This window comes from Citrobacter sp. UYEF32, from assembly GCF_040546205.1.
Lineage (GTDB): Bacteria > Pseudomonadota > Gammaproteobacteria > Enterobacterales > Enterobacteriaceae > Phytobacter > Phytobacter diazotrophicus.
This window is the reverse complement of record NZ_JBEPNI010000003.1, coordinates 1-57,671: the sequence shown is the minus strand read 5'-3', so window position 1 is coordinate 57,671 and position 57,671 is coordinate 1. Positions and strand designations below refer to the sequence as shown.

Annotated in this window: 47 protein-coding genes, 2 tRNA genes, 1 rRNA gene and 2 pseudogenes (1 of these 52 running past the window's edge); 15 read left to right on the top strand and 37 right to left on the bottom strand. The window is 52.5% G+C overall.

Annotation, left to right across the window (positions count from 1 at the left end; translation table 11 throughout):
* Together fadE and ABIB59_RS08605 are read left to right on the top strand one after the other, a co-directional pair.
* Nucleotides 1-2,320: the 3' portion of an acyl-CoA dehydrogenase FadE gene (fadE, locus tag ABIB59_RS08610; protein ID WP_354035022.1), read on the top strand. The gene continues 125 nt to the left of window position 1, outside the view; 2,320 of the gene's 2,445 nt are visible here — the last part of the coding sequence; its start codon lies off the left edge, out of view; it ends in the stop codon at nt 2,318-2,320.
* A 110-nt stretch (nt 2,321-2,430) separates the two neighbouring features.
* Complete coding sequence (locus tag ABIB59_RS08605) at nt 2,431-3,201, top strand: amidohydrolase (protein ID WP_041852636.1); 771 nt, start codon at nt 2,431-2,433, stop codon at nt 3,199-3,201.
* 298 nt (nt 3,202-3,499) lie between these two features.
* Here the strand turns inward: ABIB59_RS08605 and hpxK are convergent, their stop codons facing one another.
* The 3 genes from hpxK to ABIB59_RS08590 form a co-directional block, all read right to left on the bottom strand.
* Nucleotides 3,500-4,744, bottom strand: coding sequence for an allantoate amidohydrolase (hpxK, locus tag ABIB59_RS08600; RefSeq protein ID WP_502910494.1), 1,245 nt, complete (start codon nt 4,742-4,744; stop codon nt 3,500-3,502).
* Nucleotides 4,741-5,979, bottom strand: coding sequence for a pyridoxal-phosphate-dependent aminotransferase family protein (locus tag ABIB59_RS08595; RefSeq protein WP_041852638.1), 1,239 nt, complete (start codon nt 5,977-5,979; stop codon nt 4,741-4,743). The genes hpxK and ABIB59_RS08595 overlap by 4 nt, the downstream gene beginning before the upstream one ends.
* Nucleotides 5,980-6,181: 202 nt before the next feature.
* A complete protein-coding gene (locus ABIB59_RS08590; protein ID WP_041852639.1) occupies nt 6,182-7,021 on the bottom strand; it encodes a MurR/RpiR family transcriptional regulator in 840 nt (279 codons plus the stop codon).
* A 114-nt stretch (nt 7,022-7,135) separates the two neighbouring features.
* On the opposite strand from ABIB59_RS08590, the gene ABIB59_RS08585 reads away from it, so the two are divergent.
* Genes ABIB59_RS08585 through hpxZ form a run of 4 tightly spaced genes read left to right on the top strand, consistent with a single transcriptional unit; the run spans nt 7,136 to nt 10,670 of the window.
* The gene (locus tag ABIB59_RS08585; RefSeq protein WP_108702371.1) at nt 7,136-8,719 is read left to right on the top strand and encodes a gamma-glutamyltransferase family protein; all 1,584 of its coding nucleotides are present in this window, start codon (nt 7,136-7,138) and stop codon (nt 8,717-8,719) included.
* A gap of 9 nt (nt 8,720-8,728) precedes the next feature.
* Nucleotides 8,729-8,917, top strand: coding sequence for an oxalurate catabolism protein HpxX (hpxX, locus tag ABIB59_RS08580; protein ID WP_354035019.1), 189 nt, complete (start codon nt 8,729-8,731; stop codon nt 8,915-8,917).
* Nucleotides 8,914-10,287 carry an AtzE family amidohydrolase gene (locus ABIB59_RS08575; protein WP_354035017.1) on the top strand — a complete coding sequence of 458 codons (1,374 nt, stop codon included), beginning with the start codon at nt 8,914-8,916 and terminating at the stop codon, nt 10,285-10,287. The genes hpxX and ABIB59_RS08575 overlap by 4 nt, the downstream gene beginning before the upstream one ends.
* Nucleotides 10,284-10,670 carry an oxalurate catabolism protein HpxZ gene (gene hpxZ, locus ABIB59_RS08570; RefSeq protein WP_223878735.1) on the top strand — a complete coding sequence of 129 codons (387 nt, stop codon included), beginning with the start codon at nt 10,284-10,286 and terminating at the stop codon, nt 10,668-10,670. Before ABIB59_RS08575 ends, hpxZ begins: the two co-directional genes overlap by 4 nt.
* Nucleotides 10,671-11,311: 641 nt before the next feature.
* On the opposite strand, the gene puuE is transcribed toward hpxZ, so the two are convergent.
* The 3 genes from puuE to ABIB59_RS08555 are packed head-to-tail and all read right to left on the bottom strand — an operon-like array spanning nt 11,312 to nt 13,739.
* Nucleotides 11,312-12,256: an allantoinase PuuE gene (puuE, locus tag ABIB59_RS08565; protein ID WP_041852643.1), complete on the bottom strand. Its 945-nt coding sequence runs from the start codon at nt 12,254-12,256 to the stop codon at nt 11,312-11,314.
* Between the two features lie 29 nt (nt 12,257-12,285).
* Nucleotides 12,286-13,023: an aspartate/glutamate racemase family protein gene (locus tag ABIB59_RS08560; RefSeq protein WP_125125265.1), complete on the bottom strand. Its 738-nt coding sequence runs from the start codon at nt 13,021-13,023 to the stop codon at nt 12,286-12,288.
* Nucleotides 13,020-13,739: a GntR family transcriptional regulator gene (locus tag ABIB59_RS08555; protein ID WP_125125266.1), complete on the bottom strand. Its 720-nt coding sequence runs from the start codon at nt 13,737-13,739 to the stop codon at nt 13,020-13,022. Before ABIB59_RS08555 ends, ABIB59_RS08560 begins: the two co-directional genes overlap by 4 nt.
* A 146-nt stretch (nt 13,740-13,885) precedes the next feature.
* On the opposite strand from ABIB59_RS08555, the gene ABIB59_RS08550 reads away from it, so the two are divergent.
* A complete protein-coding gene (locus ABIB59_RS08550; RefSeq protein ID WP_041852646.1) occupies nt 13,886-15,358 on the top strand; it encodes an NCS1 family nucleobase:cation symporter-1 in 1,473 nt (490 codons plus the stop codon).
* A gap of 71 nt (nt 15,359-15,429) precedes the next feature.
* On the opposite strand, the gene ABIB59_RS08545 is transcribed toward ABIB59_RS08550, so the two are convergent.
* The 26 genes and pseudogenes from ABIB59_RS08545 to dnaQ form a co-directional block, all read right to left on the bottom strand.
* Nucleotides 15,430-16,524 carry a VasL domain-containing protein gene (locus ABIB59_RS08545; RefSeq protein WP_354035014.1) on the bottom strand — a complete coding sequence of 365 codons (1,095 nt, stop codon included), beginning with the start codon at nt 16,522-16,524 and terminating at the stop codon, nt 15,430-15,432.
* Nucleotides 16,525-16,527: 3 nt separating this feature from the next.
* Nucleotides 16,528-16,953: a type VI secretion system baseplate subunit TssE gene (gene tssE / locus ABIB59_RS08540; RefSeq protein ID WP_354035012.1), complete on the bottom strand. Its 426-nt coding sequence runs from the start codon at nt 16,951-16,953 to the stop codon at nt 16,528-16,530.
* A gap of 3 nt (nt 16,954-16,956) precedes the next feature.
* Nucleotides 16,957-17,493, bottom strand: coding sequence for a type VI secretion system lipoprotein TssJ (tssJ, locus tag ABIB59_RS08535; protein WP_354035010.1), 537 nt, complete (start codon nt 17,491-17,493; stop codon nt 16,957-16,959).
* Nucleotides 17,474-18,556: a type VI secretion system baseplate subunit TssG gene (gene tssG / locus ABIB59_RS08530; RefSeq protein WP_354035005.1), complete on the bottom strand. Its 1,083-nt coding sequence runs from the start codon at nt 18,554-18,556 to the stop codon at nt 17,474-17,476. The genes tssJ and tssG overlap by 20 nt, the downstream gene beginning before the upstream one ends.
* Complete coding sequence (gene tssF / locus ABIB59_RS08525) at nt 18,520-20,280, bottom strand: type VI secretion system baseplate subunit TssF (RefSeq protein ID WP_354035003.1); 1,761 nt, start codon at nt 20,278-20,280, stop codon at nt 18,520-18,522. The genes tssG and tssF overlap by 37 nt, the downstream gene beginning before the upstream one ends.
* A gap of 209 nt (nt 20,281-20,489) precedes the next feature.
* Nucleotides 20,490-20,993 (bottom strand): hypothetical protein, encoded by a 504-nt coding sequence (locus ABIB59_RS08520; protein ID WP_354035001.1) that lies wholly within the window; start codon nt 20,991-20,993, stop codon nt 20,490-20,492.
* A 185-nt stretch (nt 20,994-21,178) separates the two neighbouring features.
* Nucleotides 21,179-22,129, bottom strand: coding sequence for a hypothetical protein (locus ABIB59_RS08515; RefSeq protein WP_041852652.1), 951 nt, complete (start codon nt 22,127-22,129; stop codon nt 21,179-21,181).
* Between the two features lie 169 nt (nt 22,130-22,298).
* Nucleotides 22,299-22,628: pseudogene (locus ABIB59_RS08510) on the bottom strand (PAAR domain-containing protein); the annotation flags it as partial.
* Between the two features lie 5 nt (nt 22,629-22,633).
* A complete protein-coding gene (tssA, locus tag ABIB59_RS08505; protein WP_354034999.1) occupies nt 22,634-24,250 on the bottom strand; it encodes a type VI secretion system protein TssA in 1,617 nt (538 codons plus the stop codon).
* Nucleotides 24,243-27,614: an ImcF-related family protein gene (locus tag ABIB59_RS08500; RefSeq protein WP_354034997.1), complete on the bottom strand. Its 3,372-nt coding sequence runs from the start codon at nt 27,612-27,614 to the stop codon at nt 24,243-24,245. The genes tssA and ABIB59_RS08500 overlap by 8 nt, the downstream gene beginning before the upstream one ends.
* The gene (locus ABIB59_RS08495) at nt 27,614-28,828 is read right to left on the bottom strand and encodes a KPHS_23130 family T6SS system protein (RefSeq protein ID WP_107224459.1); all 1,215 of its coding nucleotides are present in this window, start codon (nt 28,826-28,828) and stop codon (nt 27,614-27,616) included. The genes ABIB59_RS08500 and ABIB59_RS08495 overlap by 1 nt, the downstream gene beginning before the upstream one ends.
* Before the next feature lie 343 nt (nt 28,829-29,171).
* Complete coding sequence (locus ABIB59_RS08490) at nt 29,172-29,765, bottom strand: hypothetical protein (RefSeq protein ID WP_354034995.1); 594 nt, start codon at nt 29,763-29,765, stop codon at nt 29,172-29,174.
* Entirely contained in the window at nt 29,707-30,693 is a 987-nt protein-coding gene (locus tag ABIB59_RS08485; RefSeq protein WP_354034993.1) for a hypothetical protein, read from the bottom strand. The genes ABIB59_RS08490 and ABIB59_RS08485 overlap by 59 nt, the downstream gene beginning before the upstream one ends.
* Nucleotides 30,694-30,702: 9 nt before the next feature.
* On the bottom strand, nt 30,703-33,192 hold the full coding sequence (locus tag ABIB59_RS08480) for a DUF2345 domain-containing protein (RefSeq protein WP_354034991.1): 2,490 nt from the start codon (nt 33,190-33,192) through the stop codon (nt 30,703-30,705).
* 108 nt (nt 33,193-33,300) lie between these two features.
* Complete coding sequence (locus ABIB59_RS08475) at nt 33,301-33,798, bottom strand: hypothetical protein (protein WP_316104027.1); 498 nt, start codon at nt 33,796-33,798, stop codon at nt 33,301-33,303.
* 747 nt (nt 33,799-34,545) lie between these two features.
* Complete coding sequence (locus tag ABIB59_RS08470; protein WP_354034989.1) at nt 34,546-35,187, bottom strand: hypothetical protein; 642 nt, start codon at nt 35,185-35,187, stop codon at nt 34,546-34,548.
* A gap of 160 nt (nt 35,188-35,347) precedes the next feature.
* Nucleotides 35,348-35,632: pseudogene (locus ABIB59_RS08465) on the bottom strand (hypothetical protein); the annotation flags it as partial.
* Nucleotides 35,629-38,295, bottom strand: coding sequence for a type VI secretion system ATPase TssH (gene tssH / locus ABIB59_RS08460; protein WP_354034987.1), 2,667 nt, complete (start codon nt 38,293-38,295; stop codon nt 35,629-35,631). The gene tssH and the pseudogene ABIB59_RS08465, both read right to left, overlap by 4 nt.
* A gap of 189 nt (nt 38,296-38,484) precedes the next feature.
* Nucleotides 38,485-38,976: an Hcp family type VI secretion system effector gene (locus tag ABIB59_RS08455; RefSeq protein WP_039076799.1), complete on the bottom strand. Its 492-nt coding sequence runs from the start codon at nt 38,974-38,976 to the stop codon at nt 38,485-38,487.
* A gap of 5 nt (nt 38,977-38,981) precedes the next feature.
* Nucleotides 38,982-40,682, bottom strand: coding sequence for an OmpA family protein (locus ABIB59_RS08450; RefSeq protein WP_354034985.1), 1,701 nt, complete (start codon nt 40,680-40,682; stop codon nt 38,982-38,984).
* A gap of 11 nt (nt 40,683-40,693) precedes the next feature.
* Nucleotides 40,694-41,359 (bottom strand): type VI secretion system protein TssL, short form, encoded by a 666-nt coding sequence (tssL, locus tag ABIB59_RS08445; protein ID WP_110295548.1) that lies wholly within the window; start codon nt 41,357-41,359, stop codon nt 40,694-40,696.
* Nucleotides 41,356-42,696 carry a type VI secretion system baseplate subunit TssK gene (gene tssK / locus ABIB59_RS08440; RefSeq protein ID WP_165159206.1) on the bottom strand — a complete coding sequence of 447 codons (1,341 nt, stop codon included), beginning with the start codon at nt 42,694-42,696 and terminating at the stop codon, nt 41,356-41,358. The genes tssL and tssK overlap by 4 nt, the downstream gene beginning before the upstream one ends.
* A 19-nt stretch (nt 42,697-42,715) precedes the next feature.
* Nucleotides 42,716-44,248: a type VI secretion system contractile sheath large subunit gene (gene tssC, locus ABIB59_RS08435; protein ID WP_172600681.1), complete on the bottom strand. Its 1,533-nt coding sequence runs from the start codon at nt 44,246-44,248 to the stop codon at nt 42,716-42,718.
* Between the two features lie 61 nt (nt 44,249-44,309).
* On the bottom strand, nt 44,310-44,801 hold the full coding sequence (gene tssB, locus ABIB59_RS08430; protein ID WP_039076794.1) for a type VI secretion system contractile sheath small subunit: 492 nt from the start codon (nt 44,799-44,801) through the stop codon (nt 44,310-44,312).
* A gap of 603 nt (nt 44,802-45,404) precedes the next feature.
* Nucleotides 45,405-45,481, bottom strand: a tRNA-Asp gene (locus ABIB59_RS08425).
* Between the two features lie 132 nt (nt 45,482-45,613).
* On the bottom strand, nt 45,614-46,345 hold the full coding sequence (gene dnaQ / locus ABIB59_RS08420; protein WP_039076793.1) for a DNA polymerase III subunit epsilon: 732 nt from the start codon (nt 46,343-46,345) through the stop codon (nt 45,614-45,616).
* Nucleotides 46,346-46,410: 65 nt separating this feature from the next.
* On the opposite strand from dnaQ, the gene rnhA reads away from it, so the two are divergent.
* Entirely contained in the window at nt 46,411-46,881 is a 471-nt protein-coding gene (gene rnhA, locus ABIB59_RS08415) for a ribonuclease HI (RefSeq protein ID WP_039076792.1), read from the top strand.
* Here the strand turns inward: rnhA and ABIB59_RS08410 are convergent.
* Nucleotides 46,872-47,588: a class I SAM-dependent methyltransferase gene (locus ABIB59_RS08410; protein WP_039076791.1), complete on the bottom strand. Its 717-nt coding sequence runs from the start codon at nt 47,586-47,588 to the stop codon at nt 46,872-46,874. The two genes, rnhA and ABIB59_RS08410, sit on opposite strands and share 10 nt — an antisense overlap.
* A 32-nt stretch (nt 47,589-47,620) precedes the next feature.
* Between ABIB59_RS08410 and gloB the strand changes: the two genes are divergently transcribed.
* The gene (gene gloB, locus ABIB59_RS08405) at nt 47,621-48,376 is read left to right on the top strand and encodes a hydroxyacylglutathione hydrolase (RefSeq protein ID WP_354034981.1); all 756 of its coding nucleotides are present in this window, start codon (nt 47,621-47,623) and stop codon (nt 48,374-48,376) included.
* Nucleotides 48,377-48,447: 71 nt separating this feature from the next.
* Entirely contained in the window at nt 48,448-49,815 is a 1,368-nt protein-coding gene (gene mltD, locus ABIB59_RS08400) for a murein transglycosylase D (RefSeq protein WP_071195939.1), read from the top strand.
* A gap of 46 nt (nt 49,816-49,861) precedes the next feature.
* Here the strand turns inward: mltD and ABIB59_RS08395 are convergent, their stop codons facing one another.
* Both ABIB59_RS08395 and ABIB59_RS08390 read right to left on the bottom strand, forming a co-directional pair.
* Complete coding sequence (locus ABIB59_RS08395; protein WP_039076788.1) at nt 49,862-50,632, bottom strand: class I SAM-dependent methyltransferase; 771 nt, start codon at nt 50,630-50,632, stop codon at nt 49,862-49,864.
* A 78-nt stretch (nt 50,633-50,710) separates the two neighbouring features.
* A complete protein-coding gene (locus ABIB59_RS08390) occupies nt 50,711-51,511 on the bottom strand; it encodes an endonuclease/exonuclease/phosphatase family protein (RefSeq protein ID WP_107224682.1) in 801 nt (266 codons plus the stop codon).
* Between the two features lie 229 nt (nt 51,512-51,740).
* On the opposite strand from ABIB59_RS08390, the gene yafC reads away from it, so the two are divergent.
* The 5 genes from yafC to fabF all read left to right on the top strand — a co-directional run bounded on the left by yafC (nt 51,741) and on the right by fabF (nt 57,216).
* The gene (gene yafC, locus ABIB59_RS08385) at nt 51,741-52,625 is read left to right on the top strand and encodes a DNA-binding transcriptional regulator YafC (RefSeq protein WP_079498871.1); all 885 of its coding nucleotides are present in this window, start codon (nt 51,741-51,743) and stop codon (nt 52,623-52,625) included.
* 143 nt (nt 52,626-52,768) lie between these two features.
* Nucleotides 52,769-53,326 carry a winged helix-turn-helix transcriptional regulator gene (locus tag ABIB59_RS08380; RefSeq protein ID WP_354034978.1) on the top strand — a complete coding sequence of 186 codons (558 nt, stop codon included), beginning with the start codon at nt 52,769-52,771 and terminating at the stop codon, nt 53,324-53,326.
* Nucleotides 53,310-54,353, top strand: a complete 1,044-nt coding sequence (locus ABIB59_RS08375; protein ID WP_354034976.1) for an HlyD family secretion protein — start codon at nt 53,310-53,312, stop codon at nt 54,351-54,353. Before ABIB59_RS08380 ends, ABIB59_RS08375 begins: the two co-directional genes overlap by 17 nt.
* The gene (locus tag ABIB59_RS08370; RefSeq protein WP_354034974.1) at nt 54,350-55,909 is read left to right on the top strand and encodes a DHA2 family efflux MFS transporter permease subunit; all 1,560 of its coding nucleotides are present in this window, start codon (nt 54,350-54,352) and stop codon (nt 55,907-55,909) included. Before ABIB59_RS08375 ends, ABIB59_RS08370 begins: the two co-directional genes overlap by 4 nt.
* Nucleotides 55,910-55,932: 23 nt before the next feature.
* On the top strand, nt 55,933-57,216 hold the full coding sequence (fabF, locus tag ABIB59_RS08365; protein WP_354034972.1) for a beta-ketoacyl-ACP synthase II: 1,284 nt from the start codon (nt 55,933-55,935) through the stop codon (nt 57,214-57,216).
* Between the two features lie 101 nt (nt 57,217-57,317).
* On the opposite strand, the gene ABIB59_RS08360 is transcribed toward fabF, so the two are convergent.
* Together ABIB59_RS08360 and rrf are read right to left on the bottom strand one after the other, a co-directional pair.
* Nucleotides 57,318-57,394, bottom strand: a tRNA-Asp gene (locus ABIB59_RS08360).
* 192 nt (nt 57,395-57,586) lie between these two features.
* Nucleotides 57,587-57,671, bottom strand: a 5S ribosomal RNA gene (rrf, locus tag ABIB59_RS26380); the annotation flags it as partial.

The window sequence follows — 57,671 nt, the reverse complement described above, 5'->3', positions numbered from 1 at the left end:
GTGGTCCATCTGGGTATTGGTGCCGTTGGCCATTATCCTTGTGCCCTTCAACTTTGCGCCGATGCGTAAATCGCTGATCTCTGCGCCAGTCTTCCGCGGCTTTCGTAAAGTGATGCCGCCGATGTCCCGTACGGAAAAAGAAGCTATCGATGCCGGTACAACCTGGTGGGAAGGCGATCTGTTCCGCGGTAATCCTGACTGGAAAAAACTGCACAATTACCCGCAGCCGCGCCTGACCGCCGAAGAACAGGCCTTTATTGATGGCCCGGTGGAAGAAGCCTGCCGTATGGCTAACGACTTTCAGATTACCCATGAAATGGCCGATTTACCGCCAGAACTGTGGGCGTATCTGAAAGAACATCGCTTCTTCGCGATGATCATTAAAAAAGAGTACGGCGGCCTGGAATTCTCTGCTTACGCCCAGTCCCGCGTATTGCAAAAACTCTCCGGGGTTTCCGGTATCCTGGCGATCACCGTCGGCGTACCTAACTCTTTAGGGCCGGGCGAACTGCTGCAACATTACGGCACCGAAGAGCAGAAAAATCATTACTTACCCCGTCTGGCGCGTGGACAGGAAATTCCGTGCTTCGCACTGACCAGCCCGGAAGCCGGTTCTGATGCGGGCGCCATCCCGGACACAGGCGTCGTCTGCATGGGCGACTGGCAGGGTGAACAGGTGCTCGGTATGCGCCTGACCTGGAACAAACGCTATATCACGCTGGCGCCTATCGCGACCGTACTGGGCCTGGCGTTTAAACTCTCTGACCCGGAAAAACTGCTGGGTGGCGAAGAAGATCTCGGTATTACCTGTGCGCTGATCCCCACCAACACCCCGGGCGTTGAAATTGGTCGTCGTCACTTCCCGCTGAACGTCCCGTTCCAGAACGGTCCGACGCGTGGTCAGGATATCTTCGTACCGATTGATTACATCATCGGCGGTCCGAAAATGGCCGGACAGGGCTGGCGTATGCTGGTGGAATGTCTGTCCGTGGGCCGTGGTATCACCCTGCCATCCAACTCCACGGGCGGCCTGAAATCGGTGGCGCTGGGTATTGGCGCCTATGCTCATATCCGTCGTCAGTTCAAAGTCGCTATCGGTAAGATGGAAGGGATCGAAGAACCACTGGCACGTATCGCGGGTAACGCCTATGTGATGGATGCCGCTGCCGCGTTGATTACGTATGGCATTATGCTCGGTGAGAAACCGGCGGTGCTCTCCGCCATTGTGAAGTATCACTGTACTCACCGTGGCCAGCAGTCAATCATTGACGCAATGGATATCGCTGGCGGTAAAGGCATTATGCTCGGCGAAGGCAACTTCCTGGCTCGCGCCTATCAGGGCGCACCGATTGCCATCACCGTTGAGGGGGCCAATATTCTGACCCGCAGCATGATGATCTTCGGTCAGGGCGCGATTCGCTGCCATCCGTACGTGCTGGATGAAATGGCCGCCGCGCAAAACAATGACGTGGATGCGTTCGACAAATTGCTGTTTAAACATATCGGGCATGTGGGTAGCAATAAGATGCGTAGCTTCTGGCTGGGGCTGACGCGCGGGCTGACCAGTTCGGCCCCGACCAGCGATTCAACCAAACGCTACTATCAGCATATCAACCGCTTAAGTGCCAACCTCGCGCTGCTGTCGGATGTGTCGATGGCGGTACTGGGCGGTAGCCTGAAACGTCGTGAACGTATCTCGGCACGTCTCGGGGATATCTTAAGTCAGGTGTTCCTCGCCTCTGCGGTGCTGAAACGCTATGACGATGAAGGCCGCCATGAGATGGATCTGCCGCTGGTGCACTGGGGCGTACAGGACGCGCTGTATCAGGCTGAACAGGCGATGGACGATCTGCTGGCCAACTTCCCGAACCGTGTGGTTGCGGGTCTGCTGCGGGTGGTGATTTTCCCGACCGGTCGTCACTACCTGGCACCGTCCGATAAGCTGGATCATCAGGTCGCTAAGATTCTGCAAACGCCGTGCGCCACCCGTTCGCGTATTGGTCGTGGTCAGTACCTGACGCCGAGCGAACATAACCCGGTCGGTCTGCTGGAAGAGGCGCTGCTTGACGTGATCGCCGCCGACCCGATTCATCAGCGCATTTGTAAAGAGCTCGGTAAAAACCTGCCGTTCACACGTCTGGACGTGCTGGCAAGAGAGGCGCTGGCCGGCGGGCTTATCAATCAGGACGAAGCTGAGATCCTGACAAAAGCCGAAACCAGCCGTCTGCGCAGTATCAATGTCGACGATTTCGAACCGGAAGAGCTGGCAACGCAGCCGGTAAAAACGCCGGAAAAGGTGCGTAAACCTCAGGCTGCATAACGCCCTCCTCGAGAGACCCTGACCCCGCTTCGTGCGGGGTTTTTTATTACCACAAATTCCCTTTTTCTCGTGCTAAAGTGTAAAAATGCTGTTTAAGGGGAGCTTAAATCGTGCCTGGTTTAAAAATTACGCTGTTGCAACAACCTTTAGTCTGGATGGACGGTCCGGCCAATTTGCGCCATTTCGACCGCCAGCTTGAAGATATCACCGGGCGTGATGTGATAGTCCTGCCGGAAATGTTCACCACCGGTTTTGCGATGGAAGCGGCGAAGCAGTCGATGCCGCAAGAAGACGTTGTGGCGTGGATGCAGGCCAAAGCGCTCCAGACGAACGCGCTGGTCGCGGGCAGTGCCGCGCTGCAAACAGAGCGCGGCCCGGTTAACCGTTTCCTGCTGGTCGAGCCGGAAGGGGCTGTTCATTTCTATGATAAGCGCCATCTGTTCCGTATGGCCGATGAACATCACCATTACGAAGCCGGTAACGAGCGCGTGGTGTTTGAGTGGCGCGGCTGGCGTATTTTACCGCTGGTCTGTTACGACCTGCGCTTCCCGGTCTGGTCGCGCAATCGCGATGATTACGATCTGGCGCTGTATGTCGCCAACTGGCCTGCGCCGCGTTCGCTGCACTGGCAATCGCTATTGGTGGCTCGCGCTATTGAAAACCTGGCGTATGTCGCGGGCTGCAACCGTGTGGGTACCGATGGCAACGGGCATCATTATCGTGGCGACAGCCGGGTCATTAACCCGCAGGGCGAGGTTATTGCCACCGCCGAGCCCCACCAGGCTATCCGCATTGATGCCGAGTTGTCGATGGCCGCATTAAAAGAGTACCGCGAGAAGTTTCCCGCCTGGCAGGACGCCGATCCGTTTACGCTTGGGTGATATGACGTTCCCCTTTACCCGTTCACGTGTCCGAAGTTGACATGTCGCCATGAACATAAGGTGAACGGAATGACCATCAGAGCCGCATTTTCCCCCTCATCCTGGCCCTCTCCCCAAAGAGGAGAGGGGACCGTTCGTGCTCGCATTTATGTGGGGATTCCTCTGCCCCAGGGGAGAGGGAGAAAACCGGTCGTAGCCCGGATCAGGCGCCTGCGCCGCCATCCGGGAATTGTCCCCGGCGGCGCTGGCGCTTACCGGGGCTACACGATAATTTCCCCTCTTTCAGGGAAACACTGAATTACATTAACGCTCTCACCGCTTCACTGTATGCCCGCAACGCGTGCGCCACATCCTGCTGCTGCACGCTCTCGGCCGGATGATGGCTGATCCCTCTGTCACAACGCACAAATAACATGGCCGATGGCCAGCGTTCCGCAATCGCGATGGCATCATGCCCGGCACCACTTGGCAGCAACAGCACGCGCCCCTGCACCGCCTCAACGGCACCAGCCAGCACATTACGCAGATGCGTATCACAAGGTGTTGCCGCAATGGAGTAAAAAATATCGTAGCTAAAACCAACGCCACGTGCCTGCCCAATGCGCACGGCCTCATCCAGCAGGGCGTTTAACAGCGTCTCCCGCAGATCATCGTTCGGGCTGCGGATATCCAGCGTCAACGTCACCGCTCCCGGGATCACGTTCACCGCACCGGGCTCACACTGCAGCGTACCGACCGTTGCCACCAGCTCCGGGCCAGACTCCCGCGTTTTTTGTTCAACAAACCCGATCCACTGGGCGGCGGCGGTCAATGCATCGTGACGATGGCTCATCGGCACGGTGCCCGCATGCCCCGCTTCCCCGCTAAACCGACAGGTCAACCTGCGCGCACCGTTGATCGCGGTGACCACGCCGAGCGGCAGATCTTCTTGCTCAAGTACCGGCCCCTGCTCGATGTGCAGCTCCAGATACGCGGAAAAATCCTCACGGGCACGTTCCGCCGTGGCGATACGTGTAGGCTCCAGACCGGCATTGACCATCGCCTGCGCCACGCTTATCCCCTGCGCATCTTCGCAATCCAGCCAGCCCGGCGGCCAGGTGCCGGTCAGCCCCCGGCTTCCTAACAGCGTGATGTTAAAGCGCGTGCCCTCTTCATCAGCAAACCCGACGATCTCAATGGCCTGTGAACCACGCAAACCCTGACGGTGCAGCCAGTCCACCACTTCGATGGCAGTCAGCACGCCGAGCATGCCGTCGTAGCGTCCGGCGTCACGAACGGTGTCCAGGTGCGATCCGAGCAACACCGCCTGTGCACCGTCGCTTGCCGCTTCGTAGCGTCCGCAAATATTGCCTACCGCATCTTGCCAGGTGAGCATTCCCGCATCCTGCATCCACTGCGCCACCTGCGCGTTTGCCCGCAGATGTTCGCAAGAGAGGTAAACCCGGGTGAGTTGACCCGGCGTTTCACTGATCTCTGCCAGCGCATCGCAACGCGTCATTACCCGGTGCGCAGCGCGGTCAGCCTCATCGGCAGTCATCATCATGCCACCCCTTCGTAGACATCCCAGGCGGCCTGCATTCCCGCTCCCTGTACAGTGCGCAGGCCCAGACGGTTAAGCACCGCTTCCAGAGCTGTGAGGGTTTGCAGCACACAATCTTTGCGCGCGTTATACCCCATAGTGCCAATACGCCAGATTTTGCCCTGTAGCGGGCCAAACGAGGTGCCGATTTCAATGTGAAAATCATCCAGCAGGCGCTTACGCACCTCTTCACCATGCACAACCGACGGGATCATCACCCCGAGTACGTTATTCATCTTGTGATGAATATCGCCAAACACCTCCAGCCCCATTCCCTGGATCCCCGCCAGCATGGCGCGGCCATGTAATTCGTGGCGGGCAATCAGCGCGTCCATCCCCTCTTCCAGCATGATGCGTGCGCACTCACGGGCGGCAAACAGCATGCTGGTGGCTTCGGTATGGTGGTTCAGGCGTTCCGGCCCCCAGTAGTCCATCACCATGCCGAGATCGAAATAGTTGGAGTAGATCATCTCGTCATCGCCGTCCTGATGCGTATCGGTACGGATCCCCTGCTCCACGCATTTGCGTGCGCGAATGGCCTCTTCCATTTGTGGGCTCAGGGTGATGGGCGAACTGCCCGACGGACCGCCCAGGCATTTCTGCAAACCCGCGGAGACCGCATCCAGCCCCCAGGCATCGGTCTCCAGCGCGTTACCGCCGAGCGATGCGGTGGCATCGGTATAAAACAACACGCCATGACGGCGGCAAATCTCACCCAGATTTTCCAGCGGCTGCAGCATTGTGGTAGAGGTATCACCCTGCACCGTCAGTAACAGGCGAGGCTTAACACGCTTGATGGCGTCTTCAATCTGATCGGGCGTAAAAACGTCCCCCCAGGGCACCTCGATGGTGTGTACTTCCGCACGGCAGCGACGGGCGATTTCACATAACAGATGCCCGAAACGGCCAAAGACCGGTACCAGCACCTTGTCGCCAGGGCGGATCGCAGAGACGAGGATCGCTTCGATCCCGGCGCGCGAGGTGCCATCTACCAGCATGGTCCAGCGGTTTTGCGTGCGGAATACCTCGCGGTAGAGGGCCATTACCTCATTCATATAGCCGGTCATAACCGGGTCATACTGCCCCACCAGTTGGCTCGCCATGGCACGTAAAACGCGCGGGTCGGCGTTGATAGGTCCCGGCCCCATCAGTAAACGGTGGGGCGGGTTAATTTGCGCAGAGTGCTGAGAGTCGAACATGGACACATCCTTTGGTATACAAAAGTGATCGTCATGAAACAAAAGATTCTTAGTGCTACTTTCTGCAACTAATGTGCCACAGAGGAAATGAAGACACCAGCCTGCTATTGCGCTGATTTCGTCCTTTTTCAGCGCGGATTAACGTTATCTGCCCGCACCATAACGATCCCCTGAACGGGTGCAAAAGCACCAATGCAGTGCATCATCGTTGCTCCAGTTCGTCGAGTTCTGTATACAGCGATGCGATGTTATGGATACGTTGACGTCCCTCCGTCAGGGCGCTGTGCAGTAACGCATTCGCCAGTAAATTCACCAGACTCATGGCACTGCTGTAGCTATCGAACGCCGATACGCTGTCGAGCGGCAGGCCGAAGTGCCAGCGGGCAAGCGTGGTAATGCCCGCCGCCTGCGGTTCGCTGATGGCAACAGTCGGCACGCCCTGTTTGTGCAGCGCTTCCAGTACCGGGCGGATAACCCGTGGACGACGGCGAAAAGCGACCACCACCACCACATCCTGCGGGGTGATATCCACTAACTCTTCTGCCAGTGTCTGCCCCGGCTGAGGCATCAGACTGACCTGACCACGGATTTGCATCAGTTGCTGGCGCAGATGCAAGGCCACCGGCGCGCTGTTGCGCAGGCCAAGAATAAAGACGCGCTGCGCTGCGCCCAACGCCTGTACCACATCGGCAAACTGTACGGCATCTAACGCATTCACCCACTGGGTCAGGTTCGCCATCTCCTGCTTGTAGTGTCGCGCCAGCAAGGTGTTGCCCTGTACGGCATCGCGGTTTTCCGTCAGCGGCATGCCGCTTTGGCGCAGTGTACGCACCTCGTCGCGCATCTCTTTGAAACGATCATAGCCAAGCCGTTTAAACAGGCGGCTGACAGTGGCTTTTGACACGCCGCTCAGACGGGCCAGTTCGGCGCTGTTGTAGCTCATCAGGTCATCAAAATGATCCATGATAAATGAGGCAACTCGCTGTTCTTGCGGGGATAATTCGTTATAGCACTCACGTAAGCGCGTATCTAACTGCTGCATAGACCCTCCTGCAACTTTCGTTTCACATTAAGCTGACACAGTGAAACGCTTGCCGTCAATCTGGAACAGCTCTTGCTTAGCTCTCTGACTTACCCGAACAAAGAGAGCATGACGATGCAAAGTAATGTTGCCCCTTCCGGTATGGCGGTAACGCCCCACCACCTTGCCAGCGAATCGGCATTATCGGTGTTGCGCCACGGCGGTGATGCGATTGAGGCGATGATCGCCGCAGCCGCTACCATTGCGGTGGTCTATCCCCATATGAATGGCATCGGCGGCGATGGTTTCTGGCTGATAGTGCCACCCGAAGGCGCGCCCCTCGCCATTGACGCCAGCGGCGCCGCCGGGCAACTGGCGACACGTGATTTCTATCGCGGGCATAGCCATATTCCCCATCGTGGCCCGCTGGCGGCGCTCACGGTTCCCGGCACGCTGAGCGGCTGGGACGAGGCGCTGAACGTATCAGCGTCACTGGGCGGCGGGCAATTGCCGCTCTCCCGTCTGCTGGCCGACGCCATCCGTTACGCCAGCGAAGGGATCCCGGTAACACAGTCGCAGGCCAGCGCCACGCAAAGTAAATACCCGGAACTGGTGGATGTGCCGGGCTTTAGCGAGACTTTTCTAATTCAGGGCGAAGTCCCACAGGCGGGCAGCCGTTTCTGCCAGCCGCGCCTCGCCCGCACATTAACCCGCCTCGCCACCGACGGACTGGACAGTTTTTATCGCGGAGCGCTCGCCGATCAGATGGCGGCGGAAATGAGCGCGCTCGGCCTGCCACTGACCGCTCAGGATCTGGCGGCTCACCGTGCCCACCGCCGGGTACCGCTTCGCCTGAGCCACAGCAAGGGCGACATCTTCAATATGACGCCGCCAACGCAAGGGCTGGTGTCGCTGGCCATCCTCGGCATTACCGACCATCTGGATATGGCGCAGGCCAGCGAAGTACAGACCATTCACCGCATCGTCGAAGCAACCAAACAGGCCTTTGGCCTGCGTGACCGCTACATCACCGATCCACGCCACGTCACGCTGCCGGTCCAAAGTCTGCTGGAGCAGGCACCACTGCAACGGCTGGCCGCCAGCATCGATGACAAGCGGGCCGCCCCCTGGGGCAAAGGCAAAGGACCGGGGGATACCGTCTGGATGGGTGTGATGGATAAAAACGGGCTGGCGGTGTCGTTTATTCAGAGCATTTATCACGAGTTCGGTAGCGGCGTGGTGCTGCCAGAGAGCGGCGTGCTGTTACAAAACCGGGGCGCGGCATTCAGTCTCGACCCGGATCATTTGCTGGCGCTGGTACCCGGTAAACAACCTTTCCACACCCTCAACCCGGCGGCGGCACGGCTGAAAGATGGCCGCACCATGGTCTACGGCACGATGGGGGGCGACGGGCAACCGCAAACGCAGGCCGCCATATTTACCCGCCACGTGATGCAAAACATGCCTTTGCAGGAAGCAGTATGCGCCCCCCGCTGGTTGCTGGGCCGCACCTGGGGGCAAACGTCCGATAGCCTGAAGCTGGAGGGGCGATTCAGCGAGGCCACGTATCAAGCGTTGCGTGACCTGGGCCATGACGTTGAATGGTTGCCGGGGCTGAGCGAAGCCACCGGGCACGCCGGGGCGATTGTGCGTCATCCCAACGGGATGCTCGAAGGGGCATTTGATCCACGCAGTAACGGCAGCGCGGCCGGTTTTTAAGGAGTCATTATGAGCGATAACAAATTCGACTGGCCGACATACATCCGGTTGATGGAACAACTCCTGGCGGTACCGCTGGACGATGAACGCCGGGCCGAACTCGAAGTTCAGCTCACCCGCATCGCGACCATGGCGCAGCCGCTGATGGCTTTCCCACTGCCGCACCGTCAGGAAGGCGCAGGAGAATATCGGCTATGAGCTTATCCATTCGGGACATTCAGCAGGGACTACGTAGCAAAACCTTTAGCGCGCGCGAACTGGCACAGCAATCACTGGCACTGATTGAACAGGCTAACCCCGGCATCAACGCCTTCACCGGCGTAACGGCGACGCGCATGCTCACCGAAGCCGCGCACATCGACGCCCGGCGTGCTGCGGGCGAAACCTTGCCTGCGCTGGCAGGCGTACCCTATGCGGTGAAAAACCTGTTCGATGTGGAGGGGGTTACCACGCTGGCGGGGGCAAAGCTGTTCAGCACTCAGCCCCCCGCAACAAAAGATGCATTCGCCATTCGCCAGCTTACGAATGCGGGTGCAACGCTGGCCGGCACGCTCAACATGGATGCCTATGCCTATGGCTTCACTACCGAAAACAGCCACTATGGTGCGACGCGTAACCCGCGAGACCTCACCCGGGTGGCGGGTGGTTCATCGGGCGGCTCAGCGGCGGCCGTTGCTGGCGGGATGGTCAATTTTGCGCTGGGCACCGACACCAACGGTTCAATTCGCGTTCCCGCCTCGCTGTGCGGCGTGCCGGGGCTAAAGCCCACCTTTGGACGCTTATCACGCAGCGGTAGCCATCCGTTTGTCGCCAGTCTGGATCACATCGGCCCGCTGGCACGTAACGTGGAGGATTTGGCCTGTGTCTATGACGCGCTCCAGGGACATGACGTGGAAGACAACTGGCAATCACCACACGAACCTGCCGCCACGCTGCCCACGTTATCCAGTACGGGGGCGCTACGCTGTGCCGTGCTGGAGGGCTATTTCACCACCTGGTGTAATGCTGATGCCCGCGCCGCCGTCAACGCGGTGGCACAAGCTCTGGGCGCTAACCAGACGCGGGTATTGCCGGAAGCGGAGCTGGCGCGTTCAGCCGCGTTTTTGCTTTCTGCGGCAGAGGGGGGTAACCATTATCTTCCTGCGCTACGAACGGATGCCGATACGTTTGAGCTTAACTCCCGCGAGCGCTTGCTGGCAGGCGCAATGACCCCCTCGGCCTGGTATACCCAGGCACAGCGTTTTCGCGCCTGGTTTCGCGATAAAACGCTACCGCTGTTTAACGATGTCGATCTGCTTCTGGCCCCGGCGACGCCGTGCAGCGCAACGCCAATTGGCGAGAACACCATGCGCATTAACCATACCGATTTACCGATCAAAGCCAGTATGGGGATGCTGACGCAGCCCATCTCGTTTTTAGGCCTGCCGGTGGTAACCGTGCCCGTAAAAACCGCCTCGGGATTACCGATTGGCGTACAGATTATTGCCGCCCCCTGGCAGGAGTCACGCTGTCTGCAGGCGGCGTGGAGACTGGAGCAGGCGGGCGTTCTTTACCCACAGGAAGCATGATGAACAGAGACAATATCGACCGTCCGACAGTATTAAATGAGGTCACCGCTGCGTTTTATCGTTATGAGCAGGCGCTTATCAGTAATGATGTGGCAGTGCTGGATGAGCTTTTCTGGGCGGACCCGCGCACGGTGCGCTACGGCGCAACAGAGAATTTGTACGGCATTGAGGCGATCCGCGAGTTTCGTAATGCACGCCCCTCAGCGGGGCTGGACAGACTGCTGCGTAATACCACGATCACCACCTACGGTGAGGATATGGCAGTCGCGAGCACGGAGTTTACGCGCGAGAACAGTGAACGGGTGGGCCGCCAGATGCAGACCTGGGTGAAGTTCCCCTATGGCTGGCGGATTGTGGCGGCGCATGTCAGTTTGATGGGGTAAAAAGGAAAGATGGGTGCGGCTGGATGCCCTCCCCCCTGTCCCCTTCCACAGGGAGAGGGAGAAAACCCCTCTCTGCTCGCATGGAAAACATTGCCCGGATAAGGTGCCAGCGCCGTCATACGGGAATTGTCCCCGGTGGCGCTGCGCTTGCCGGGGCTACAGGGTGCCCCCTCTCCCCGGGGGCTGAGGAATCCCCAGTAATCTTACGTCTTACAGCGATAACGCCGCTTAATAAGAATAAAACAATGACAGCGATGACAGGGTCCGGCTGAAAATCGATGAGGCGTTGCGGCTGACCGGGGCCGCCCGCAGGGAAGCGGGCGGAGGGGATAGCCTGCAAGGACGCAGGCTGGTCCACGACCCGAAAGTCAGACGACATAAGCATCATGGACCGCGCCAGCGGCGATTTTCCTGGCCGGGAACCCGGGTCGCCAGGGTGGTGGCGGTGAGCCACCCTGGCACGTTCACGGGTTCTGTCGCGACAGAAAAGCAAGGAACATAAGGTGAACGAGATGACCATCAGAGCCGCATTTTCCCCCTCACCCTAACCCTCTCCCCAAAGAGGAGAGGGGACCGTTCGTGCTCGCATTTTGTGGGGATTCCTCACCTTTGAGGGAGAGGGCCGGAGTGAGGGGATGAACTCACGCCGGAGTATACGGATGCGTCTTCACCCAGTGCTCGGCAATATCCTGACGGCGGCAAATCCACACACCTTCGTGACTCTGCACATAATCCAGGAAACGCTGCAATGCGCGGAAACGGCCGGGGCGACCCAATAGCCGACAGTGCATGCCAATCGACATCATCTTCGGTGCCGTTTCCCCCTCTTCATACAGCACATCAAAACTGTCTTTCAGGTAGGTATAGAACTGCTCGGCGGTATTAAAACCCTGCGCGGTGGCAAAGCGCATATCGTTCGCATCCAGCGTATAAGGCACAATCAGATGAGGCTTCTCGTCAACCGTTGTCCAGAACGGCAGGTCGTCGCCGTAGTAATCGCTGTCATACAGCAGACCGCCCTGCTCCACCACCAGCTTGCGGGTGTTCGGGCTATCGCGCCCGGTATACCAGCCGAGCGGCGCTTTGCCAAACAGCGTCGTGAGGATCTCCAGCGCCTGCTGCATATGCTGACGCTCGGTCTGGATATCCATATTTTGATAGTGGATCCAACGCCAGCCGTGGCTCACCACGTCATACTCCGCGGCGTTGATCGCAGCGACGATCTCCGGGTTGCGCGCCAGCGCCATTGCGATACCAAACACCGTTAAAGGCAGGCCGCGCTTCTGGAATTCATTGTGGATGCGCCAGAAACCTGCGCGGGAACCGTATTCATACAGTGAGTCCATCGACATATGTATTGCCGGGTAACTCGCCGCACCAATAATGTCTGACAAAAATTGTTCAGAACCGGCGTCGCCATGCAGGACGTGGTTCTCGCCGCCTTCTTCGAAATTAAGGACAAACTGCACGGCAATGCGCGCCCCCCCGGGCCATTGCGCATGAGGGGGTTTTCCGGCATACCCTGCCATATCGCGCGGGTAGTTATCGGTAAAGTGCCAGACAGGCTTGTCCGTATCTGAATGCATGCTGATTCGACCTCATTTTGGGGCCGCTTTCAGCTCAGCATTTCAAAGCATCCTGAAAGCGGCTTTTTATTGGGATACGCCAGATCGCCGTACTTGCTGGTACCAAGCCCCAGAGCCAGGAGGGATTCCACCATTTTCACCGCTGCCGTGACGCCATCGATCACCGGAATACCCAGCTCCTGCGTCAGCTCACTGGCAAGGTTCGCCATCCCGCCACAGCCGAGAACAATAGCGCCGCTATTATCTTCCCGTTTGGCTTGTATACAACGCTCGCGTACTTTCTGCTGAGCAAGACCCGTGCCATCTTCTAACGCCAGTACCGGTAAATCGATCGCATGCAGTGCGGCGCAGTGATGCCCAAAGCCATATTGCTGCAGTAAATGACGGGCGATGATCAGCGTGCGCGGCAAGGTGGTGACGATGGAAAAACGCGTCGCGACCAGCGTGGCGACATGCATCGCCGCTTCGGCAATTCCCACGACCGGCCCGCTTGCCAGCTCGCGGGCGGCCAGCAGCCCCGGATCGCCAAAACAGGCAATGACATGGCCTTGCGCCCCCTGTGCCATGCCTTTTTTTATCTGTTCCAGCACGCCAATGGCGGCAATCGCCTCATCAAAATGCCCTTCAATTGATGCCACGCCCTGGCTCGGACAACTGGCGAGGATCGTCGTACCTGGTGCGGCGACACTGCGGGCAGCGCTGGCAATGGTATGCGTCATTTCCGGGCTGGTATTGGGGTTGATCACCTGTATACAGAATTGTGTCATGCCTGTTCTCCTGGCGCGCCAAACAGGCGGGCAAAATCGGGGAGGATGTCGCCGCCGCGCTCAAAGCTGAGGCTTGAGACAATATGATCGAAGTGGTGGGCCATAGCATGGCTCAGCGCCGCGCCATCTTTCTTACGCAGCAGTTCGATGAGCCTGTCGTGGTCGTCGCAGCGGCACCCGCGCTGCCAGGGGGCGCCCCAGGCGGCAATCACCAGCGACGAACGTTGCGCCAGCGTGGTTACAATATCGGTCACTACGGCATTGCCAGAGATAGCCTGCAACTGGATATGAAATGCCGCGGAATAACGAATCGCCGCCGCGCCATCGTGGTTCTGATGCGCCTCTTCTTCCTGCGCGATGATTTTCTCGAGCCCAACAATATGTGGCGGCTGTAGATGCTCAAGTACCTGCGGCAGGTTGGCACACTCGATCATTTTGCGGGTAGAGAAGATCGCTTTCGATTCATCGATATCCGGTTTGGCAACAAATGCACCACGTCTGGGCGTCATCGTGACCATTTGCACCGTCGCAAGGCGCGTCAGGACCTTGCGGATCCCCGTGCGGCTAACGCCAAACACTTCGGCCAGGGCTTCTTCGGGTAATTTGCTGCCGGGCGGTAATTGATGTTCGACAATGGCGGTCATCAGCGACTGCCAGATGAAATTTTCTTTATCTTCCAGATCTGCTGGGGTCTGTAGCCCCGTTGGCTGCTTCATTGGGAAATTCCTTTGTTACCTGGTTCTTATCTTTTTGTATACATCATTAAAATATTTTGTATACATAAAATTAAAACCTGGCCTGGTTCATGCAATACAGGATGGCAGACATAACGTCACAATCTGTATTCAGAGGAGCAGATTCCATGCCAAACCTTGAACCAAATTACAAAGACAGTTACAGCCCACGACTCACTAACAACGATTTGGCCCCGACGCGCGACCAGAACTGGACGTGGTACAACATCTTCTCTTTCTGGATGTCCGACGTTCATAGCATGGGCGGATACGTGGTCGCGGCCAGCTTCTTTGCGCTCGGCCTTGCCAGTTGGCAGGTATTACTGTGCCTGTTGCTGGGAATTTGTATTGTGCAGTTGTGCGCAAACCTTGTTGCCAAACCAAGCCAAATGGCTGGCGTGCCCTATGCGGTTATCTGTCGCCAGGCATTTGGCGTGTTCGGTGCCAATATTCCGGCCGTCATCCGTGGTCTTATCGCCTTTGCCTGGTACGGTATACAAACCTATCTGGCCGCTAACGCGTTAATGCTGGTGATGCTGAAATTCTGGCCATCTCTGGCCCCGATGACCGAAGGGCATTTCCTTGGTCTGTCGCATTTGGGCTGGGTCTGCTTCGGCATTATGTGGGTATTGCAGGCACTGGTGTTCTGGCACGGGATGAGCGCGATTAAACGCTTTATCGATATCGCAGGCCCGGCTGTCTACGTGGTGATGCTGGCGCTGGCGGTGTGGATCCTGTCGCAAACCGGCTTTAGCGGTATCTCGTTTACCCTTGCCAGCAAAGAGCTGACCGCGGGCGAGCAAACCTGGCAGATGATTACCGCAACGGCGCTGGTGGTTTCTTACTTCTCCGGCCCGCTGCTGAACTTTGGCGACTTCTCTCGCTACGGCAAAAGCATGCAGGAAATTCGTCGCGGCAACCGCTGGGGTCTGCCGTTTAACTTCCTGCTGTTCTCCATCGTGACCGTGGTGATCGTGTCAGGTACACAGTCGCTGTTCGGCAAAATGATCACTGATCCTATCGAAACCGTCAGCCACGTGGGCAACAGCCTGGCCATGGCAATTGGTTTGCTGACCATGATTATCGCCACCATTGGGATCAACATTGTGGCTAACTTCGTCTCCCCGGCGTTCGATTTCTCAAACTGCTCGCCGCAGAAGATCAGCTTCCGCACCGGCGGGATGATCGCCGCCGTTGGTTCCGTGCTGCTGACGCCGTGGAACCTGTTCCAGTCACCGGAACTGATCCACTACACGCTGGATGTGCTGGGCTCCTTTATCGGGCCACTGTTCGGTATTCTCCTGGCGGACTTCTACCTGATTAAACGCGGGAAAGTATTTGTCGATGATCTGTTTACCGTCTCCCCGAATGGGCGCTACTGGTACAAAAACGGCATCAACCCGAAAGCGGTTGCCGCACTGGTGCCGTCGGTCGCCGTGTGCCTGGTAATCAGCTTTATTCCGTCACTGCACGAAGTGGCGAACTTTAGCTGGTTTATCGGTGTGTTCCTGGGCGCAGGCAGCTACCGCTGGATTGCACGCCACGATCGTGAAGGGGTTAGCGAAGGGTTTGCTCCGCGTCGCGCAACGGCGAAAGAGTAAACGCAACAGGCCCGGCCTGGGGTGGTCCGGGCCTGTTGCTGACAGAAGATTAAGAAGAAAACAGGCAACGTCTACGGCGTCTTATCCTCCCCTGAGTTGTTCGCACGAGGGTTGCTTAACAGGGCATAGCGGTTGAGCAACTGTTGAAATCGGGTCTCGATTTGTACGATCAGCGCAGGCGCCACCTCCCCCGATCGCGTCTGTTCATCCAGTTGCCGAAGCAGTTCTTCCAGCGGTGGCGTTTGCAGGGATTGGCGAATCGCGAAAACGGCTGATTTCAGTTCCGATGCGGTTAAATATTTCCCTTTACGTTCATCAAGGGTATCCAGTTGCTGAGAAAGACGCTGCAACTGCTTCTGTGCCTGCATGTAATGAGACAGCTCAGAAACCGGCAGCGCATTGCGCTCTCGTTCCCGTAAATCAGGTTGATTCAGAAATGTCCATACCCCAACCCCGACACCGCTCAAACACACTGCGGTCATCATTCCGGCAAAAAACATCGGCCATGAACGTCGGGATGGTGTGACCGTTGTCTGCCGCGCTGGCGGTGCGACACGTGGCGCAATCTCTTCAGGTTCGGAGGGCGCTATGGCGCTTGCGGTTATCGGCGTTACGCCTGCTTCTGTCTCCTGCGGCGTGAGCCGCTCCAGTCGCAGCGCGACATTACGCAACTGACCGGCAACGATATCCATTCGGGTCAGATGCCAGAATTCGCACTGACGCAGTACTTTTTCAAGTTCAGCCAGGTATTGCTCACAGCGATAGATCCGCGCCAACGCTTGATACTGAACCTCCATTGTCCGTAGCGACTGCTGTATCTTTTCCGCCAGCCAACTGAGCAGAGTGACTCTTGAATGCACCTGCACGGGCCAGAAATCGCCCCAGTGGCGCGTCATCAGTGTCTGTAACGCCTCCAGCCCTTCGGTCATACCCACCAGCCCCTGCTGCTTTGTTCTGGCCAGGATGTAACAGACCAGTGTTTGCAGCTCCACGCCATTTTGTCTGAACAACGCCAGACACAACGATTCGACCCGACGCCAGTCCACGTCCGGGCGCGCCGGATGGGTGAGTTTACCCATTTCGGCCTGTAATTCGCCCGCTTCGCGAAAGGTACAGGGATCGCCACCCACACGAAACTGGCTGATAAATAACGAATGGTCCGTCATAGGTTATGCACGCTCCTGTTGCTTAAGATGACGCAGGACTATCCGCCCTTCCGGCGAGAAGACCCCGTCAAAACGGATCCATCCCCTGGCGGGAAGTTCGGCATGAATCAGGTAATTCAGATGTCCGGGACGCGGTTGCGGCAGTAGCTCCACGCGGAGCTGACTCAGGCGAGGTTCATAACGGCGCAGCGTCTCCTCAATCTGGTGTATTAACCCGTGAATACCCGCCGTCATTCCCTGATGTATCACGCTAAGATCCGGTAACCCGTAATCCGGCAGGTGCGCCAGCGTACCCGCCCGGCAATTGATAATGCGCTGCATGTTGTCCATCACGGAAAGGATAAGTTGGTCCCGCTCGCCGACCTGTTCCAGCGGTAATTCGCCACTGAAGCCAGACATCAACGTTTCGTATAAAGAAGGCGTCGGCATGGATTAATTGTCCTGCACAGGAAGCAGCGTTAACTGGCTGCGCAAAAGCTCGATAGTGCGGGGTTTATCCGCATCCAACTCGTCCCGTTTCAGGATCAAACGCCAGCTATTACGCGTTTCATCCGGCTGATAAAACTGCCCGGCAATGGCAATAAACTGCGTCTCTTTATCGAGCGGCACATCCAGCGAAACCGCACCCTCGGGTTTAATCCAGACTGAATGTTCCGCCAGAACATCGCCGTTGAGTGCCGACTCTTCCTGCATGAGCAAGGTGTCGTAATCTGCTTTATCAAAGCGGGTGCGCGATTTGAGTTGCCAGACATGCACCATGGTGGAAAGCGGCGTGTCTTGCGCGTCCGTGTTGAGCGCGCCACGCGAGATGAAATCCAGATGCAAGGTATGGATCTGTTTATAGAAGATAGCTCTCGCCATACTTTTCGAGCCCTCAATCACCTTTTGCCCCAGCCCGCAGCCTGTCAGGAAAACTGACAACGCCATCGCGCAGGCCAACGCCCGGCGCTTACAGTGGATAATGAACATGCGTGATTCTCTCCCTGTCCCATCGTGTTGAACCTGGCATGAGTCCCTGATAGCGGCCAAGTTTCACCGTTACAGTCCCGGTGTCTGGCGCGGAACCTGAGGCTCGTAAAATGCCGGTTAGGCCAATCTGAACGCGCTGTTTCCCTAGCTGTGCCGCCGGCAGTAGGCTGACCGGAAGCGTGAGCTGTAGCCGCGCCTGGCAACGCCAGCCAAGATATACACGCAGCAGCACCAGAAGATCGGTATGCAACTGCCCTCCCGGCAGCCATCCGCGCACTTCGTCAGCCTCTTCGGTATAGAGTTGCAGTAACAGTTGACTGTTAACGTCCGTGCCGGTTCGCCCCAACAGAGCGCGCGTTGTCAGGTCAATGCGGGACGTTCGGGACAGGCAGGCCCGCGTTTGCAGTACAACAGACTGCGGATCGTGTGGTGTCACCGTTGCCTGGGTCTTTGGCGCAAGCAGTGCCACTAACGCTGTCACGCCTTCCGCTGTACGCGTTGGCAGGCGCATCACGCTCAACAGTGCCAGAAAACGCGAAACGGGCGTGGCGATATGGTTTTCGCTACCGGGAATGCCCAAACCAATGAGCCCCAGCAGGCAATGTGAAATCGCATCCCTTGCCCCCGGTTCAAACGACGCCGGGTAGTTGTATTTGCGCCAGATGCGGTAGTACTGCGTGGTAAAACGGTGGTTGAAGATATCCAGAAACGCCATTACCGCTTCATGCCCGTCCTTTCCCTGTGCGATGTCGTCCAGGTAAGCCGTCGGCAGAGGGGAATCGACGCCGTAAAGCCCCAGAAAAGTGGTGCGTACTGTCACTGGCGCGTCAGGCTGCTGCGAATGGTGCTCGACCGCTTTAAGTTCGCTTGCAGGGAATCCCATCCCCGGATGAGGGCGAAAGCGCACGGGATCATCAGCAGGGTTCGCGCTACTACCTAACGGCGGGGCGTGTGGCGCAGCTTGTTCCAGATACTGGCAAAAACGGTAAAAATTAATCCGCGAAATGTGCGGCTTCAGTCGATGTATCAGCCCGGTACGCGCTGGCTGTGGTGTTCGGTCCATTGCAGGCACTTCCCTGTGGGTTGCAATATTACGGTGAGTTGTGTGAAAAGATGGATATCGGCATAGAGCGCGAAGAAGCGATGAAGGAGTTCACCAAACAGGGTGATATCCCCCTCCCCGGCGAAACCTTTGCTGTCGAGGGTGACCTGAATGTCCACTCCGCGCAGCAGAAAGCCTTTTTCGAAACGCTGAATGAGATGGTGCTGAACATCAACAATCGCCTCAAGACGACGGCGATTCATCTCGCTCTCCGTCCAGTCATAGAGCGCCAGCGTGCCGCGCAGGATCTCCGCGTTATCCATCATCGACAGAAAGTTTGAGCCAAGATGACTGAGTACCCGCCAGTGGAAACGGTCACGCGAAGGGGGATAACAAGGCTGCGTCGGCGCGCAGAGATTACGGACCCGCAGATTGTTTTGCGCCGCATGGAGCGGGGTGTCCAGAAGCGTGCTTTGCAACGCCTTGCGCGGAAGCTGGCCGTTGGTGCCCGTCAGGCTCAGTGACAAGGTTTCATCTTCCAGAAGCCTGTCCGCGTCAAACGCATCGCCCCCCAAAATCAACCAGCTATCATGCAGCCCCGAGGGGCTACGCTTCACCCGCGTGTGGTAATAGCGTTCGGGGGCATCGTGACGCAACATGCCGCCCCGATGGCGAAAACTGGAAAACGGGACATACGCCTGATTGCCGGTGTGGCGTGAGGAGACGATTCGATCAACAGAATAGATTTCAGTATGCCCATCCTGGATACGCATGGGGCGCAGGAGATATTCGTTTTCCAGCGGAGAGAGATGCAGCGGGTCAGCCTCTAGTGGGAACAGGTTGATAACCGGAACACAATGCAGGCGGATAGTGTCGGCATTGAACGGCAAATCGTGGGACCAACTTTCCACCAGCACAACATCCAGCTCAAAACCCTTTATTCCTTCCGGCCAGGCGATGTTTTCCAGTCCATGAAGCGCTACAAACATAAATTTTTCACGGAAAGTGAAATATTCAAGTAAGAGCTGATAGCCGCTAAATGCGGATTCTCCTTTAGGCCACAGTCTGTCATCATCGCCCAATCCCTGCGCAGAAAAATGGCCCTCCAGCACACGCCGCTCATGCCCCGGCAAACGCAGCCAGATCTGTTGCGTTCCCAGCGTTAGCGCCCGGTGTAAGGCACAGGCTATCGGGCTGTCGGCATTCAGATACAACGGTAGTCGTGATAAATCAATTTGCGACCAGTCGCCGACCAGCGGGCTGCATTCGAAACGCAGGCGAATGACAGAACGTCCGTCCGGCTCGTACTGCAGTGACACGTCAGGCAAAGCCAGCGGATAGAGCGTGACATCGCGCGTGGCGGTGTAGCGACAGCGGGTTTTTCGCTCACCAATCGGGCGTGACAACACCTGAAACTGGCTGAGCGTTTCGCTCTGCTTCATCAGCCGAAAATCGGTTGCCAGCTCAATAATAGACAGTGAGGGAATGGTGCGCAGATAGTGCGGCCAGAGCAGACTGACCAGCCCTTCGGTGAGCTCCGGCAAATCGTCATCCAGTTTTTCACGCAGCCGCCCCATTAAGAATGCGAAACCCTCAAACAGGCGCTCCACATACGGATCGCGAGCACCAGGTTTGTCGAGGTTCAGCATTGCCGCGCGGTCGGGATATGCCTGCGCGAATTCTTTACCGGCTTCGCGCAGGTAGCGCATTTCGGCTTCGTAGTAGCGTTGGGTTAAATCGTCCATGAAAATCCTTTGACGAAGGAGCTGTCAGATAGAATAAATAAAATTTATAAATCCCTTATTACTTTCAGTTAATACGACATATATAACAAATTCCGTTATTTCCTTCGTTAACTCACTATTATTTTTTGACTATTGTCAAAATTGAATAATTTCCATTGTCATTGCCCTACTACCAATGATGAACATAATATCCATACGAATGTTGATTTTTATTCACAAGAAATATTTTCATTTTCAAAAACTCGTTCAAGCCTATCTTTGCACAAGGCATATGTCACCATTCTTTTCCCTCCACCATTCAGATAGAGTAAAGGCATCCCACGTTCATAACCATATTTTATAAAAGCATAACCTTCACCATGATATAAATCGTATATTACAGGCTGGTTACTGCCACACTCTTTTATATCGATATAAACGCTACAGACTGATGACATACCACAACCACTACGTTTATTATCGATACAATAGTTGTGTTGTTGAAATTGTCTCTCCAGATATAACTGCCTAAAAATACCAAAAAAAGCTCCCCCACAGACTATACAAGCGAATAACAAGGAAATGCGTTTGATTGCTATGTTATTGTTATAACCCCATAAGAAAAATAAAAACAAACTCAGCTGTACACCTAAAATCAGTTCTTTATTGCCCAAAGATAAAGGCCATAACCCCAATAGCACTGTAACAATAATTGACAAAACAAATACGTACAATCTTGTTTTCAGAGAATTATAAGAAAAAAAAGTGGCAATAAAGAAATCAAGCCGGGATTTATTAATAAAACTCTTAGTCTGGCTTCTCTGATAGATACATGAAGAGAATAAACCTGCGAACTTAACTCACATACAAAAAGGAATAGAATTATGGGAAAAAAAATCCTGTATAATGCAGGCATAACCTACCCCTGTAGTATAAGTTTTTTTATCTGAACGCCTAAAATTTCGGCAAAACGTTCCCTTTGTTTACATATCCCACATCCCTCCCCCGGCCCGATAGGACGATTTTCACCACTTTTTCTTATGTTTTCTAAGTAACTATTAATATATGAATGACCTTGTTTAAAATATGTTACAAGAACAGCCTCATACCGTCTTGGAGGATGCCCATGCACATATTGAGCAAGTTTCATTTTTGCATCATAAAGATAAATTGTAGTAAATTTTACAGCACCTTCATCCGTAACAATATATCTAAGAATATCAAGTCTTGACATTTTTTTATCGAATTCACCATTATATTTATCATACATGTCATATGCTGTTCGCAAAGAAATATTCCCCTTACCATAATCACCTGCAACAGCATAAAAAAGTCGTTGTTTGTTAGATCTTCTGAGTTCATTATTAGGATCTGTTTTTTTTAGCACTTGATATTCTTCCTCAAGCTTTCTGTTTACAGTATTTTCTTTCTTTTCTATTTTTCTACCTGATAACAATTCAAAAACTGCTATATTTTGCTCCGTATTAGGGTCTTTCGGTAATAAGCACTCAACAGGATCACATCCATCGATAGGAATAATAGAATCCTGCATGCCATCAAAAAGAGATTTTAATAACGTATATTCTTTACTAAATCTGGTATTGTACTCATTTGCCAAACAGCCTGCTATAGCAATTGGCGGGACATCATATTTACTGGCGTACTTATTTATTAAATTTTTAATAGATGTTATCCAGTCAAAAACCTCGTTAGAAAACGGGTAGTTTTTTTCATCAACAAAATCACAAAAACATCCAGCAGAAAGAATTACAACCTGTTCATTTTTTACATTATCCAATTCAATTGTATAAGAATGACAATTATTACCACCAAGAGTTAGATCAACTTCATTTGGATTTTTTGATTTCATATTTTTATCCTTTTGCCGAAATTTTTAAATCACGGGAGTTAACAGGGTCAAATAAAGAAGTAAATCCATTTATATCCGTCTGACTGGTGCCATATCCATTTACTTCAATATCAATACCAGATATAGGATATTCATTTTCGTAATCGATCAATAAAACTTTAAATTTATATTTATTTTCACTTTCATTTTCTTGTTCGTTTCCAGCATCAGTATTACCTCCGTCTACCTCATAAACATCATTCATCATCGACGCGATAAATCGCGACTGACATGGGCAGGAGCTTTTACTGTCCAGAGTTCCTGCCATCAGCCGGCCGTGAATATCTGTCTGCGGAACACCTCCTACAATAATAAACATTCCTGGATATCTGCCACAGGTCACTCTATCCATATCGCGTGCCTGAGGTATACCCATAATGGTATGGTCATCCGCGCCTTCAATGATCCTGCCGCCACAGGTGGTTATATCACCTCTGACCAGAAAATAGCCTCGTCCCATCGTCTTCAATCCTTATGTTGCGAATCGCACAATACGGCAGCACGTGCGGGATCTATCGCCACCAGCGTGCCGAGCAGGGTTTCCATTTTTCGCGCCAGCAGCGCTTTATCCGCATAGCGATGAGCCCTTAAACGCAGCAGCTTCAACTGCCGGGCTTTGATCTCGAAGATCAGCTCGGGTTCCCATTGGGCCAGCGTCAGCCCCTGCGAACTCCCGTCCAGTTCATCTAACAGCAACAGCGCCATCTCTGTTTTGCCGTATTGCTCCGCGATCCGGGCCATGAGTAAACGCAATTGCAGATGCTGTCGCGCGGTAACAATCCCCGGACGTGACTGGAGCCAGCCCATCGCGGCGTCGACCCCTTCACTGTCGGCACGCTCCTGCGCTTCGGGTTCCAGCGCCAAAAGATCATCGAGGGAGGATTCGCCAGAGAGAGCCGCCCCGCCTGCCAGCCATGCCCCTTCATCCCGCGGTATAACCTGCTGTGCAATCCAGTTTCGCGTTACGTCATCCGCAAACGGGCTACCGTCACTCCATGCAAGCTGCTCCAGCCCAGCCAACCGTTCCAGCAACAACGCCAGATCCTGACGGACAACAGATGTCCACCTGTCCCACGGCGGCCCTGCCTTGCCTAGCGCCTGGTGCAGATACCACTGAATATCCAGCCAGAAGTGACATACACCTTCGCCGAACATCCGGTCGGCTTGTTCCAGGAGTTCTGTCCAGTTCTGCTGTGTATACAATCGCTTAAGTTGATTACGCGATTCCGTGCGCGGTGGAGACAGCCGCGTTTTGCCGTCGACATCGGGCGGAAGCTCATGAACGGTGTCCCAACGCAGGGTTTTCATCAGGCGATGTGCCGCCAGCCAGCCGCGGGGCTGTTCATTGAGGTAACGTGACAGCGTTTTGGCCTGATCCAGCAAATCGCGTCCGGAATGAATAACCTGCAACGACGGCGAGTCAATAAGGGAAGAAGCGACAGGCGGCGAGAGGGCCGCGCTATTTTGAGGTACAACGGCATTCATCCCGCCCGATTGCGCCAGACGTGACTCCAACGCGTGAATAAGCGGCATCAGCGAAGGCGGCTGTTTGTCTTCTGTCCATGCTGCAAATGATACTGATAGCAAATTCAGCGCGGCGACGATCCTGGAAAAATCCGCCTTTGCCACTTCCGGAAATCGCGCCAGGCTATCAAGAATTTTGTCTCCGGCCAGCCACTCAAGCACCAGTTTTCGGCTCGACGGGCGGGAGGGTAGTAGCGCGGTACCAAAGCGTTCAACCAGCCCGGCCAGCAACGCCAGCCCCTCAGCTAAGCCACGCTCGCCGTCGCGATGTAGCCGTGCCCAGATGTAATAGGTCACGATACGCAGATCTTTTGCCTGAGTCAGAATGAGGGATTCCGCCAGCGTACAAATCAATGCGGTGTCTGCGCCCGACAGCTTGTTCATCTCATCGCGCATAAGCAGAAAATCGTCGTGATAGCCCGGGTCTTCGCCAACGGGTGCGTCTTCTTTTACTGGCAATAACCATTTCTGCCATAACGCGGTCTGCTCGCGCGCAGCCTGCAGGACATCGCCATCGCTAAAACAGCTACGGGTTAACTGCTGTAGCAACTCACTCATCCTCGTGCTCTCCCTGTTCTTGCGACTCTGCCATGACGTTCCCGGTCAGGAAGATCTGCTGTGGCAGGCGAAAATTTCTCAGTGCCAGCAGTGCCATCGGCCCTTTTCCCTGCTCAACGCGCATCAGGTAATGCAACGGGAGGCCGTCCGGGGCGCGCCACAGCACTTTGTAGCTGCTGCTGTCCAGTTGTGTAACTTCCGCTTGTTCCAGTAAGCGGATGAGGCTCCAGCTTCCCCGGTAATCTGCCAAAATACGCTCGCTGTTCTGCGTGCTGGTCCAACTCAGCGACGTACCGGGGTGCCACTGCTCACCAGGCCAGGTAAAGCGCTGCCAGCGCTCCTTCTGGTTGAAATATTCCAGTATTTGCCCGTCAACCGTCAGTTGCGTTTTCATCACATCGCGCGCGGGTTTGGCTCGCAGATCAAAATGTATTCCGGCATCTCCGCTGGCAAAGGCGGCATCCGTGATATCGCCAAGCTGATTCAGGGAACGCAAAAACGCCGGATTTACTACCAAACCCTGTGTGTTCGTGGCATCGGTCACCCAGTCTCGTCCTTCGCGTCTCAGCACGCCACCAAGGTGCATGGCGAGATATTGATGGATGCGGCCACCGTCGCGCAGGTACTGCGCCAGCAAAGGCAACGAGGCATCATTCTGCGTGGCACTAAAGGGGTAGCGCCCCGCGAAATCCTGTTCCCACTGGCTGACAATGGCACGCTGCCACTGCCGATTGAGACTCTCCGCCGCGGGTGTCAGCACCTGTCGCCATGCCTGCTCAACCGGGCGAACAAACAGCGCCTGACCAAAGCCGCTCCATGCCTCTCCGAGGCTGGCGGCAACCAGACGACCATAGTCGCGGGTATCAGTAAGATCGACGGTTTTACCCTGAAACACCGTCTGCGCCAGTTGTTGCGTCATTTCCTGCGGATCCGGGGCGTTGATGACTTGTTGCAGCTTGAGCCGCACACGGCTAACGCGCGTCAGATAAGTCTGCAGATTGAGCGTCGCGTCTCCGCTACCGGCAGCGCGTTCCCCCGTCAGCCGCAGCAGCGGGGCAAAGGTTTTATCCAGCGGGCCGGGAGGCGTTTCGTCCTGACGGCCTTGTTCTTCGCCGTTAAAGAGTGCCTTTGCCGATGTCGTCAATGAATCCGACAATCCACGGTTCGGTCGCCCCGTTGCCGCCTGCCACGCCAGCGTATCCATCAGGGCAATGAGCGGCGACTGGTGAGCATCAGCCATGAGTGTCAGTTGATCGAGTACACCGGACAGCGTGCCTTCCTTTTTCCAGCGAAGGCTGTTAAGAAAAGAGAGCCAGCTTCCGGCAAAGTCGGTGAAGTAACGCTCTGTGAGTCGGGCGCGTAGCGTCTCCGGCGATACATCGGATGACGCGCCCTTATCGCGATCACTGAGCACCCAGTCAATTTCTTCGCGTCGGGCCGCCACAACTTGCTCTATCGCCTCTTTTACCTGCCCTTCCCACGCCTGGCGGGTGAACATCCCCGGTACGATCTGCTCAGTACTAAAAAGCGCATCGGCCTGGGTGTCGCTGGTCATATCCGTCAGAGTCATATCTGCATAGTTTCGGGAAACCTGTTTCAGCACATTCTGGTAGAGCGTGTTTTCCGCATTGCGTACGCCAATCTGGCGCAGCAGGATTTTTCGCACGGTGGCGGTCAGTTCAGGTTGCAACGCCACCTTCCATTGCGGATGTTCAGCCAGATTCGTGCCCCAGAAGGCAAGTAGCGAAGGGACGATACTCTGCGAGAGACCTTCCGCCACCCCTGGATAGCGCAGACCATCGGCCATCAGCGTGGCGCTGAAAAAGGCCGCATCCGCTTTTTCCGGACGGGACATCATCAGCAGCGCTTTAAGCTGTTTATATCGCTGCTCACTTGTTGCCGTCCGCTGAGGGCTGTCAGGAGGCAGGGCGACAAAGGTGTTTAGCTGCTGTTGCAGATGTGAGAGCGCCACATCGCGCACCAGACGGCTGGCAGCCTGCGCATAACCGGGAAATGCCGCATCAAGCAATTGCGTGTTACGCTCCAGTCCGAAACGCTGATACCACGGCGCACCGTGACGAACGCGGTATTGCAGGCGCTCCAGTTCGCTCTGTAATGTATGCAGTGCTATCAGTTGTTCTGAAAGCGGCAGGCGAGTGTTCAGTGCGTGCGCTGTCTGCGCGGCGGTATCCTGAATCAGCATGCGGTTGGTCAGAAAAGACGTCAGAAGCCCGGTTCCCCACACCATCACCATTATGCCCAGCATTGCCATCATTGCATGTGCCCACGGGAATCCCACCTTACGCCCCCGGACCTTATCATCCGTAATACCCACCCATACCGGAGAGGGAAGCCAGGCGTGAGGCGCGGTATCTGCTCCGGCCACATGCTTCGGACTGAACATCAGGCCACGTAATGAGAGGGAATATGCTCCGCCCGACAACAGAGGTTTCAATGTGTTTTGCCAGTGAGCAACGCCCTCTTTTTGCAGGGAATGTGCCAGGCGCAACAGGAAATCGTGGCGATTATCGCGCAGTAACTGCTGCATCCCCTGCTCTGTTAGTTGTGGGGTTTGCGCTTCCAGCATGGAAGCCAGATGTTCTGCCGTGCAATGTTCAGGCAGCAGGCATCCCACCGCCTGTGTGGTGCGTTCGGTCTGATAACCGCCATCGTCGCAGATCTGCCATAAATAGAGCGGGGCCTGAAACCCGAGTCGTTTTCCGCTGTCGGTCAGCCCGCGCCAGGCCTTATCCATTTGCGCACTCTGCTGGCTCTGTTTCGCCGTCAGCGGCCAGACAACCCCATCCAGTGGGCGGTGGCGGCGCAGTTTTCGCAATGACGCCAACAGTTCAGCATCCGGTTCGGCTAACGCTCTGCCGCCATGGATCAGTACGATACCGTCGCCTTCAAGCCAGTGCTGTTCTGTTAAACCCGGTGCGATGGATTCCACTTCGGCGGGCTCACCGATAATCAGGAGCAGACGGATTTTATAGCGCCAGAAGAAGCCGTAGCGGGTGCGTACGAAAGAAGCCATTTCCCCCCATACCGGATTACAATTATCTACTTTTTTCTCCGTCACAGGCCGATAGTCATCCCCGGCAGCAAGCTGTCTGCGAATTTCAAAATCTTGTATAGCCGAGTGGCGGTTTAACAAATTGTAAGCGCCCATAATGATGAGAAAAATCAGGCCGCCCGCAATCACACCCGCCATCCAGTATGTCTGCTGTAGGCTGCCCGACTCGACTCCCACGAGCATAGGTTTACGGTAAATTAACGTACATAACGCAATGACTACCGTAACGGTGAAAAACATTATCGGCCGAGAGAACGAACGAGGCCGAAGACGGTTTAATTCCGTAACCACTATGATGCCTCCTGAGCTAAAGCATGCGGTGATACCACCGCCGCCCACAAAGAATCCCCGCCCTGTTCGCCACTAAGCGCCAACTGGGGTTGGTGTAAATGCATGGCTGCCAGTGAGGCAGCTGCAATTGATAACCACGGTGCAGCCATGTCTGAACGCCCCAGAAAAGCGTCAAGTTCATAGAGCGAAGCTTCCTGAATAAATGGCTCGTTAAGTGACAGCAAGGCAACCCGCTGTTCCGCATTCAACGTCGCAGTCCACGTACCCGACAGGGCATCAGGTTTTACAGGCATCCAGTCAAGCGCCTGTTTAATCCCTTCGACCATGGCGGTTGTGTCAATAAGTCGCTCAGGGCGATGCAACAGTGCCAGTGGTGTAATTGCCTGTTGAGTTAACCTGTTAGCCATCAACAAAGCGCAGGCAGACTCAGCAGTGAGTTCTGGTTGCTCTGGTTCCAAATGTAAGGAAATGACCAGCAAAACAGCTTTTTTGTGAATGTCGTTATCAAGCCAGTCGTCTATGACAGCTAATCCCCTCGCGGAATTTGAAAATAAACATGTTCTGGAAAATCCGGCTTTTTGCCACTCGTCCTTGCAGATATCTATAACAATTGGCACGGATAGTGATGTATTAATCTCAAAAAACACGTTGATGTGAAAATCATCGGGTAATCGACATAGTTGGGGTTTGATGTCACTGAAAAGACGGGAAATAATTTCCGGTAAACGACTGGTTATGGGTTGATCCGTTAACACTGGAATTACACTACGGCGAACCATATTTTCACCACGCAGTACAGAATAAGTACTTAACCGCGACTGGCGGGTCAAAAAGTTCATCGTGGTTTCAACTAAAGAATCACCGTTCATTGCCGTGTGCAAAGAAAGGTTTAATATTTGCAACGCACGTCGCCCCCGTTGAGTTTCCCGTAAAATCACTTCTTCACGACGCTTATTCCACGCCTCCACTCGGATACATTGTGTTATAAAAACCAACCAATAGACTGATACGGCGAGTGACCATATAAAAATGAAAATACCGGAAACCGCCCCCCAAAAGTACCAACCACTTATTGCAAATTCATTTCTAAATGGAAGAAACACTGACACTAAAACTGTAGGTGGCAGCAACAGAGAAACCATTATCCATTTAACACAACCAGTTTTTTTGGGGTAATCCTTTGCATCAGGAATAGTATTAAGACGAACCGACATAATAATATCCATTTTTATTTCAAATAATCATTAAAAAAACAAAAAGAACATATCAACCACATACAGTATCCATTAAAATAAAAATCACACCTACTTATTACTATGTAAATTTCACCTACTTCTTATATAAAAACCACTATGATTATCTTCAATCAAAAAAATCTGATAAACATACTCTCCCACCAAACCTCCTTGCATCATCATAAATAATACCCTTTCCTTTTCATGACCCTGAGCTATATAATTTCGTCATTAGAAAAAAAACAATAAGAAAAAAGACAATGAAAACTATAAAAAATTACCCTTGCCAAATACAGCCCTATAATAATTAAAACAGTCATAATTATCTTTCATAAATCATAGGACTAAGAATATCTTTTTTAGACAGACCTTCACTCTCTATTATATAATTTGTACTATCAACAACCATCCCTTTCTGGTCATATTTAGAAAACCATTTAATATTGAACCCCAATGAATTCCATGAAAAAGAGCTATAATCACTTTCACTATTTCCCGCTCCAGATTCCAAACTATCCATTGAAAAGCTTTCCTTACAACTGCTGATCAAAACCTGGTCAATAAAAGTACTAGCTTTTTCACCTACTTTATAAAGATTCAGCCAAATTTCATTACCAGATCCACAGAACCCCTCAGGTGTGTCAACGTTACTCGGTTTTTTTTCAAAAAAGACAAAATATTGTATTCCATTCACAGTGCCGATCTTTTTATAGAAAAAAATATCTCTTGCATTAACCAAAAATAAATTATTTTCTAATGAAAAAAAATTCAGTACAGGATCAACATCAGATAATACCTGCAGAGAATTGGCATTTCTTGAATATGCCATTTGAGTATTTAGTAAAAAAAACACAATGTTAATCAATGACATGATCCGCATAGCAAACCCCAGAATATCGCCACGGATGCTCATCATCCTGTCCCGCACCTCCCATACTGTACTGCTCATGATCCCGATCATGTAATTCTTCTTCTGTTCTATCTTGATTTGATGGATTTGTAGTATCCCATCCTATATTTCCTGTTTGAGAATCACACAAAATGTTACTCTTCCTTTGCCATTGTTGCTCACTTTCATTCCATTCATGGTAGGCGCCACCATTCCAACGGCTAATTGTTTCATGTTGCAATTGCTCTTCTGTATAAGTTCTTCCATCCTTACCGAGATAATTTTGAGCATTTTTCCTTTTTTGTATATATAGGTCAGAGCCTCCATCTATGTTTTTCTTCCAATTCCACACCTGCTCATATGTAGGGATAGGATTAGTCATCTGAGTTATCCCATACCCACCATCAAATGCAACTACAGGTTCATTATCAAAATTGATAAAATGCTTATTCCTTGTTTCCTGCTCAAGCAATTTATCAAATCCTTCAAGGTTTTCAATGCTATTAATATAAGATGAGACATCTTCCGCTGATGGATTTTCCTCTCTAATTTTAACAGTTCTACGAATTACCTCCCCGCCAACATTTACACTAACAGTTAAATCCCCTCCTATAATTTCCTCTCCAACATTCAGTTGCCACCTTTTCTCTGTTGAAGAAAAATCCCCAGCCTTAGAAAAAGTCCTAATAACTCTTCCACGTCTAGCCCTCTCTCGTAGGCCACTACTTTTAGCTTCCCACTTAATTTCCCAGTTCCACAAGTATGGTGGTGGCATATCAGAATAGAATTCAAAAATTATTTCAGGAAAAGTTGCATCACATCCAATATTGAAAGTAGAATTATCCTCCGGACTTATCCAACTGATTGAGGATGGTGCTGAAATTACCCGAACAATAGTCCCTTGAATATCATTAGTCCGTCCAGCATTAACAGCTCGTTGCGTTCTTGAAGTCATAAATCAATCTCATTTTGAATTATACGTAATTGACAAACCTGACTCATTCTCGGTAAACACCCTCTCAGTAAATCCATGCTCATCTGTGATCCCCTCCCATATCTCACCCGATGAACTAACTATTTTATAATTAACATTTCCAAGCACTCGCTCTCCAGTACTATCAAACAACTGGAATTGCTCATCAAAATCTAATGCCCTGTCCACGATTTTAGGCATAATCTTAATATCGGGCGTCTTAACTTCCCCTGGCTTACGCCCGTAATATCCTGCCTTGACGTTATATTCACCTTGCGTACCGGCTTCTATTCCGCAGGGATCCAGACGGATATAACTTCCGCCACCGTTGATCGTGATTTTCTTCTTCGCGGTAATAATGATCTCATCTTCCGTACTGGTGATCTCTATCGATTTTTTCGCCAGTAATTCCATCAGGTCGTTCTGCGCCTGTAGTGAGATCGCACCTTTATTGGCAAACAGCTTAATCCCCGCTTTGCGTACAAATACACTCAGGGCCTGCCCCACACCGATAAACAGGTTTTTCATCACCCCAATATCGGCATTATTGCCAGCGTTCATTTCGAGACTTCTGGCCGCCGCCAGTTGCATATGTTCACCGCTGGCCAGGGTCACGCCTTTCGGACCGCTTAACAGCACCACCGCCTGCGTCAGTTCTTTTACACGCTCCTCCAGCAACGTCACCTGCGACGCAAGGTCTGCCGGGTCAGCATTCGCCGTTTCCGCATCCGCCGACAGAGACGCCATTTGCGACTGTGCACCGCTCAGTATCCCCAGCGCCGCCGCCATCTCCCGCACCTGCCCCTGCGCCCGCTCCTGACCGTCGGCGCTGATGAATATCCCCTTTTTCGCCCGGATGGCACCCCACATGTCCGTGCGCAGCTCAAAACCTTCCCCGCGCTGCTGTTTTCCCGCATCCACCAGATGGCCGAGATTGAGCTGGCTCTTGCCGCCGTACTCCGTACTGATTTTGATATGCTCTTTGCCGCGCTCGTCATCGAGGCGCAGCTTGTTGTTTGCCGGGGTACGCAGCACGTTGCGTCTGTAGTTCTGAATCGTCACGTGGTCGGGGTGGGCGGAATCATGCTTCACCCCGGCGATATAGGGCCGGTCCGGGTTGCCTCCCTCAAACGCAATGCTGACCTCCGTGCCCGCCAGCAGCGGCAGGTGCAGTCCGTACGTATCACCTGCATAAGGGCGGGACTGCCGCACCCACAGGCTCTCGTAACCCGGCTTCCAGGCCTCGCGGTCAAAATCGAGGTTCACCCGGTAGCGCCCGTCTTTATCGATATGGGCGTAGATGTCGTTTGCCGTTGTGCTGGTCACCCGCGCGGGCAGCGTTCCGGCCATCACCGGCTTCGCGATGCGCGCCGGGCGAAAGCTGTAGCGTTCCGAATACGGGATGGCGGTAAACGTCAGTTCATAACTGCGGTCTCGCGCCGCGCTGGCGGTCAGCCCGGTTATCAATGCGCCCCTGCGGAACACCGCCGGGGCGTCTTCATCCGGTACCTTTATCTCCAGCCCCGGCATCAGCAGGGCGCTGGTGCTCAGCCCCTGCAGAATGGCCCGGCCATTAAGGTAACGTTCGTGGCGGATACGCGCGTAAAACGACCCGCTTTCCGGTGTGTCCGGGTCGCCTGCCGTCAGGAAGTTGTCCGCGTAATGACAGGCTTCGCCACAGGTGGTGCTGTCCCCGCCCGTCGCATCAAACGCCGACGTCATATCGGCGGTCGCGTCACGGTAGTTGTAGTCCCGCGTGGTGACGCTTTTTTCCACCACATGATATGCCGTGTTCAGCCCCCAGACAGATTCCGTGCCGCTGTCGCTCAGCCCTGAAGGGTGACGCAGTGGCAGCATCAGGCCACGTTCATAGCCGCTCTGGTCGTCATAAAACTCAATGACTTCGATTTTCAGCCGCACGTCGGTACTGAACCGGAACCAGATCCCCACCTCCGACAGCAGCCGGGAGATAAACGTCAGGTCGTCCTCGCCGAACTGCATCACCTGTTCGCGCGACGGATATTCCCCCGTCAGGGTGAAAACGAAGTCCTGGCCGAGCATCCCGTGGCGCTCACGCAGGATTTTCTCGACAATCTGCGGCACGCTCTGGTTCTGGTAGATGGCGTTCTGATGGCTGCGGGCGAGCAGCGCCAGCCGGGGCTCAAGGCGCACTTCATAGCGTGTTTCATCGCGCGAGGTGGAAAGCTGTTTAAAGCCAGTGATGACGCCATACAGGGTGCGCAGCAGCACCTGTACCGGCATCCCCTGAACCGGCGGGGCGCAGAGGCTGAGCGCGCCGTCCTGCATCAGCACCGCTTCCGGCTCCAGGGTTTTATCACGGCTGGTGAACTGAATGTCGTAACAGAACGGCTGGCTCAGATGCTCGCGGCCTTCAAAGGAGAGCACATCAGGCGGGCTGCTCAGGCCTCGAATTTTTAATTTGTGGTGGGAGTGGTCAAAATTAAGAGTCGGGATGTCCATTTCATTCCTCCAGTCCGTGAGAAAGATCGTCGTTCTGTATACAGCGAAATAATTTCATGAGTGGCTTATAAAATATAAGGAAAGATAACAACTTCATTTATATAAATATTAAAACCCACGCATCCCGTCATATGGCAAAAGGAAAAATGATTCACATTCTACATTGCTGCACCCCCAATATATTACATCATTATCATTTTCCCAAACTGCCGTGGCAGCCGAATTGATAATAAAGGACCACTCAATACCATTAGCAATAAGTACCCCACTAATCTCACAAGGCAACCAATAAAAATCTCTGACAATACGTTGATGACTGGAAAACCTCTCACTAATATTGAATATCTTGTTTATATCATCAGTACTAAGTTGCCATTTTAGACATGCTGATCTTAGTAATTTATCGTCTGCCCCATCGTCTAGATACCGGGATGATTCAAGCATCAATATTTTAATCTCTTTACTATGTGTAAAGCCACTAGACGCAATCAAGGACAGTATATACACAATAATTCTCATAAATATCCTTAGTTTTTTTCGCAATACACTACCAACCAGGATTTCTCCATATAATTTGTTGCCACGGATCATATATTTCAACGACAAACTGCCCCCTCCCTCAAGCCTACTTTAGTAAAAGGCACGACTGTTTCTTTGTAAAGTAAATTAATATAATAAAAGCCGCCATAGACATTACTAAAGGGAAGATATAAATAAGATTAACAACTACACCATATTTCATGATCAAGAACGGGAACACATTTAATTCAAAAACTTCAATATATTTTCTTATGTAATTTTTAATAGAAAACAATAAGCCATTTACAATATTGAATAAATAAATCACATACAAAAGATAAAACTTAATTTTACCACCCGGATAACCACCATTCATTAAGAGCCGAGAACTTGAAAACAGCAGTACTGCATTAAAAATAACAATCAAAAATCGAACTACAACAGTGAGCGAGAGTAATATGTAACATTTCCATTACTAACAGCATCATATCATAATAGTCCAGCTCCCCACGATAATACCCGCAATCCAACAAATAAATTAAAACAAAATCAATGAGAATAATCATTACTGCAAAAAAATGTGTTCAAAAGCCTCCCAAGTGAATTTATGACACAAACTTAAATTGCATAGACTTAAAAATATTTTACAAGAGTTATTTCTCAGTAACTATTTTTTCTCTTATATTAAAACACACCCGTCCATCCTTTCATTTAAATTATATTGCCTCATAAAACATTCGATATCGGCTAAACTATCTAATTCAGAATAACAATAATTATCGCTTTCCTACAAACTTATTAAATACATATGACATTAATCAAAGATATATAGCACTACTCCATCTTTCTTTTCATTCTACTTATTAATTCAAACCGACCATTTTTTATTATATACTTTTCTTTTAGATAAACTTGGCTAACTGGTTTTTTGTTTTTCACCACCATATCATCTTCATACTTATAAAGGACGTTGCCATCAATATTTACCGTATAATCAGCATTAATAACAAAATCAGAAAATCGAACGATATCTTCATAGCAAAAAACACTATCCAACAATAAAGCATCGACTAAATTACCATCCTGAGCATAACTATTGAGTTGCACATTAAGCAAGGGAGTATCTGCTTCCCCTGGTTTGTTATAAATGATCAATTTAAAAGTATTATGATCATAACCAAAACTACCAATCGCATAATAATGCACACCTACTTCCATATTTGGCGAACCAAAATTATCGCCTTTAACTGGAATACTGACTTCTTGTTGATTAAAATTATTAGGTCTTCTCTTGTATTTTGGGGGAATTTCGACAACAAAGGAACAATTATCAAACAATGTTTTCATATCTAATGCCTGCCTGTATCTCAATTGAGTAACATCCAAAGGAAATACCAGAACTTTACTTTCTGCTGCATTTATAACGCAACAAAAAATGCATGACAAAAGATAAGGGAGAAAAATATATTTTTTCATTTCAATATCCGGAGCGAACTTCAGTACCTTATTTAAAATATTATATTAACGTTATCATAATGTACTTTTTATTATTAAATAAAAAAGGCAAACATTACCAGTAGATATGAAAGAATCTCTTTCCGAAGGATTTTTCTTCTGAAAATGATGAAGTATTTCAATCCATATTTTTCTTCGTATGCTTTAGGAGACGAACGCCATACAGGGTGCGCAGCGGCACCTGTACCGGCATCCCCTGAACCGGCGGGGCGCAGAGGCTGAGCGCGCCGTCCTGCATCAGCACCGCTTCCGGCTCCAGGGTTTTATCACGGCTGGTGAACTGGATGTCGTAGCAGAATGGCTGGCTCAGGTGCTCGCGGCCTTCAAAGGAGAGCACATCAGGCGGGCTGCTCAGGCCTCGAATTTTTAATTTGTGGTGGGAGTGGTCAAAACTGAGCGCGTTCATGCGGTGTCTCCTGTGTCCTGGTCAAACTCAAGGGAAATACCCTCATCGTCATTCCAGCCCAGTCTCAAATGTAAAGGTCTCTGCTGCGCGGCCTGATGTGTCAGCAACTGCTGGCTCAGTACTGGTAAAATTTGTTGATTGAGCAGGCTATCGATATTGCGCGCGCCGCTCTCAGGCAGCAAACATACACTGGTGAGCTGGTCATAGAGGTCTTCACTCACCTCGGTTTCCATGCCGTAGTGTTCACGCAGGCGACGAATAACCTGTTCCAGCTTCATCATCACAATGACACGCATCGCGGCAGGGCCGAGCGGGCGATAAATGATCGTCTGGAAACGCGCCTGCAATGCGGGCTGGAAATGGTCGCGCAGGAGAGGATGGAGCAATGCCTGCATCTCGCTTTCCGTGGCATCAGGCTGCTCTTCCAGCAACTGCATCACATGCTCGCTGCCGAGATTGGCGGTCATCAGAATGACCGTATTGCGAAAATCAATTTCACGCCCTTCACCGTCGCGCATAAATCCCCGGTCAAAAACCTGATAGAACAGGTTCATTACGTCGCGGTGCGCTTTTTCTACTTCGTCCAACAACACCACACTGTAGGGACGCTTTCTGACAGCCTCGGTCAGTACACCACCCTGCCCATACCCCACATAACCGGGGGGAGAACCTTTAAGTTGAGAGACAGTATGGGGTTCCTGATATTCGGAAAGGTTGATAGTTATGAGCGATTTCTCGCCGCCGAAGAGGGTGTCCGCAAGGGCAAGCGCGGTTTCCGTTTTACCTGTACCACTTGGCCCCGTCAGCAGGAATACCCCCTGCGGACCGTTTTCTGGCGTAAGACCGGTTTTCGCGGCACGTAATCGCCGGGCAATAGCACCCAGCGCGGCATCCTGGCCCACGACCCGTGTTGCGAGATTCTCTTCCAGGCTTAACAGCGCCGTCTGCTCATCTTTCAGCAATGACGAGAGCGGAACCCCTGTCCAGTCAGCAATCACTGTGGCAACGGTTCGGGCATCAACGTCCAGCCCCAGCAGCGGGCTGGCATGTTGCACAAGGTGAAGCTGTGACTGTAAAGCGACAATATCCGCCTGACGCGAGAGGTCGCTGCGACAGGCCAGCAGTTGTCGGGTAAGTTCTTGCTCTTGTTGATACTGGGTTTCAAGGGTATCGAGTTGCACGATCAATGCGTTCTCTTCCCGCTCGATAGCCGCAAGCCGTTCACCACAAGAATAGTCTCCCACCGTGCTATCGTCCTGTAACGCCTGTTTTTCCAAGGCCAGTGCGGTGAGTGAAGCACGAATATGCGTTAAGGGTTCCGGTAATGTATCAAGGCTCATACGCACGCGGGCGGAAGCCGTATCCAGCAGATCGACAGCTTTGTCCGGCAACTGGCGTCCGGTGAGATAACGTCGGGAAAGTGTTACCGCCGCACGAACCGCGTCGTCCGTGATGTGCACACCATGATGTTGCGCGTAGCGCGCTTTCAGGCCACGGAGCATGAGACTGGCGGTAGCGTCGTCCGGTTCGTCCACTTTCACCATCTGGAAACGACGCTCCAGTGCGGCGTCGCGTTCAAAGTACTGCTTGTATTCACTCCAGGTGGTAGCCGCAATGGTACGCAGCTCGCCCCGGGCCAATGCAGGTTTCAACAGGTTCGCCGCATCTGCGCCGCCCGCCTGATTCCCCGCGCCAATGAGGGTATGCGCTTCGTCGATAAACAGCAGCACAGGTTCCGGTGATTTTTGTACCGCATCAATAACGTTTTTTAGCCGCTGTTCAAATTCACCTTTGACGCCAGCTCCTGCCTGCAACAGACCCAGATCCAAAGTATGGATGTGGACCTTTCTCAGACTCTCCGGCACATTGCCTTCTGCAATACGCAGCGCAAGTCCCTCCACCAGCGCCGTTTTGCCCACGCCGGGTTCGCCAACCAGGATGGGGTTGTTCTTGCGGCGTCGGGAGAGAATATCGACCATCTGGCGGATCTCCGTGTCGCGGCCAAATACCGGGTCGATGCGACCATCACGCGCTTTCTGCGTGAGATTCTCCGTGAAGCGATCCAGAACGACGCGGTGTTGATCGTCGTGTTTAGCACTGCTTCCGTTTTCGGTTAAACCTGGCTCATTCGCAGCAATGCCGGGTAAATCAGCCATAAGCGGTTCATTGACCTGACGTTGCCGCCCCGGGTTTTCTTCCGATTGCGCATCAAGCAAGGGACGTAGCCGTTCCAGTTGCATACGCCCGAGGCTGAGCAGGATCCACAGATCATTGGCCGCCAGTAACGTAGGTTTTTCTGTCAGCGCCATCAGCAGGTGCTGGCTGCGGATTTGCGGAGCATCAACCTCAAGAGAGGCAATTAGCCATGCCTGAGTCAGCAGTGTGATGAGTTGATCAGATAATCGTGGACGAGTATGAACAGAGCGCGGAAGGGTTGCCAGATGCGCCAGTAGAGACTGCCAGGCACTGTCCAGGTCCCATTCATAACGCCGGGAGATAACGGTGAGATCACCTTCCCCTTGCTCCAGGAGTTTCAGCAGTAAGTGCTCAATGGTGATCTCTGCGTGCGCACGGGTCTGGCAGAGTGATGCGGCCGCTTCCAGCGCATGTGCGCAAAAAGGGTTAAGACGGCGCAGCAGCGCCGCGGGGTGGTTTACGGTCATAGATGTCCCTTCTTGACGTATTCATGTTCAGTTCCTGCAACCGCCGTTTCCCCATGCTACCGCCCGTAGCCATCACCACAGGCCCATCTGGTTTCATCAGCGGATTGACAGGGTTTGCTCAGTGCCGACTCCATCCGGCATTCAGCAAACGTAGTAAGAAGGCAGACAGTTTCCTGTCTGCCGCAGTTATCAGGCGGAGGGGCGCTCATTCCAGGAATCGGAATGAATGATGTTGCCGTCTTTGTAGGTCCAGGTGATTTTTTCGTAGCGCAATTCAATGCGTTCCAGGTGGTTGTGCTTCTCTTTCGCCGGATCTTTGATGTCATGCATCAGCGGAGCGACTTTCACCAGTTTGACGTTCTCAAGCGTGGTGTTGAAATACTCCACTTCCTGGCCCGCATCATTGATGCGATACCATTTGAACTCAGCGGTTTTCAGGGTCTGACCGGTGGTAACGGCCTTGTACAGATAGGGGCTGGACGAATCGATCTCTTTGGTAAAAAGAAACGGGGTATGAATACGGGTGCCCGTCAGTTTGCCTGTGTTGTTATCGGTTGGGATGTAGAGCGTATGTTCTTGCGCAACAACTTCGATGCTGCCTTCACGCCCCTGAACATCGACGGACCCTTTGATATCCGCGCCACCGTCATCTTTCAGCCAGAGATAAACTGGAATAGCCATGAGAATTACTCTCCTTGTTGATTGAATTGAGACACCGCCAACTCCGGCGGTATTTGCTGTTTCGCGTCCTGACAGGCGTCTGAACGCGGAACCAGACTGATTTCGACACGCCGGTTGGTTGCCCTGCCTTCTGGCGTATCGTTCGTCGCCGCAGGCTGGCTTTCGCCCAGTCCCTGCACGGCAAAACAGGTGAACGGGATATCGCTGGTTTGCAACATCCAGTCACGCACCGCTTCGGCACGCCGCAACGACAACTGTTGGTTGGATTTTTCATCGCCGGTGGAATCGGTATAACCAGCCACCAGGATCAACCATCCAGGCTTCGCTTTGATATTGACCAGCGCCTCAACCAGTACTTTTGTCGAGCCGATTTTTAACCTCGACTGCCCCACATCAAACAGCGCCATACTGTCCAGGCGCACAGTCTGAACCGCTCCGCCAGATACAATTTCTCCCTTTGGTTCCGGCGGGCGGTAGCCACGTATCGCCTGCAGCACTGGCTGGCGTAGACGTTCGCCAGGGTAAAGCCCAAAGCCAAGACGCAGCGGTTCTCCTTCGCGGTAATAGTCATCCAGCCGCTGTGCGTCTTCTTTTAGCACCAACAAATAACGGCTTTTGGCCACCGAGTCGGACATCGGGGTAATGGTGTATTTGTGCAGATCATCGCTGACCTGACGCAGTAAATTGCGGTTTGACATTGCCGACAGGCAAAGCGCGATAAGCCCGGCGACGGTAGTCATTGCCAGCCAGGCCGTCCATACTCGCCGCACGGACCCTGGCCCCGACTGACGAGGCAGTAACGGTAAGATCGCGTCCGGAAAGCGCAACGCGTCTCTGGCACCAGTTTGTTGCGATATGTCTGGCGTCAGGCACGTTTTGTCAGTTATCCATTGCTGCCATAGATTGCCGTCCTTTTCCGCTAGAGAAGGCGCAAAGCCTGCCCCCACAGCCAGCGGTAAACTTGCGCTCTCCTGCCTGTTTAGCGCTGGCATCACAATTTGTTTCATCCAGAGCAGCAGATTCTCAGCCCGAAGTACCTGGCCCAGCCGTTGACTGCCTGTCGCTATACTGCCCTGAGCAATCCACTCAGACGGCGCGTTCTCATGGTCCGATGTCATGACCAGGGCATCACGACCGGTACAGATCAACCATGGCGAAGATTCCTCTATTGCAGGTTCGATCTGATAACTCCAGAGGATCAGTGGCACCTTCGCGCCCACCCTGCGCCGTAATTGCACCAGAGTTCGGGAAAAACGTTGCAGTTGCCCGGCAAGGACGGCGATGTCCTGATGCTGAACTGGTATCACCGTGCGGGCCACGCAGATCTGTGAACTCCATGCCGGGCGACGGGACAACAGGGATTCCGTTAATGAAACAAGCTGTTCTTCATCAGCGATATGCAGATAGAGTCCGACAAGAACCTGCCGCAGCGGGCTGTCAGCGAAAAGTTGCCTCGCCCCGTCACCACAGACCAGCACGACGGGCTGTTGGTAACCCTCCGCTGGCAGACAGGCCAACCACTTATCATCGCCCCCTTTTTGTGGCGTTTTCTGCCGCCAGAAGAACCAGACGATAGCAGCACCGATGACAACCACGGCCATCAGGCTGTATTTCACTGCCGTTGAAACGGGAGAAAAAACGGTCCACAGCGCGAGAAGCAACAACAATCCCCATAGCAGAGCAGCCTGTTTGTGCGTGTTTTTCACTCGGCACTCCCTCAACGCTGCCTGGGCGGCAAAAGTTCATCCACCAGCATGTCGAGCCAGCTATCAAGCCCCCACCACACACCAACAAGAACAATCACAGCCGAGCTTAACCAGAACAGAGGCGAGTACCACACGCGTGATTTTCGCGTGGGTCGTGCCGCATTGAGTAACGCGGTCTCCGGCGAAACTCGAAACGGGGTGACGCGCTCACTCAGCATCGCAATCAGTTTTTCACGATCCGTCGATACCGGATCCTGATAACGTCCACGAAACCCCAGCAGCAATACCCGATGAAAACAGGTCAACACGGCAGGAACAGGAGCAGGCTCATGCAGAACCTGCCGTATGCGCTCATACAGCAACTCGCCCGCCTGAAGGGTATTGAAGAAATGCGCCTGGAGAGGGGTTTCCAGCCAGACCTTTTGCCCGTCGTCCGGCGTCTCCCGGCTTAGTACTGTTTCATCCAACAGCGCACACTGGGCATAGGTAATATGTTCTGCGTCCTGCTGGCTGAACCCTGCATTGAGCAACGTCTGACGAACCCACTCAACCTGTTGCTGACAGTGGTGATATAACGCCACGCCCCGTCGGGCATGTGTCCCCTGTCGTAGCTCAACAACCGTTAGCCAGGTATCACGGAGCAGTACGTCTATGTTGATTTCCGTATCGTTTTTCATGCGCGCAATACCGCAAAAAGTTCGGGTTTTAAATCACCCATGGTGCCAGGCACGTAAATCATGCAGCACCCGGACTCCAGCATGGCTTTGGCAGGTGCACAGTGCATATCCAGAGCGAAATAGTGATTTTCCAGCCGCAACGGGAGTGCAGCAGGCACCTGGGTCAGAGGCACGATCGGGACGCCGTTCAGCGCCACATTGATAAGATGGGTGACATCATCCGGCGCGCCAATTTTGCACACCCGTGGTAGCTGATTTATCACCAGATGCGCGGCGAGCGAAGAACGTACCGACAGGTAGAAATCAGCCTCTTCACGCAAGCGCGGATCATGTAGATCGGCCTTCCAACGGTTGCCGGGTAGCGCGTCCAGTTCCAGTGCGATCACGCGCGACGGAAGACTGGCTTCAAGTAAGGTGTTAAGCAAGGTAAACAAAGGTGGAAACGTCTGCGATGGTGAATCATGGATGTAAGCAGGTATCGCGCTGACTGAGTGATCCAGTGAAAAGGTTAATAACGATCCGGCAAGGCGTGCCAGTTCACGCCATACAAGCTCAGGATGAACGGCGGGGTAGCGCAGGAAATCAGCCAGGATAGGTTCGACGGAGTTCAGCGCATTTAATAACCAGAACAGGGACACATCCGCTACGGCAAAATCCGCCATGCGCTGGTTGCTCTCCCGGCGCATCGCCATCAGGCGACGGCTTTTGGCCTGTAATTGCAGTTGCAGCATTTCCAGACATTGCATCCCGGCCTGGTGCGCGTTAAACGCCAGTAACGGCGGGACATAGCTGTCATCAAGCGCCCAGTTGCCCTGACTATCCCGAATCAGGCGCGCCAGCGGACAGGTGACATAATCGGCATTGTTGTCATGTGCAAAACGCAATGACAACGCATAGCGTTCAACGGCGATGTCTTCGCTGTCGCTGCCATAGATATCCTGTACAGTTTGCCATTCCTGACGATAGCGAAGCGGCCTGTCCGTTAACGCATCCTGCCCCAGATTGCCGCCATTGCTATGCTCCAGCGGTAATGCCAGCAATACCGTAAGCGCATTTATTCCGGCAACGTTGGTCAAATCGCAGGCAGGTGGCAGCACATCCGATACGGCGGTATCCACCAGCACGCCATCAGGAAAACGGACACGCAATGATTGCGCTTTGAGTTTTCCCAGGGCTAAGGCACTTTCGTCAAATTCAACGCAAGCAACGCCCCATGGATGGCGAGCACCAATATGCGCAATGCTGTAATTACTGAATGTTTCCCAGCGGGCCTGCTGTTGAAACTGCTGAGAGGACAGGAATGTCCCCTCAGCCCATAGTGGACGATAAATCTTCATAAATCATACCACCGGCAGATCAGGCTTTTGCTTTCGGCATCTGGGAAACCAGCGACAGGTTGATGTCCATCCCTTCAATCTGAAAGTGCGGCACCGCATAAAGTCTGATACGGAAGAAACCAGGGTTATCTTCGATATCCTCTACCACCACTTTTCCATCACGCAGCGGATGGGAAGCCTGCAACTCGTCGCCAGGATCGGTCATTTCCGTAACCAGATTGCGGATCCAGGTGTTTAATTCCAGTTCCAGTAAACGACGATCTTTCGTTGTACCGATGTTTTCTCTCTGAATAATTTTGAGGTAGTGGGCAATGCGCGACAGCAAGAAAACATAAGGCAGACGGGCGTTGATACGGCTATTGGCTGTGGCATCCGCAGTATCGTAAAGCGCAGGTTTTTGGGTGGAGTTTGCGGAGAAGAAACAGGCATAATCGCGATTCTTATAGTAAGAAAGCGGGATAAAGCCCAGGTTCGCAAATTCAAACTCGCGTGTTTCTGGAATCATCACTTCGGTCGGGATTTTGACCTGATTACCCGTGCCTAAATCATACAGATGGATTGGTAAATCGGTGACGGCACCACCAGCCTGTGGCCCGCGAATTTGCACACACCAGCCGTTGTTAATGAAGCTTTTTGCCATGTTAGTGGCAAACGCAAATGCAGCGCTGGTCCACAGATATTTATCGTGATCCGGCCCTTTGACTGCCTCAACATAGTTAAAGCTACGAACAGGTACGGTATCTGGCCCATAAGGCAGACGACCCAGCACATTTGGCATGGTCAGGCCGATATAACGCGCGTCATCAGTGTCGCGGAATGCCTTCCATTTGATATATTCGGCACGATCAAAATAGTTGCCGATGTCCTTAATCGCGGCAACCTCTTCCATTGAGTTTTTGAGGAAAAATGCCGGCCCGACGGCCCCGATAAACGGCATGTGAGATGCCGCGGCTACACGGGAAATATTGCGCAGTAAGGCAATATCTTGTGGGCTATTGTCAAACTCGTAGCTCGAAATGACAGACGCGATGGGTTCGCCGCCTGGCGTGTCATATTCTTCAATGTAGGTGTGCCGATAAAACCCGCTCTGAATGATTTCTGGCGCATCGTCAAAATCTTCGCGCAGATGCTGTTTACTGACATCCAGCAATTCAACTTTGACGTTTTTACGAAAATCGATACCACTAACCATCGACCACGTCCCGCGCCACAGGGATTCAACCTTTTTAAATTCAGGATGATGCATGACAGCATCGAGCTGCGCGCTAATTTTTCGGTCAAGCTCACTGATATGAAAATCCAGCAGTGATTTATCCAACTTCTCTATATTTTTCCCGGATGAGGCAACGCAAGAAAGTAGAACCTGAATAGCAGCTGAGACACGTTCATCGGTGCTGGCTTCAGCCATCGCTTCATTACTTTGCCATTCCCCAATTTCTTTTAACGATGTGACGGGCGTTAAGTGAATTTTTTCAAACAACGACTGGTAGATATTCTCTTTTGTGACGGTTTGCGTTGATGCGCCCGGTGAAGCGGTTTCCTGTACAGACATTAACATTCCCTTCTTAAAGTCCTTATTTATTGTCCTTTCTGAATACGACTGAATAGATGTATTACTCAGGCACCAGTGCCGTCAGCTCTGCCCGAAGCTCATTACTCAGTTCAGTATCTTTGAGGATTTTCTCCAGCTCGCGGCGGAATTCCGTGTTATCCAGAAGGTTGGATTTGAGATCGCGTAATAAATTGCGCATGGCAATCAACGCGCGAAGTTGAGGGATATTGCGGGCGACCTGCTCAGGCTCGAAATCTTTGATATCAGAGAAACTAAGCCTGATTCGTTCCTCGCTTCCCTCTGCGGCTATCGTATTTTCAACGGTAAAATTTACTTCTGGTGCCAGTTCAGCCATGACGCCATTGAAGTTGTTTTTATCAATGTTGATCCGGCTTCTTTCTGAGAGCGGTCGTTGCTCTTTGCCATTACTGTAATCACCAACGGCGAGCAACTTGAGCGGTAGTTCAACTTTCTTTTTTGTATTTCCGGTATGAAGATCAAGCTTAATATTGACGCGAGCGGGTGGAACTTCATTTTGAAAACTGTCTGCCATTTTCTCTCTCCCTGGGTTAATACTTCCCTTAAATTAATCACATGATGTAGCGTAGTAATCATTTTTAAAGCTATCACTCTCAACCGTTAAAACGCAAGATACGGAAAAATACAAAAAACAGCCGGATAACAACAATAACAATCATAGAGACACGCCCCTGTAAGGCTTAATCGCTATTACGGGTTGACGTTAACGCTGTCATTAAAAAATCCAAAAATTTAACGAGACTCACAGAATAAAGACTTTAGGATAAAGACGTCACAACTTTCAAAGTCACTCATATAAATAAGTTATATTTAAGTTATAGTTAAAAAACAACGATAATAATTTTATATCTACACGAAATATTCTTATTGACTGCTGCTAAACGTCAGTATTTAACGTATCAGGAAAATTTCATAGATCGATAAAACAGAATAGATTGAGCTAATCGTCGCGGGTTTTTATGACACAAAGCAATATGAATATTATTCAAAAAGATTATATAAAATTCTCAGTCTGGTTCAGGAGGGAGGATATCAAAGGACGAAAAAAAACCGCATCCGTTTTGCAACGTTGCGGTTTTCTTACTTATCAGATGTCATAAACACCTGAACTGAATGTTGGCGGAACGGACGGGACTCGAACCCGCGACCCCCTGCGTGACAGGCAGGTATTCTAACCGACTGAACTACCGCTCCGCGATGTTCCCGTTGGGGAACGAGGCGCATATTACGGATTGTGCTTAGAGCCGTCAACGCTTTTTCTGATGATTTGTATCGTTTGCTGCAAAAATCACCCAAAGAGCCATTTTATCATCAAAAGTTAAGGGGTTACGCGCGCCAGAGGCAGCTTCCGCCCTTCTTTTGCACCAGATCCAGACGTGACTCATGCTCCGCCAGCTCTGCATCACTGGCTAAAACAACCCGTAACTTACTTGCCTGACGGACAACCCGCTGAATACCGGCCTCGCCTTGTTGCTGTTGCCCCTCGCCTTCCATCGAAAAAGCCATGGACGTCTGGCCACCGGTCATCAGCAGATACACATCGGCCAGAATCTGGGAATCGAGTAATGCTCCGTGCAGCGTACGTTTGCTGTTATCTATCTCGTAACGTGAACAAAGCGCATCAAGACTATTACGCTTACCGGGGAACATCCGTCGTGCCAGCGCCAGACTATCTGTGATCTTGCAGAACGTCTCGGTCTTCGGAATGCCGCGATTTAGTTTGCTGAATTCGTAATCAAGAAAGCCGATGTCGAACGATGCGTTATGGATGACAAGCTCAGCGCCGCGCACATATTCAATAAACTCATCGGCGATATCGCCAAACGTGGGCTTATCGAGCAAAAATTCATCAGCAATACCGTGGACGCCAAAGGCTTCCGGGTCCACCAGACGATCGGGCTTAAGATAGATGTGGAAGTTATTCCCCGTCAGACGACGATTAATCACTTCCACGGCACCGATCTCAATGATTTTGTGCCCTTCATAGTGTGCGCCGATCTGGTTCATACCGGTGGTTTCGGTATCGAGGACAATCTGTCGAGTAATTGCAGTGCTCATAGCGGTCATTTATGTCAGACTTGTCGTTTTACAGTTCGATTTCAATTACAGGAAGTCTACCAGAGATGCTTAAGCAGGTAGAAATTTTCACCGATGGCTCTTGCCTGGGTAACCCAGGGCCCGGCGGCTATGGCGCGATTTTACGCTTTCGCGGCCACGAAAAAACATTCAGCGAAGGCTATCGCCTGACCACCAACAACCGGATGGAGCTGATGGCCGCGATTGTCGCACTGGAAGCCCTCAAAGAACATTGCGAAGTGATTCTTAGCACCGACAGCCAGTATGTTCGCCAGGGGATCACCCAGTGGATCCACAACTGGAAAAAACGTGGCTGGAAAACGGCAGAAAAAAAACCGGTGAAAAATGTCGATCTCTGGCAACGCCTGGATGCTGCCCTCGGCGAGCATAAAATCCGCTGGGAATGGGTAAAAGGCCACGCCGGGCATCCGGAAAACGAACGCTGCGATGAACTCGCACGCGCTGCGGCATCGAAGCCAACGCAGGAGGATATCGGCTATCTGGCCGATCAGGGCTGACGTGTCTGGCGGGTTGCGCTGACGGTTTGCCGTACGCTGGGTTTTGCCCGGCGCATCTTCATCGGATTGAGCGTTAACGGGATCGTACGTTTACGCGCCACAATCAATTGCATGCAACCCAATGCGGGCAGGTGGGTGTTTAACAGTTTCCCCCCCTGCTTCGTCCAGGGAATGACCCGAAAACGACTATAATGAAGCACCTCAAAATTCAGCAGCGATAGCCAGTCAAGCTGGCGCATCAGGGTAAACATACGGCTGCTGATTGCAGGCGAACGGCGTAAAAACGGAATAGCTTTGCCTATTCCCAGCAGGCTGACTGGATTAAAACCGCTGATCACCAGCCAGCCATCATCGATCAGCACGCGATCGACTTCCTGCAACAGACGATGCGGATCCGGGCACCAGGGTAGCGTGTGGCCCAGCAGACAGGCATCGACAGATTTTGCCGCAAAGGGAAGATGCAACGGATCTGCGCGAACGTGAACAGGGTCGCCGGTGAGTGAAACATTAACCTGATGTGAAATAGCGCAACTTTCGGCATTGATTTCTGCGCTGAGATTGCCAATCTTAAGCAGATGAAATCCATACATTTTTGCAAACCACGGTTTGAGCTCCTGCTCCAGTGCTTCGCGGTAATACTCGCCCTTAGGCAACTCAGCCCAATGCGTCGGTGCTATGTACTTACGGGGAGTCCTTGCCGGTTTCATCACAACCTTCCATTACGCTTTGAGAGGTAACTATGAATCTTACCAGTATTCCCGCATTTCAGGACAATTACATCTGGGTGTTAAGTGAAGATGACGGCCGCTGTCTGATCGTCGATCCCGGCGAGGCTGCCCCCGTTTTAAACGCTATTGAAGAGAATAACTGGCAGCCGACTGCGATCCTGCTTACTCATCACCATAATGATCACGTTGGCGGCGTGCAGGAACTGAGCCAGAAATATCCGAATGTTGTGGTTTACGGACCGGCAGAGACACAACATAAGGGAGCGACAAAAATCGTCGGTGAAGGGGATCGGTTGCAGATTCTGGGTCATGAATTCAGCGTATTTCACACGCCAGGTCACACTTTAGGACATATCTGTTACTTTAGCGAACCTTATCTTTTTTGTGGCGATACGATGTTTTCTGGCGGCTGCGGAAGACTCTTCGAAGGCACGGCAGATCAGATGTTTGACTCTTTTTGTAAGATTGATGCGCTTCCCGAAGATACGCTGATTTGTTGCGCACATGAGTATACTTTAGGAAATATTAAGTTTGCTCTTAGCCTTTTACCTCATGATCCTGACCTTAACGAATATTATCGTAAAGTTAATGAGTTACGTGCAAAAAACCAAAAAACACTCCCCACAACTCTGAAAAATGAGCGTCGCATTAATGTTTTTTTACGCACGCAAGATTCTGATTTAATTGAAGTAATAAATAAAGAAACAACGTTGCAACAAGCTAGTGCGCGTTTTGCCTGGTTAAGGTCAAAGAAAGATAACTTCTGACAATTGCGGGTTGCCTTTTTAAAACTTCGCCGTTATGATCGCTCGTCTTTTAAGCAACTATTGACACACACATGAAGGCAAAAGCGATATTATTCGCCTCTGTCCTGCTTGTGGGGTGCCAGGCGTCTAAGCACGACGGCACCGTACAACAGCACGCACAGAGCCTTTCTGCAGCTGGTCAAGGGGAAGCAGGGAAGTTTACAAGTCAGGCGCGGTGGATGGACGATGGAACATTCTCCGGGCAGGAACAAGACTTGTGGGCTTCCATAAGCGACGAGCTAAAGATGGGAATTCCGGAAAATACCCGGATTCGCGAACAGAAACTAAAGTATTTAAGCAATAAGAGCTATCTCCACGATGTAACTTTACGGGCAGAGCCGTATATGTACTGGATAGCAGGGCAAGTTAAAAAACGTAACATGCCCATGGAACTGGTACTACTACCCATAGTGGAGAGCGCTTTTGACCCACATGCAACGTCTGGTCGCAATGCCGCAGGCATTTGGCAGATCATTCCAAGCACGGGTCGTAACTATGGTTTAAAACAGACTCGCAGCTACGATGCGCGTCGTGACGTGGTTGCATCCACAACGGCTGCCCTCGACATGATGCAGCGTCTGAACCGTATGTTTGACGGGGACTGGTTATTAACCGTTGCCGCCTATAACAGCGGTGAAGGGCGAGTACTGAAGGCAATGAAAGTGAATAAGGCGCGGGGTAAACCCACGGACTTCTGGTCACTTTCACTGCCACAGGAAACCAAAATTTACGTGCCAAAAATGCTGGCATTGAGTGACATACTCAAGAACAGCAAACGGTACGGCGTTAGTCTGCCAACGTCAGACGAGAGCCGTGCGCTGGCGCGTGTCAGGTTGAGCAATCCGGTAGAACTGGATCAACTGGCGGACATGGCGGGTATTTCGGTTAGCAAACTTAAGACCTTCAACGCAGGCGTTAAAGGTTCAACCTTAGGTGAAAGCGGGCCGCAATATGTCATGGTGCCTCAGAAACACGCCGACCAACTGCGTGAGTCTCTGGCATCAGGTGAAATCGCCGCCGTTCAGCCAACGCTGGTTGCGGACACAACGCCGCTTGCCAGTCGCAGCTACAAAGTGCGCTCAGGTGATACTATTTCAGGCATTGCGTCGCGTCTTGGCGTGACGACAAAAGATCTCCAGCAGTGGAATAACCTGCGCGGAGCTAACCTGAAAGTGGGTCAGAACTTGACGGTTGGAGCAGGCAGCAGTGCATCGCGCCTTGCGAATAATAGCGATAGCATTACCTATCGCGTACGCAAAGGCGATTCACTCTCCAGCATCGCTAAACGCCACGGCGTTAATATCCGTGACGTCATGCGCTGGAACAGTGATACCGACAATCTGAAGCCTGGCGATCAGCTAACGTTGTTTGTGAAAAACAGCGCGTCGCCAGACTCCTGACAGCAAGAAATATAAAAAGGCACCGTTTCCCCCGGTGCCTTTTTTGTTATGCGCTTTTCTGCGCTTCTGCCATGATAGTGTCGCTGGTAAAAGAGCCATCCTCTGTTAATTCGAAGTAGCGTTTCACCTCCTGCGATGCACTTTGCTGATACAGCCTGATGGCTTCGCTCAGCGTCTGCGGCGTACGCATACGGGCAATCCACGAACTGTATTCTAATGGCAAACGATCGGTGATCAGATTACGCGTCGTCAGGCCAGCGTCATTAAACAGAGAGAGCCACTCACCGCTGGAATAATTGCGTACGTGTGACGTATCGCGTAACGCTTCAACCGTCTGCAGCCAAATATCCCGCACCGGATGACCCGGAGACATCACGTCCATAATGATGACCGTTCCACCGGGCTTAAGCACACGCTTTACTTCGCGCAGCGCCTGCCCAACATCATGCCAGTGGTGAGCAGAGTAACGGCTGATCACTACATCAAACGCGCTGTCATCAAAAGGCAGACTCTCAGCATACCCCTGACGTGTCGTCACATTGTTCAGGCCGCGCTCTTTTGCTGCTTTGGCCACTACATCCAACATCTGGCTGGAAAGGTCATATGCCGTGACCTGTGCCACCTGCCCTGCGGCCACAAAACTGGCATGCCCTGCTCCACAGCCTAAATCCAGCACATGGGCTTCTGGAAATGCGCTAAGCCGTTCCGCCAGCCGTTGTAAATCACGGCCAGAAGCATGTACTGCGCTGGTTAAATAGGCACTGGCTTGTGCACCAAACTGCTTTTCGACGTTGTCATGATGGGAACCTGTGGTCATCGTGTTGTCCTTAATTGAGTTGAAATAAAGGGCAGCACCTCGGTTCAGGCCTGCCCCACGGCAGACCTGACACAACCATTATTGATCAGGTTTGCCGGGACTGAATTCTACTAGTAGCGGGTTGTGGTCGGACGCGCGCGTAACCAGCACGGAGGCTTCCTGCACGTTCAGACCACGATAGAAGACGAAATCAAGAGGACGACCAAACGCCCGGCGGCGATTGTCATCGGTAAAGCGTACCTGGCGCAGCGACATCTCACGCGAGAAGCGATAAAGCGCATTCATACGTGGACGACTCCAGGCGTTGAAATCGCCGGCCATGATAACAGGGCCATTGTGGCGCATGATCTGATCACCAATGGGCAGAAGCTGTTTACTGTAAACATCGACACCAAGGCTGAAATTCACCGCATGCACATTCACTACCATCAGGTTTCGCATATCCGGCAGCGGATAGACCGTCACCAGCGCTGATTTGGCAAGGCGCAGGATTGGTTCCCGTTCTCGCAACGGGCAGCAATAGACCGGATGAGCAGAAGAGAGCGTCATCACACCAGATGGATGCTGAGGCAAAACAAACGCGGGAACCTGATCGGCGGCGAGATAGTTAGTGGTCGCAAACCTGACCAGCTCTGGCGTGGTTTGCGCTTCCTGCAATAAGACCAAATGCGCGTCTTTGCCAAAACTCTGCAAAACGGAGAGCCACTCAGCGCGCTGCTGTTTGAAGATATTCCATACCAGAACCCGGATTTTGTCATCACTACTCAGGGGGACACCGGCTGGCAATGCCTTACCAATACTCGCGAAGGACCCCGGCGGCATAATGCGCTCCGCAGGCTGTCCGGCAACATATCGCATGGCATAGGTATTTTTGGGCACTTTCGGTTTTAAACCTCTTCGTTTTAAGCCCCGGAACAACAAAAGGGGTCATTCAGTTATAGGGATTTTAGCGCAGAGTTTCAACGGCAATGGGCAGAAAAGCCTCAAGTAAAAGTTAGTAAGCGCTCAATAACCATAATGAGTAAAGAGAGTATGGCAGGGAAGCTGGCGGGATGATTAAATAACCAAACGATCATAATCGATATCAACTATTGCTACAGGCGCAAGAATGAAAGCCACCTCAGAAGAAATGATGATATTTGTCGCCGTCGTGGAAAGCGGCAGCTTTAGCCGTGCCGCAGAGCGCCTGGGTCAGGCTAATTCAGCCATCAGCCGGGCGATAAAAAAACTGGAGAGTAAACTGGGGGTTAACCTGCTTAATCGCACAACTCGTCAGTTGAGTCTTACGGAAGAAGGTGAGCGCTATTTTCGTCGCATTCAGGGTGTACTGCAGGAGATGGCCGCTGCAGAGACCGAGGTAATGGAGGCCAAACTGACACCTCGCGGCGTTTTACGTATCGATGCCGCAACGCCTGTGATGCTACATTTTGTGATGCCGATGATTAAGCCTTTTCGCGAACGCTACCCGGAAATTACATTGTCGCTGGTTTCCAGTGAAACCTTTATCAATTTAATTGAGCGTAAAGTAGATGTCGCGATCCGCGTGGGTAAGCTGACCGACTCCAGCCTGCGGGCCAGGCCAATTTTTACCAGCTACCGCAAACTGATTGCATCACCAGATTATCTCGCCCGCTGCGGTGTTCCCGAAACCGCAGAAGATCTCAAAAATCATACCTGTCTCGGTTTTACCGAGCCGGTCTCGCTCAATACCTGGCCCGTCGCCGCCCAGGATGGCCAGCTCTATGAAATCGACTGCGATATTTCTTCTAACAGCGGTGAGACGCTTAAACATCTCTGCCTGAACGGCAACGGTATCGCCAGCCTGTCTGATTTTATGATCGCAAAAGAGCTGGAAAGCGGTGAACTGGTGGAAGTTCTGGCAAGCAAGCGTCTACCGGTTGAAACGCCATTCAGCGCGGTTTATTACAGCGACAGAGCCGTTAGTACGCGTATACGTGCGTTTATTGATTTCATTAGCGAATATCTCTCCTGATCTCCTCCGGTACGCCTTGTGCGTGCTTTCAAACGCTCTACCTCATTCCTCTTTGTCAGAATAAATCGGCTCAATCATAGTGACTTGCATTTTGATAGTTACTATGCGAATGTGCTTTCCAGATAAGTTCTGGAGAGAAAAAAGTGAAAAACGAACCGCTGTGCGAAGCTCCTTGCCCCATCGCCAGAAGCCTTGGCCGCATTGGTGATAGCTGGAGCATAATAATTCTGCGTGATGCTTTTGCAGGCTTTACCCGTTTCGATGAATTTCAAAAAAGCGCAAACGTGGCGCCCAATATTCTTTCACGACGCCTGAAAGAGTTGGTGGATGACGGTTTACTGGAAAAAGTCTGTTACAGCAGTACGCCCCCCCGCTATGAGTACCATTTAACTGAGCGTGGGCGTGATTTCCGCCCGGTGATCATCGCGCTTGCCGAATGGGGTAATCGTCATTTTGCAACTGAAGGCCGTCAGATTCAGTTGGTCGAGAAAGAGACCCAGCGTCTGGTGCACGCCATGATGGTTGATGCCGAAACCGGCCATCCCCTGACGCCCGAGAAATACGCTTTGGTTCCGGGCCCTGCCGCCTCCCCCATGATTCGTTATCGCCACGACTATCTGCAACGCAAGCGTGCGGGTGACAACACGCAAAAATTTGCGCCGCAATTACATCTGGATCATCATCATGAATCTCAAGAGTAAAAAACGCACCCTTACCTTATTGTTATCCGGTATCGCTGTATTAGGTGCCGTAGGTTATGGTGCCTGGTGGTATACAAATGCGCGTTTTTTGCAATCGACGGACGATGCCTACGTCGGCGGGGATATCAGCGCTATTTCAGCGAAAGTCTCTGGTTATATTCAGGAGATCGCCATAAAAGACAATATGCCCGTGAAAAAAGGCGAGCTACTTGTTCGCCTTGATGCAAGGGACTATCAGGCGGCGCTGGCAAAAGCGGAAGGTGAAGTTGCCGCTCAACAAGCGGCGATGGCTGACCTTATTGCTACCCGACAATTACAACTGGCGACCATCGAAGGCTCGGCGGCCAGCCTCGGAGCCGCACAGGCTACCACGTTAAAAACGGCGGGCGACAGTCGCCGCTATAATGCGCTGGCGCAGACGGTCGCTATTTCGGCACAGGTGCGAGAAAACGCTGAGGCAGACTACCATCGAGCCAGGGCAGAAGAAGGCAAAGCCCGGGCAGATAAAGCGGTTGCCGAACGCCAGTTACTGGTGCTTGATGCGCGGGAAAAACAAATCCGCGCGGCCCTCGCTCAGGCGCAGGCAGGGCTGGATATGGCCCGTCTCAATCTTAGTTATACAGAGATCCGCGCCCCTTTTGATGGCGTTGTTGGCAACCGGCGCGCATGGTCTGGCTCATTCGTTAGTAGCGGTACGCAATTGCTTTCTCTGGTCCCCAGTCACGATTTGTGGGTAGACGCCAACTTCAAAGAAAACCAGCTGGCGAATATGCGCCCCGGTCAAGCAGCAACAGTGGTTGCGGATGTTATGCCAGGACGCACTTTTATCGGCCATGTCATGAGCCTCTCACCGGCTACCGGTTCACGCTTCAGTCTTCTACCTGCTGAAAACGCGACCGGTAACTTCACCAAAATTGTTCAACGCATCCCGGTTCGCATCGCTCTGGATGGCGAAGCGTCAACATTAGGACTTTTGCGCCCCGGTTTGTCTGTCGCTGTCACAGTGGATGAAAAGAGTCGCCAATGAGTAGCGCAACAGCCCCAGCGCAGCTACAGGGTACGGCGCTGCCGATGAACCAAAAGCTCTTTGCTTTCGCCACAATGTGCCTGGGAATGTTCATTGCACTGCTGGATATTCAGATCGTATCGGCATCTCTACGTGATATCGGCGGGGGCCTTTCTGCTGGCGATGATGAAACGGTCTGGGTGCAAACCAGCTATCTGATCGCGGAGATCATTATCATTCCCCTGTCGGGATGGCTTGCCAGGGTGATGTCGACCCGCTGGCTTTTCGCCGCGTCGGCTGCCGGTTTTACGCTGATGAGTCTGCTGTGTGGATGGGCGTGGAATATTCAGAGCATGATTGCTTTTCGCGCATTGCAAGGGCTGGCCGGGGGCTCAATGATCCCGCTGGTGTTCACGACTGCATTTGCCTTTTTTCAGGGTAAACAGCGCGTTATCGCCGCAGCTACGATTGGTGGTCTTGCTTCGCTGGCACCGACGCTGGGCCCTACGGTAGGGGGCTGGATCACGGAAAATTTTAGCTGGCACTGGCTGTTTTTTATCAATATCTTGCCAGGCATTTATATTGCGGTAACGGTACCTTCGCTGGTCAATATTGATGCGCCCAGCCCAGGGTTATTGCGCGGCGCGGACTACCTTAGCATCGTGCTTTTGGCTATATCGCTCGGTTGCCTGGAATATACACTTGAGGAAGGACCGCGTTGGGGCTGGTTTGATGACGGCACGCTGACCATCACGGGGTGGCTGGCTTTACTGTGTGGGATAGCGTTTGTCATACGGACATTGCGCCATTCTCAGCCGGTCATGGATCTACGCGCGCTTTCCGATCGTACATTTACTCTGGGCTGTTACTTTTCATTTATGGCCGGGGTCGGGATCTTCTCAACTATCTATCTGACGCCCCTTTTTCTGGGTACGGTCCGCGGTTTTAGCGCGCTGGATATCGGCCTTGCTATCTTCTCAACTGGCTTGTTTCAGGTGCTTTCGATCCCTTTTTACTCCTGGCTTGCCAACAAAGTGGACTTGCGTTGGTTGCTCATGGTCGGGCTGCTGGGATTCGCCTTCTCGATGTATAGTTTTATTCCGCTCACCCACGACTGGGGAGCGAAAGAACTCCTTTTACCGCAGGCGTTTCGCGGTCTCGCACAGCAATTCGCCGTTGCCCCGACTGTCACGCTTACGCTTGGCAGTTTGCCGCCCGCACGTCTAAAACTAGCATCAGGACTGTTTAATTTGATGCGTAATTTGGGGGGTGCCATCGGTATCGCGCTTTGCGGCACCGTTATCAATGATCGTACAAATCTTCATTACAGCCGCCTTGCCGATCATCTTAATGGTACAAACCTCAATTTAAGCGATTTTGTTCAGACCCGCGCCGCGGCATTAATGGCTCAGGGGATGGACGCCAGTTCGGCACAGACAGCCGGCCTGAAAAATCTGGCCGCATTAGCACTAAGAGAAGCAAGGACGCAGGCATTCGCCGACGCGTTCTATTTGATCATGATCGGATTCTTAATTGCCGCTGCGCTGGTTCCTTTTATGAAGAAACCGCAGGCCTAGCATGACAACATCAGGAGAGTTTTATGAGCAGTCTACAAAGACGCATTGTCGTAACAGGGATGGGCATTGTCAGCCCGCTGGGTTGCGGCGTCCAACATGTCTGGCAATCGTTACTGGCAGGAAAGTCGGGTATCCGGTCGCTGCCTGAATCGATTGTCGAAGATATCGCCTGCAAAGTGGCGGGGCAGGTTCCAGGAATTGAAGATGATCCCCAACACGGTTTTGATCCACTATCCGTCATTCCGGCAAAAGAGCGCAAGAAGATGGATCGTTTCATTGAATTTGCGCTGGTAGCGGCACAGGAAGCGCTTCTTCAGGCAAAATGGTTTCCGCAAGAGCAGGCGTTAAAAGATCGTACTGCGACCATCATTGCGACAGGCATTGGTGGCTTTAATCAAATCGCCGAGGCAGTCCAGACAACCGAGCACCGCGGTCCACGCAAGTTATCCCCCTTCACGATCCCTTCTTTTCTGGCAAACCTGGCGGCAGGCCATGTTTCTATCGCGCATGGTTTTCGCGGCCCCATTGGCGCGCCGGTGACCGCCTGTGCAGCCGGAGCGCAGGCTATCGGGGATGCGGCAAGGTTAATCCGGGCCGGTGAAGCAGACATTGCACTGTGTGGAGGCAGTGAAGCCGCAATCCATCGCGTCAGTCTGGCTGGTTTTGCGGCGGCCAGGGCACTTTCGAGTGGATTTAATGATAATCCAACGGAGGCATCAAGACCATTTGATCAGGACAGAGATGGTTTCGTAATGGGAGAAGGGGCTGGTCTTCTGGTGATTGAATCGCTCGAACATGCGCTGGCCCGTGGAGTGACGCCGCTGGCAGAACTGGTGGGCTATGGCACCAGTGCAGATGCTTACCACCTTACGGCAGGACCGGAAGATGGCAATGGCGCACGACGCGCAATGGAAGCCGCATTACAACAGGCCGGGATTTCACCAGAGCAAGTGCAGCATATCAATGCACACGCCACTTCAACTCAGGTTGGAGATAAAGGCGAGCTGGCGGCAATACGCGCACTGTTTGCTGAACATCCGGTTGCCATCACATCAACAAAATCTGCCACCGGACATTTGCTGGGTGCGGCAGGCGGTATTGAAGCGATCTTCACCATTCAGGCATTACGTGATCAAATAGCCCCACCTACCCTGAACCTGCATAATCCGGATATTGCTGCAGCGGGTATGCGCCTTGTAGCGCTCACTGCACAGCCGCTAACGATGGAATACGCGCTTTCAAACGGGTTTGGTTTTGGCGGCGTGAATGCCAGCCTGCTGCTAAAACGATGGGAAGACTTGCAGTAATAATGAAATAAAGGGCTGTGTGCCCTTTGTTTTGCCTGCTTTAGTGATAAATAGCAGACGAAAAAAAACCGCATCTCGTTTGAGATGCGGCTCTTAATGAGTGGCGGAACGGACGGGACTCGAACCCGCGACCCCCTGCGTGACAGGCAGGTATTCTAACCGACTGAACTACCGCTCCACCGAATACTTCTGTAACCACCGGATTAATGCACCGGCTTACTTCTTAATTTGATGCCTGGCAGTTTATGAATCACGTTGTGATTCACCCTTCGGGCCGTTGCTGCGCAACGTTCAAAAGCGCTCGCTTTTGTCCTACTCTCTGTCGAGTAGCGAACTGCCCCGAAGACGGGTGCAGGTCTTTTAATTTGATGCCTGGCAGTTCCCTACTCTCACATGGGGAGACCCCACACTACCATCGGCGCTACGGCGTTTCACTTCTGAGTTCGGCATGGGGT

What these genes read in the sequence shown, in the direction of transcription:
- ABIB59_RS08495 (WP_107224459.1), bottom strand. Translation starts at nt 28,828, where the DNA reads ATGTCGGTTCGTCTTAATACTATTCCTGATGCAAAGGATTACCCCAAA.
- tssB (WP_039076794.1), bottom strand. Translation starts at nt 44,801, where the DNA reads ATGGCAGACAGTTTTCAAAATGAAGTTCCACCCGCTCGCGTCAATATT.
- tssA (WP_354034999.1), bottom strand. Translation starts at nt 24,250, where the DNA reads ATGAGTGAGTTGCTACAGCAGTTAACCCGTAGCTGTTTTAGCGATGGC.
- mltD (WP_071195939.1), top strand. Translation starts at nt 48,448, where the DNA reads ATGAAGGCAAAAGCGATATTATTCGCCTCTGTCCTGCTTGTGGGGTGC.
- puuE (WP_041852643.1), bottom strand. Translation starts at nt 12,256, where the DNA reads ATGCATTCAGATACGGACAAGCCTGTCTGGCACTTTACCGATAACTAC.
- ABIB59_RS08410 (WP_039076791.1), bottom strand. Translation starts at nt 47,588, where the DNA reads ATGAAACCGGCAAGGACTCCCCGTAAGTACATAGCACCGACGCATTGG.
- tssH (WP_354034987.1), bottom strand. Translation starts at nt 38,295, where the DNA reads ATGACCGTAAACCACCCCGCGGCGCTGCTGCGCCGTCTTAACCCTTTT.
- tssJ (WP_354035010.1), bottom strand. Translation starts at nt 17,493, where the DNA reads ATGTTCATTATCCACTGTAAGCGCCGGGCGTTGGCCTGCGCGATGGCG.
- ABIB59_RS08485 (WP_354034993.1), bottom strand. Translation starts at nt 30,693, where the DNA reads ATGACTTCAAGAACGCAACGAGCTGTTAATGCTGGACGGACTAATGAT.
- tssK (WP_165159206.1), bottom strand. Translation starts at nt 42,696, where the DNA reads ATGAAGATTTATCGTCCACTATGGGCTGAGGGGACATTCCTGTCCTCT.
- ABIB59_RS08490 (WP_354034995.1), bottom strand. Translation starts at nt 29,765, where the DNA reads ATGATGAGCATCCGTGGCGATATTCTGGGGTTTGCTATGCGGATCATG.
- ABIB59_RS08585 (WP_108702371.1), top strand. Translation starts at nt 7,136, where the DNA reads ATGCAAAGTAATGTTGCCCCTTCCGGTATGGCGGTAACGCCCCACCAC.
- tssC (WP_172600681.1), bottom strand. Translation starts at nt 44,248, where the DNA reads ATGTCTGTACAGGAAACCGCTTCACCGGGCGCATCAACGCAAACCGTC.
- ABIB59_RS08455 (WP_039076799.1), bottom strand. Translation starts at nt 38,976, where the DNA reads ATGGCTATTCCAGTTTATCTCTGGCTGAAAGATGACGGTGGCGCGGAT.
- tssF (WP_354035003.1), bottom strand. Translation starts at nt 20,280, where the DNA reads ATGGACGATTTAACCCAACGCTACTACGAAGCCGAAATGCGCTACCTG.
- ABIB59_RS08395 (WP_039076788.1), bottom strand. Translation starts at nt 50,632, where the DNA reads ATGACCACAGGTTCCCATCATGACAACGTCGAAAAGCAGTTTGGTGCA.
- ABIB59_RS08555 (WP_125125266.1), bottom strand. Translation starts at nt 13,739, where the DNA reads ATGAAGCAGCCAACGGGGCTACAGACCCCAGCAGATCTGGAAGATAAA.
- ABIB59_RS08470 (WP_354034989.1), bottom strand. Translation starts at nt 35,187, where the DNA reads ATGAAAAAATATATTTTTCTCCCTTATCTTTTGTCATGCATTTTTTGT.
- ABIB59_RS08480 (WP_354034991.1), bottom strand. Translation starts at nt 33,192, where the DNA reads ATGGACATCCCGACTCTTAATTTTGACCACTCCCACCACAAATTAAAA.
- ABIB59_RS08545 (WP_354035014.1), bottom strand. Translation starts at nt 16,524, where the DNA reads ATGACGGACCATTCGTTATTTATCAGCCAGTTTCGTGTGGGTGGCGAT.
- tssG (WP_354035005.1), bottom strand. Translation starts at nt 18,556, where the DNA reads ATGGACCGAACACCACAGCCAGCGCGTACCGGGCTGATACATCGACTG.
- dnaQ (WP_039076793.1), bottom strand. Translation starts at nt 46,345, where the DNA reads ATGAGCACTGCAATTACTCGACAGATTGTCCTCGATACCGAAACCACC.
- rnhA (WP_039076792.1), top strand. Translation starts at nt 46,411, where the DNA reads ATGCTTAAGCAGGTAGAAATTTTCACCGATGGCTCTTGCCTGGGTAAC.
- tssL (WP_110295548.1), bottom strand. Translation starts at nt 41,359, where the DNA reads ATGAAAAACGATACGGAAATCAACATAGACGTACTGCTCCGTGATACC.
- hpxK (WP_502910494.1), bottom strand. Translation starts at nt 4,744, where the DNA reads ATGATGATGACTGCCGATGAGGCTGACCGCGCTGCGCACCGGGTAATG.
- ABIB59_RS08375 (WP_354034976.1), top strand. Translation starts at nt 53,310, where the DNA reads ATGAATCTCAAGAGTAAAAAACGCACCCTTACCTTATTGTTATCCGGT.
- ABIB59_RS08515 (WP_041852652.1), bottom strand. Translation starts at nt 22,129, where the DNA reads ATGAAATCAAAAAATCCAAATGAAGTTGATCTAACTCTTGGTGGTAAT.
- hpxZ (WP_223878735.1), top strand. Translation starts at nt 10,284, where the DNA reads ATGATGAACAGAGACAATATCGACCGTCCGACAGTATTAAATGAGGTC.
- ABIB59_RS08575 (WP_354035017.1), top strand. Translation starts at nt 8,914, where the DNA reads ATGAGCTTATCCATTCGGGACATTCAGCAGGGACTACGTAGCAAAACC.
- ABIB59_RS08560 (WP_125125265.1), bottom strand. Translation starts at nt 13,023, where the DNA reads ATGACACAATTCTGTATACAGGTGATCAACCCCAATACCAGCCCGGAA.
- tssE (WP_354035012.1), bottom strand. Translation starts at nt 16,953, where the DNA reads ATGCCGACGCCTTCTTTATACGAAACGTTGATGTCTGGCTTCAGTGGC.
- gloB (WP_354034981.1), top strand. Translation starts at nt 47,621, where the DNA reads ATGAATCTTACCAGTATTCCCGCATTTCAGGACAATTACATCTGGGTG.
- ABIB59_RS08590 (WP_041852639.1), bottom strand. Translation starts at nt 7,021, where the DNA reads ATGCAGCAGTTAGATACGCGCTTACGTGAGTGCTATAACGAATTATCC.
- yafC (WP_079498871.1), top strand. Translation starts at nt 51,741, where the DNA reads ATGAAAGCCACCTCAGAAGAAATGATGATATTTGTCGCCGTCGTGGAA.
- fabF (WP_354034972.1), top strand. Translation starts at nt 55,933, where the DNA reads ATGAGCAGTCTACAAAGACGCATTGTCGTAACAGGGATGGGCATTGTC.
- hpxX (WP_354035019.1), top strand. Translation starts at nt 8,729, where the DNA reads ATGAGCGATAACAAATTCGACTGGCCGACATACATCCGGTTGATGGAA.
- ABIB59_RS08550 (WP_041852646.1), top strand. Translation starts at nt 13,886, where the DNA reads ATGCCAAACCTTGAACCAAATTACAAAGACAGTTACAGCCCACGACTC.
- ABIB59_RS08595 (WP_041852638.1), bottom strand. Translation starts at nt 5,979, where the DNA reads ATGTTCGACTCTCAGCACTCTGCGCAAATTAACCCGCCCCACCGTTTA.
- ABIB59_RS08370 (WP_354034974.1), top strand. Translation starts at nt 54,350, where the DNA reads ATGAGTAGCGCAACAGCCCCAGCGCAGCTACAGGGTACGGCGCTGCCG.